Source organism: Streptomyces sp. NBC_01198, from assembly GCF_036010485.1.
Classification (GTDB): Bacteria; Actinomycetota; Actinomycetes; order Streptomycetales; family Streptomycetaceae; genus Actinacidiphila.
Genome location: NZ_CP108568.1, coordinates 7,109,706 through 7,165,732, shown reverse-complemented (window position 1 = coordinate 7,165,732; position 56,027 = coordinate 7,109,706). Strand labels below are relative to the sequence as shown.

Annotated in this window: 52 protein-coding genes, 1 tRNA gene and 1 pseudogene (2 of these 54 cut by a window edge); 28 read left to right on the top strand and 26 right to left on the bottom strand. The window is 72.6% G+C overall.

The genetic code is table 11. The features are described from left to right. Positions 1-669, top strand: the 3' portion of a protein-coding gene (locus OG702_RS31815) for a pentapeptide repeat-containing protein (protein ID WP_327292409.1). The gene continues 15 nt to the left of window position 1, outside the view; the window shows 669 of its 684 coding nt (coding positions 16-684); its start codon lies off the left edge, out of view; it ends in the stop codon at positions 667-669. A 12-nt stretch (positions 670-681) separates the two neighbouring features. Here OG702_RS31815 and OG702_RS31810 read toward each other — a convergent pair whose 3' ends face one another. The 5 genes from OG702_RS31810 to OG702_RS31790 form a co-directional block, all read right to left on the bottom strand. Continuing rightward, the gene (locus OG702_RS31810; protein ID WP_327292408.1) at positions 682-1,494 is read right to left on the bottom strand and encodes an aKG-HExxH-type peptide beta-hydroxylase; all 813 of its coding nucleotides are present in this window, start codon (positions 1,492-1,494) and stop codon (positions 682-684) included. 146 nt (positions 1,495-1,640) lie between these two features. Next, entirely contained in the window at positions 1,641-1,817 is a 177-nt protein-coding gene (locus OG702_RS31805; protein WP_327292407.1) for a hypothetical protein, read from the bottom strand. Between the two features lie 396 nt (positions 1,818-2,213). Beyond that, positions 2,214-2,308, bottom strand: a tRNA-OTHER gene (locus OG702_RS31800). A 22-nt stretch (positions 2,309-2,330) separates the two neighbouring features. Further along, positions 2,331-2,849 (bottom strand): NUDIX hydrolase, encoded by a 519-nt coding sequence (locus OG702_RS31795; RefSeq protein WP_327292406.1) that lies wholly within the window; start codon positions 2,847-2,849, stop codon positions 2,331-2,333. A 530-nt stretch (positions 2,850-3,379) separates the two neighbouring features. Continuing rightward, the gene (locus OG702_RS31790; RefSeq protein WP_327292404.1) at positions 3,380-3,865 is read right to left on the bottom strand and encodes an ATP-binding protein; all 486 of its coding nucleotides are present in this window, start codon (positions 3,863-3,865) and stop codon (positions 3,380-3,382) included. 147 nt (positions 3,866-4,012) lie between these two features. Between OG702_RS31790 and OG702_RS31785 the strand changes: the two genes are divergently transcribed. After that, complete coding sequence (locus tag OG702_RS31785) at positions 4,013-5,251, top strand: helix-turn-helix domain-containing protein (protein ID WP_327292403.1); 1,239 nt, start codon at positions 4,013-4,015, stop codon at positions 5,249-5,251. Positions 5,252-5,358: 107 nt separating this feature from the next. Here OG702_RS31785 and OG702_RS31780 read toward each other — a convergent pair whose 3' ends face one another. Beyond that, positions 5,359-6,777: a DUF6421 family protein gene (locus OG702_RS31780; protein WP_327292402.1), complete on the bottom strand. Its 1,419-nt coding sequence runs from the start codon at positions 6,775-6,777 to the stop codon at positions 5,359-5,361. A 224-nt stretch (positions 6,778-7,001) separates the two neighbouring features. Here OG702_RS31780 and OG702_RS31775 point away from each other — a divergent pair, with 224 nt between their 5' ends. Next, positions 7,002-7,670 carry a glycerophosphodiester phosphodiesterase gene (locus OG702_RS31775; protein ID WP_327292401.1) on the top strand — a complete coding sequence of 223 codons (669 nt, stop codon included), beginning with the start codon at positions 7,002-7,004 and terminating at the stop codon, positions 7,668-7,670. Positions 7,671-7,752: 82 nt separating this feature from the next. Here the strand turns inward: OG702_RS31775 and OG702_RS31770 are convergent, their stop codons facing one another. Continuing rightward, complete coding sequence (locus OG702_RS31770) at positions 7,753-8,289, bottom strand: GNAT family N-acetyltransferase (RefSeq protein WP_327292400.1); 537 nt, start codon at positions 8,287-8,289, stop codon at positions 7,753-7,755. A 163-nt stretch (positions 8,290-8,452) separates the two neighbouring features. Between OG702_RS31770 and OG702_RS31765 the strand changes: the two genes are divergently transcribed. The 4 genes from OG702_RS31765 to OG702_RS31750 all read left to right on the top strand — a co-directional run bounded on the left by OG702_RS31765 (position 8,453) and on the right by OG702_RS31750 (position 11,890). Continuing rightward, a complete protein-coding gene (locus OG702_RS31765) occupies positions 8,453-9,010 on the top strand; it encodes a DUF5134 domain-containing protein (RefSeq protein ID WP_327292399.1) in 558 nt (185 codons plus the stop codon). A gap of 181 nt (positions 9,011-9,191) precedes the next feature. Then, positions 9,192-10,133: a M56 family metallopeptidase gene (locus OG702_RS31760; protein ID WP_327292398.1), complete on the top strand. Its 942-nt coding sequence runs from the start codon at positions 9,192-9,194 to the stop codon at positions 10,131-10,133. A gap of 94 nt (positions 10,134-10,227) precedes the next feature. Next, positions 10,228-10,923 (top strand): HAD family hydrolase, encoded by a 696-nt coding sequence (locus OG702_RS31755; RefSeq protein ID WP_327292397.1) that lies wholly within the window; start codon positions 10,228-10,230, stop codon positions 10,921-10,923. A 169-nt stretch (positions 10,924-11,092) separates the two neighbouring features. Continuing rightward, positions 11,093-11,890, top strand: coding sequence for a TetR/AcrR family transcriptional regulator (locus tag OG702_RS31750; RefSeq protein WP_327292396.1), 798 nt, complete (start codon positions 11,093-11,095; stop codon positions 11,888-11,890). Positions 11,891-11,938: 48 nt separating this feature from the next. On the opposite strand, the pseudogene OG702_RS31745 reads toward OG702_RS31750, so the two are convergent. Beyond that, positions 11,939-12,280: pseudogene (locus OG702_RS31745) on the bottom strand (MauE/DoxX family redox-associated membrane protein); the annotation flags it as partial. 186 nt (positions 12,281-12,466) lie between these two features. Here OG702_RS31745 and OG702_RS31740 point away from each other — a divergent pair. From OG702_RS31740 to OG702_RS31720, 5 genes are all read left to right on the top strand, one after another. Next, complete coding sequence (locus OG702_RS31740) at positions 12,467-15,190, top strand: AfsR/SARP family transcriptional regulator (protein WP_327292395.1); 2,724 nt, start codon at positions 12,467-12,469, stop codon at positions 15,188-15,190. 161 nt (positions 15,191-15,351) lie between these two features. Beyond that, on the top strand, positions 15,352-15,552 hold the full coding sequence (locus OG702_RS31735; protein ID WP_327292394.1) for a hypothetical protein: 201 nt from the start codon (positions 15,352-15,354) through the stop codon (positions 15,550-15,552). Positions 15,553-15,671: 119 nt separating this feature from the next. Next, positions 15,672-16,229: a TlpA disulfide reductase family protein gene (locus OG702_RS31730; protein ID WP_327292393.1), complete on the top strand. Its 558-nt coding sequence runs from the start codon at positions 15,672-15,674 to the stop codon at positions 16,227-16,229. Next, entirely contained in the window at positions 16,226-18,106 is a 1,881-nt protein-coding gene (locus OG702_RS31725) for an ABC transporter ATP-binding protein (protein WP_327292392.1), read from the top strand. The genes OG702_RS31730 and OG702_RS31725 overlap by 4 nt, the downstream gene beginning before the upstream one ends. Further along, positions 18,103-18,588, top strand: a complete 486-nt coding sequence (locus OG702_RS31720; protein WP_327292391.1) for a S26 family signal peptidase — start codon at positions 18,103-18,105, stop codon at positions 18,586-18,588. Before OG702_RS31725 ends, OG702_RS31720 begins: the two co-directional genes overlap by 4 nt. Positions 18,589-18,624: 36 nt before the next feature. Here the strand turns inward: OG702_RS31720 and OG702_RS31715 are convergent, their stop codons facing one another. Further along, positions 18,625-19,302, bottom strand: a complete 678-nt coding sequence (locus OG702_RS31715; RefSeq protein WP_327292390.1) for a uracil-DNA glycosylase — start codon at positions 19,300-19,302, stop codon at positions 18,625-18,627. A gap of 123 nt (positions 19,303-19,425) precedes the next feature. Here OG702_RS31715 and OG702_RS31710 point away from each other — a divergent pair, with 123 nt between their 5' ends. The 3 genes from OG702_RS31710 to OG702_RS31700 all read left to right on the top strand — a co-directional run bounded on the left by OG702_RS31710 (position 19,426) and on the right by OG702_RS31700 (position 22,270). Further along, positions 19,426-20,265, top strand: coding sequence for a phospholipid scramblase-related protein (locus OG702_RS31710; protein ID WP_327292389.1), 840 nt, complete (start codon positions 19,426-19,428; stop codon positions 20,263-20,265). 3 nt (positions 20,266-20,268) lie between these two features. After that, a complete protein-coding gene (locus OG702_RS31705; RefSeq protein WP_327292388.1) occupies positions 20,269-21,246 on the top strand; it encodes an N-acetylglucosamine kinase in 978 nt (325 codons plus the stop codon). 133 nt (positions 21,247-21,379) lie between these two features. Then, positions 21,380-22,270: a sirohydrochlorin chelatase gene (locus OG702_RS31700; protein WP_327292387.1), complete on the top strand. Its 891-nt coding sequence runs from the start codon at positions 21,380-21,382 to the stop codon at positions 22,268-22,270. Positions 22,271-22,392: 122 nt separating this feature from the next. On the opposite strand, the gene OG702_RS31695 is transcribed toward OG702_RS31700, so the two are convergent. Beyond that, entirely contained in the window at positions 22,393-23,433 is a 1,041-nt protein-coding gene (locus OG702_RS31695; protein ID WP_327292386.1) for a lactonase family protein, read from the bottom strand. 228 nt (positions 23,434-23,661) lie between these two features. Between OG702_RS31695 and OG702_RS31690 the strand changes: the two genes are divergently transcribed. Then, positions 23,662-24,234 (top strand): Lrp/AsnC family transcriptional regulator, encoded by a 573-nt coding sequence (locus OG702_RS31690; protein ID WP_327292385.1) that lies wholly within the window; start codon positions 23,662-23,664, stop codon positions 24,232-24,234. On the opposite strand, the gene OG702_RS31685 is transcribed toward OG702_RS31690, so the two are convergent. From OG702_RS31685 to ligD, 3 genes are all read right to left on the bottom strand, one after another. Continuing rightward, positions 24,216-24,833, bottom strand: a complete 618-nt coding sequence (locus OG702_RS31685; protein ID WP_327292384.1) for a DJ-1/PfpI family protein — start codon at positions 24,831-24,833, stop codon at positions 24,216-24,218. The genes OG702_RS31690 and OG702_RS31685 overlap by 19 nt on opposite strands. A 90-nt stretch (positions 24,834-24,923) precedes the next feature. Further along, entirely contained in the window at positions 24,924-25,913 is a 990-nt protein-coding gene (locus tag OG702_RS31680) for a GlxA family transcriptional regulator (RefSeq protein ID WP_327292383.1), read from the bottom strand. A 115-nt stretch (positions 25,914-26,028) separates the two neighbouring features. Beyond that, positions 26,029-27,045 carry a non-homologous end-joining DNA ligase gene (gene ligD, locus OG702_RS31675; RefSeq protein ID WP_327292382.1) on the bottom strand — a complete coding sequence of 339 codons (1,017 nt, stop codon included), beginning with the start codon at positions 27,043-27,045 and terminating at the stop codon, positions 26,029-26,031. Positions 27,046-27,111: 66 nt separating this feature from the next. Here ligD and OG702_RS31670 point away from each other — a divergent pair, with 66 nt between their 5' ends. Further along, positions 27,112-28,182 (top strand): ATP-dependent DNA ligase, encoded by a 1,071-nt coding sequence (locus tag OG702_RS31670; protein WP_327292381.1) that lies wholly within the window; start codon positions 27,112-27,114, stop codon positions 28,180-28,182. A 64-nt stretch (positions 28,183-28,246) separates the two neighbouring features. Here OG702_RS31670 and OG702_RS31665 read toward each other — a convergent pair whose 3' ends face one another. Further along, entirely contained in the window at positions 28,247-28,669 is a 423-nt protein-coding gene (locus OG702_RS31665; protein WP_327292380.1) for a YjbQ family protein, read from the bottom strand. A 307-nt stretch (positions 28,670-28,976) separates the two neighbouring features. Here OG702_RS31665 and OG702_RS31660 point away from each other — a divergent pair, with 307 nt between their 5' ends. From OG702_RS31660 to OG702_RS31640, 5 genes are all read left to right on the top strand, one after another. Next, positions 28,977-29,750, top strand: a complete 774-nt coding sequence (locus tag OG702_RS31660; RefSeq protein WP_327292379.1) for a glycoside hydrolase family 3 N-terminal domain-containing protein — start codon at positions 28,977-28,979, stop codon at positions 29,748-29,750. Between the two features lie 58 nt (positions 29,751-29,808). Then, complete coding sequence (locus tag OG702_RS31655) at positions 29,809-30,933, top strand: NAD(P)-binding domain-containing protein (protein WP_327292378.1); 1,125 nt, start codon at positions 29,809-29,811, stop codon at positions 30,931-30,933. A 121-nt stretch (positions 30,934-31,054) separates the two neighbouring features. Next, positions 31,055-31,843 carry a (Fe-S)-binding protein gene (locus OG702_RS31650; protein ID WP_327292377.1) on the top strand — a complete coding sequence of 263 codons (789 nt, stop codon included), beginning with the start codon at positions 31,055-31,057 and terminating at the stop codon, positions 31,841-31,843. Next, entirely contained in the window at positions 31,840-33,321 is a 1,482-nt protein-coding gene (locus OG702_RS31645) for a lactate utilization protein B (RefSeq protein ID WP_327292376.1), read from the top strand. Before OG702_RS31650 ends, OG702_RS31645 begins: the two co-directional genes overlap by 4 nt. Further along, positions 33,318-34,025, top strand: a complete 708-nt coding sequence (locus OG702_RS31640) for a LutC/YkgG family protein (protein WP_327292375.1) — start codon at positions 33,318-33,320, stop codon at positions 34,023-34,025. Before OG702_RS31645 ends, OG702_RS31640 begins: the two co-directional genes overlap by 4 nt. Here the strand turns inward: OG702_RS31640 and OG702_RS31635 are convergent. Beyond that, complete coding sequence (locus OG702_RS31635) at positions 33,991-34,371, bottom strand: DoxX family protein (protein WP_327292374.1); 381 nt, start codon at positions 34,369-34,371, stop codon at positions 33,991-33,993. The two genes, OG702_RS31640 and OG702_RS31635, sit on opposite strands and share 35 nt — an antisense overlap. A gap of 92 nt (positions 34,372-34,463) precedes the next feature. After that, positions 34,464-36,344: an ABC transporter ATP-binding protein gene (locus OG702_RS31630; RefSeq protein ID WP_442814631.1), complete on the bottom strand. Its 1,881-nt coding sequence runs from the start codon at positions 36,342-36,344 to the stop codon at positions 34,464-34,466. A 46-nt stretch (positions 36,345-36,390) separates the two neighbouring features. Between OG702_RS31630 and OG702_RS31625 the strand changes: the two genes are divergently transcribed. Continuing rightward, positions 36,391-36,888 carry a MarR family transcriptional regulator gene (locus OG702_RS31625; protein WP_327292372.1) on the top strand — a complete coding sequence of 166 codons (498 nt, stop codon included), beginning with the start codon at positions 36,391-36,393 and terminating at the stop codon, positions 36,886-36,888. 88 nt (positions 36,889-36,976) lie between these two features. Here OG702_RS31625 and mscL read toward each other — a convergent pair whose 3' ends face one another. Together mscL and OG702_RS31615 are read right to left on the bottom strand one after the other, a co-directional pair. Continuing rightward, positions 36,977-37,417: a large conductance mechanosensitive channel protein MscL gene (mscL, locus tag OG702_RS31620; protein WP_327292371.1), complete on the bottom strand. Its 441-nt coding sequence runs from the start codon at positions 37,415-37,417 to the stop codon at positions 36,977-36,979. 99 nt (positions 37,418-37,516) lie between these two features. Next, positions 37,517-39,253 carry a carbohydrate-binding module family 20 domain-containing protein gene (locus OG702_RS31615; RefSeq protein WP_327292370.1) on the bottom strand — a complete coding sequence of 579 codons (1,737 nt, stop codon included), beginning with the start codon at positions 39,251-39,253 and terminating at the stop codon, positions 37,517-37,519. Positions 39,254-39,610: 357 nt separating this feature from the next. Between OG702_RS31615 and OG702_RS31610 the strand changes: the two genes are divergently transcribed. Then, positions 39,611-41,458 (top strand): ABC transporter ATP-binding protein, encoded by a 1,848-nt coding sequence (locus OG702_RS31610; RefSeq protein ID WP_327292369.1) that lies wholly within the window; start codon positions 39,611-39,613, stop codon positions 41,456-41,458. Next, positions 41,455-43,236 (top strand): ABC transporter ATP-binding protein, encoded by a 1,782-nt coding sequence (locus OG702_RS31605; protein ID WP_327292368.1) that lies wholly within the window; start codon positions 41,455-41,457, stop codon positions 43,234-43,236. Before OG702_RS31610 ends, OG702_RS31605 begins: the two co-directional genes overlap by 4 nt. A gap of 59 nt (positions 43,237-43,295) precedes the next feature. On the opposite strand, the gene OG702_RS31600 is transcribed toward OG702_RS31605, so the two are convergent. Beyond that, positions 43,296-44,090: a metal-dependent hydrolase gene (locus OG702_RS31600; RefSeq protein ID WP_327292367.1), complete on the bottom strand. Its 795-nt coding sequence runs from the start codon at positions 44,088-44,090 to the stop codon at positions 43,296-43,298. A gap of 134 nt (positions 44,091-44,224) precedes the next feature. Between OG702_RS31600 and OG702_RS31595 the strand changes: the two genes are divergently transcribed. Next, positions 44,225-46,738 (top strand): DEAD/DEAH box helicase, encoded by a 2,514-nt coding sequence (locus tag OG702_RS31595; protein WP_327292366.1) that lies wholly within the window; start codon positions 44,225-44,227, stop codon positions 46,736-46,738. A gap of 54 nt (positions 46,739-46,792) precedes the next feature. Here OG702_RS31595 and OG702_RS31590 read toward each other — a convergent pair whose 3' ends face one another. Together OG702_RS31590 and OG702_RS31585 are read right to left on the bottom strand one after the other, a co-directional pair. Next, positions 46,793-47,836, bottom strand: a complete 1,044-nt coding sequence (locus tag OG702_RS31590; protein WP_327292365.1) for a DUF6397 family protein — start codon at positions 47,834-47,836, stop codon at positions 46,793-46,795. 438 nt (positions 47,837-48,274) lie between these two features. Then, complete coding sequence (locus tag OG702_RS31585; protein WP_327292364.1) at positions 48,275-48,676, bottom strand: roadblock/LC7 domain-containing protein; 402 nt, start codon at positions 48,674-48,676, stop codon at positions 48,275-48,277. 465 nt (positions 48,677-49,141) lie between these two features. On the opposite strand from OG702_RS31585, the gene OG702_RS31580 reads away from it, so the two are divergent. After that, entirely contained in the window at positions 49,142-49,753 is a 612-nt protein-coding gene (locus tag OG702_RS31580) for a class I SAM-dependent methyltransferase (RefSeq protein ID WP_327292363.1), read from the top strand. 272 nt (positions 49,754-50,025) lie between these two features. Next, a complete protein-coding gene (locus OG702_RS31575) occupies positions 50,026-50,922 on the top strand; it encodes a hypothetical protein (protein ID WP_327292362.1) in 897 nt (298 codons plus the stop codon). A 24-nt stretch (positions 50,923-50,946) separates the two neighbouring features. Here the strand turns inward: OG702_RS31575 and OG702_RS31570 are convergent, their stop codons facing one another. The 5 genes from OG702_RS31570 to OG702_RS31550 all read right to left on the bottom strand — a co-directional run. Further along, positions 50,947-52,326 (bottom strand): FAD-dependent oxidoreductase, encoded by a 1,380-nt coding sequence (locus tag OG702_RS31570; RefSeq protein WP_327292360.1) that lies wholly within the window; start codon positions 52,324-52,326, stop codon positions 50,947-50,949. A 354-nt stretch (positions 52,327-52,680) separates the two neighbouring features. Further along, positions 52,681-53,253, bottom strand: a complete 573-nt coding sequence (locus OG702_RS31565; RefSeq protein WP_327292359.1) for an NADAR family protein — start codon at positions 53,251-53,253, stop codon at positions 52,681-52,683. 3 nt (positions 53,254-53,256) lie between these two features. Continuing rightward, positions 53,257-53,802, bottom strand: a complete 546-nt coding sequence (locus OG702_RS31560; protein WP_327292358.1) for an MOSC domain-containing protein — start codon at positions 53,800-53,802, stop codon at positions 53,257-53,259. 66 nt (positions 53,803-53,868) lie between these two features. Further along, a complete protein-coding gene (locus OG702_RS31555) occupies positions 53,869-54,051 on the bottom strand; it encodes a hypothetical protein (RefSeq protein WP_327292357.1) in 183 nt (60 codons plus the stop codon). Between the two features lie 102 nt (positions 54,052-54,153). Continuing rightward, on the bottom strand, positions 54,154-56,027 hold the 3' portion of the coding sequence (locus OG702_RS31550) for a Tex family protein (RefSeq protein WP_327293444.1). It continues 499 nt past the right edge of the window; only the last 1,874 of its 2,373 coding nucleotides appear in the window; the start codon falls outside the window, past its right edge; it ends in the stop codon at positions 54,154-54,156.

Below are 56,027 nucleotides of genomic sequence, written 5' to 3'. Positions count from 1 at the left end.
CGGCAGGGTGGCAGGATTGCCCGAGTCAAGAACCCCGAGGCCCCGCGCCTTCCCTCGGCTCTACGAGATGCGGAGATGCCGCGGGACGACTTCGAAGACGACGCGATTCTCCGTCACGTTCGTTACGACGGTGAACACTTGATCGCGAGGAACGTAGAGGCGCTGGAGGCCGAAGGCTGCTTCTTCGGCAATCTGCGGTTCACCGGGAGCCGGTTGCGCCAGAGCCAGATCAGCGACTCGAACTTCGAGACCTGCGACTTCGCCGAGGTCAGCGCACAGGACGTGTCGCTTCTGCGCTGCCGCGTGACCGGCAGCCGCATGACCGGTTCGTCCTGGAAGGCCGGCACCTTCCGCGACGTGACGTTCGAGAACTGCGTCAGCGCACCCGCGATGTTCCGGAACGCGAAAATCTTCGCCACCGCATTCGCCGATTGTCGCATGATCGGAGCCGACTTTCAGTTCACAGAGATGCACAATGTGCGCTTCGTAAACTGCGACCTCACGGGCGCACAGTTCGGCAACGTGAAAATGGGAACGGTGAGATTCGAAAACTGCACCCTGCTCGACGTGGGCGGGGTCGCGTTTTTCAAAGGCGCAACAGTGCAAGGCCCAGGGTCGATGGAACTGGCCCTGAGCCTGGCACGTGAGACGGGAATCAACTTCGAGTAGCGGGAGGCCCGCTCAGGCGGCCACCGCCGGACGGTACCCCGCATACGCGGGGTCCGTGATCGTCTCTGCGACGTGCGCGAAGTCGATGCTGCCGGCAAACTCGCACAGGGCGTCCAGGAGCATCGCGCCGTAGTCGGTGAACGTGTGCCGATGCGTTGCCAGATCCAGGCAGGCGTCCCGCAGGGAGTCCGCGTACAGGTCGATCAGCGTTGTCGTGCCACGCTGGTGTTGCAGGTACATCAGCGGGACCGTGACCACGGCCGCGTGGAACGCCTTGTCGAGCGGGCGACGCTGGCCGATCTTCACTGCCGACAGTGCGCGGTGCTCGTCCGCCTCCAGGTCGGACGACGGCAGGATGAAGGTCCCGTATACCGCGTCGGCGATGAACAGGTTGAGGTGCATGGCCTCGTGCACGATGCACTCGGCGTACTGCGGCACCTCCCACTCGGGACCGGGGCTCATGACGACGACCCCGGGCATCTGAGAAGCGGAGCCGCCGCCGTCCGCGCCGGAGTTGAGAACCACGATGTCGGTGACGAGGAGCCTGACCATGCGGTACAGGCCGGGGCTGACCCCTTGGAGATGGTCCAGGGCCGCCCCGATGTTCGCGTCCCAGCGCTCCCGGGCCGCTTGGTCGCTCGGCGTTGCGCCGTCGAAGATGTGGGCGAAGATGCCGTGACTCAGGCAGTAGTCAGCCCAGTCGCCATCCTCGTACGTGACGTTGATCTGGTCACCGATGTCGGCAGGGAGGGGGCGGAGAGTGTTGATCGCCCTTCGGTAGGCCGCGGGGAGTTTCGCGGCGTCGGGCGTCTCGTCGGTCAGCACGGTCACCAGTCGAGCGGTGTTCTCGTACGTGTGGCCAAGGTTCATGAAATGCACGGGAAGAGTCCTCCTTCGATGTGACGGACGCGTGCCCGGGGCGGCGAACCGTCCCCGGGCACGCCTACGGCCTCAGGGGTTCAGAGGACGGGTCAGGCGGTCCAGCCGCCCATCATGCAGTTGTTGTCGGCGATCCGGGACGCGGCGACCCGCGCCTTCACGCCGGTCACGACGGCGATCGAGTCCTTCCTGACGGCGGCCACGAGGTCGCCGAGGGTGTCGTCGGAGATGGCCGGCTCGGTTGCCGGCACCACGGTCTTCACGGGCATGTGCTTACCTCTTCCTTCATCGGATGGTCGTACGCTGACCTTGCTCACCCACTCCGACCCGCAGAGCTCTTGGGCCGGGACGGGAGTTCAGTCCAGCCCTGGCCGGGCTGGCGTGCGAGGAATCGGCTCGGGCGCAGGTAACCCCGGGGGCTTGTCGCCGCTCACGCGCCCTCGTCCTGTACGGGCGGGTACACGTGTGGCTCGTTCCTTACCATCCGGCGAGTGGTGCGGTCGGCCTGCGTGTCCTGCTTCCGCCGGGCGGTCTGCTTTGCTCCGCCCTTCGCGTCGCGATTGTTCTCGGCCTTGGCCGCTCCTACGGTGTCCCTGCCTTTGCCGCGCAATGCGTCTCCTTGGTCTCCGGTTGCTTTCCATCCGGCCGCCTGACGACGGTCGTAGTACCCCCGTCCGGACTCGAACCGGAGTCGCGCCAGATCGCGGCATTACAAGGCACGATCTTTGTGGCGTGCTCTTCCTGACTGAGCTACAGGGGCACGGGCTCCGTAGAGGAGTCCTTCACGAGCCGACAGGGACCCCGCGACGGTGCAGATGCATCCGCAACCCTGATCGGCTGTTCTCCAGAGCCGCCCGAATACGCCTGGCCTGATAGGGGTGGGTATATGAGTCCAACTCGCCCAACGGCACCCAGCGAAGGTCTGCCAGCTCTTCCGCCGCAGCCTCCGGAATTGCCGTCGTGGCTACCTCCTCGGCCGTGGCGGCTCCGCCGTCGAATACGTAGTTCACGCCCTCGGTCGTCTCCCGCTCGGGTTTCGGCAGCATCTGATCGACAAGAAGGAGGTGCGTCAGATGGAGCAGGAGGCCGGTCTCCTCGGCCAACTCCCGCATGGCGGCGTCCTCGATCGGCTCATTGGTGTGTGCGTGCCCACCAGGAAGCTGCCAGTCAGCGTTGTCCTCCGGACTGCCGTACCGCGGCTTGACGAGGAGAACACGCTCTTCATCCGGGTCCAGGATCACGACAACGCAGCCGGCTCGCCGAGGAGGAGGACTCTTCGGATCAGTGTCAGCGTGGGCCATGAGTCTCCTCGTCGGTTCTCTCGTAATTGGGAAATGAGCTGGAATGGTGCCGCTCCGGCCACGCGGGGGAACCGTGGAGCCCATCCCTGCCAAGCCCGGCAGGGACTTCCTCGTGGACTCTCGTGGCCGGAGCGGGTCTTAGGGGCCGCCGGCCCGTACGCATCGCTCCACCACGTCTTGAACGACTAGCGCCAGGCGGCGAAGGTGCGAGAGGGCCGCCGAATTCTCCAGGGGAGGCGGCTCCGCGAGGACACGGAATGCTCGGTCAGCGGTCTCTGCGTCGAGAGGAACGGAGATGATTCGGGACATCGTCAGCCATCGCCGATAGGTCACTCGGAGGCGCGGCTCCAGCTCCCTGACATCGGCCTCAGAGAGAGCCGCATGTTCCCCGAGGACCATTTCCAGGTCATCGAGAGCGGCCTCTAGTGCCGGAATCTCATCTTCTTGACGGCGAGGTCCGCTTGCCCGAAGGCGAATCACAACGCGTCCCAATGTGGTGATGTCTTGGGCGGCGGCGCCGGTCTCAAATGTCATGCGCTCACCCCTAATGACCTGAGCTTCTCCGCGCGTTGGGGGTCAGAGAGGACGAAATTCAGTTGCGCCCACACGAACTTCCCGGGCTTGCCGCTGGAGGGCTGCCAACCCCATGCGCCGCCCGTCAAGCCATCAACAAGGGCGACCCCGCGGCCGGACTCCGCGTCGTCAGGGGCTCGCCTGAGAACTGGCGGCCTGTTGCACGCCTCGTCGTAGAAGGAGATGTAGAGGTGGTCGGCGACGAGCAGGAGCGTCAGGCAGCAGAGAGGCACCCTCAGAGGACCGTGCAGCGGGCTGTCGGGCACGGCCGGCGCTCCGGCGTGCCTCACTGCGTTGGTGGCCAACTCGGAGACGATCAACAGGGCGTCGTCTACGAGGCCCTGAGGCAGGCCCCACCCCGGAAGTACGTCCTTGGCGTGTGCTCGGGCGCGCCGAGGGGCAGACGGCTCACAGGCCAGTTCCAATCGGCTCTGAGCGGCCACGGCTGTACCTCCAGACGCGTCTTAGAAGTTGAAGTGGTGATGTTCAGTCAACGAGCCACGCGGGGAGATAGGTAGATGCCAGGGTGTATGCCATACATAGGCCCGTTTATAGGCCCGCTATAGGCCAGCGCTACCGAAGGGACGCCGATGACCATCGGAGAACGCATCCGGGAGCGGCGGAAGCAGTTACGCCTAAGTCAGGGTGGCCTGGGGAAAGAACTGAGCAAGGCCCGTTGGGGCGTGACCGACGGCTGTAGCGCGCACACGGTCTACCGGTGGGAGACGGGCCAGCGGACCCCTCAGGACTGGCGCCCGTACCTGGAGCAGGTGCTTGGCATTGATCTCTCCGGTTACGGTGAGACCACCGCATCCGATGCGGGGACTACGGACGTTGAAGGGCTGGTGCCGCCTGTGGACCGTCGCATGTTTGTAGGAGCTAGCGCCGTCGCGGGCATCGCGATGACAACACCGAAGGCCACGGCGCAGGGGCGCCGAGTCGGCCAAGCTGATGTGGCTCGTGCGGGCGAGCGCCTGGTAGCGCTGCGACGGCTGGACGACTTCAGCGGTGGGGTATCCGTGTACCCCAAGGTGGTGGAGGAGATCCAGGACCTGACAGCCCTGGCTGGGGGCACCTACGGAGAATCAGTGGCTCGCGGCCTTCTGAGCGCCCTTGCCGAGTTGTACCAGTTCGCCAGTTGGACGGCATTCGACGCGGGAAGGCTGCCGCAGGCCAGCAAGCTCGCTCAGGCCGCAGCGAGTACCGCGAACCAGGCAGGCAATCAGACTCTCGCCGCAACGGCGATGTCGGAGTGGTCCTACATCACGGCTTCCTCGGGCAGCCCCCGGGAGGGCATCGCTATGGCGCAAGCCTCCATGGCCAACGCCCCACGGAACGTGTTGCCGGCCGCTTGCGTCGTGCTTGCGGACCGTCTCGCCTGGGCGAGTGCTCGCGCCGGGGACGCGGCCGGCGTCGACCGCGCGCTGGGCCTTTCGGCTGACGCGCATGACCGGCGCGACCGGAGTCGGGAAGCGGAGCCAGACACGGTCTATTGGGTCAACCGCGACGAATCAGGGATCATGGCTGGCCGATGCTGGGCGGAGCTGCGGCACCCCAAGAAGGCCGTACCGATCCTGGAGGGCCTCACAGCGCCGTACGACGACACACACGCCCGAGAGGTCGCCCTGTACGCCTGCTGGCTGGCAGGCAGCTACCTGGACGCTGGAGCGGTCGACGAGGCGGCCAGCACGGCTACCCGAGCGGTGAACCTGAGCTTCCACACAGCTTCGCCTCGGCTCAATCAGATCGTCACGGCGACCATCGCGCGATTCGAGCCCCACAGGGGGTCCGAGTCCGTGCGGGACCTCCTCGCCACCTACGCGGCTTAGGTCGCCAGCGCCCTCAGGGGCGGCTAGAACGGCCGAATGCCCCCCGCCCACACGGGGCGGGGGGCATCCCAGGAGGCTGCGGGCTCCGAGGGGCACCCAGGGCCAGGTCAGGTCTGCGGTTTGTCGGCGATCTCGAACCGGAAACCTGGGGCGTTTCCGACGATCCCCTTGGTGGAGGCGATCACCTCACGGAGCTTCTTGGCAAGGGCTTCGTAGAACATGCTGAGCGGGAACTCGTCCGCCATCACGTCGTCCACGAGCTTGCGCGGGGGCAGCGTCAGGTCCAGGGCGTCCGGCCCCTTGGCCCAGACCGAGCCGGGATGCGGCGACAGGTAGCTTGCGACCAGGTCGTAGGCGGCGAACCAGTGCACAAGCTTGGGGCGGTCGATACCGTCCCGGTACAGCGTCTCGATCTCGGCGCAGAGCTGGTTGGTGACCTGCGGTGCGCGCTCCCAGTCGATGTGCAGGGTGTTGTCCGTCCAGCGTACGGCGTCGTGCTTGTGCAGGTAGGCGAAAAGCAGCTGCCCGCCGAGTCCGTCGTAGTTGCGCACCCGCTCGCCGGTGACCGGGAAGCGGAAGAGCCGGTCGAAGAGGATGGCGTACTGCACGCCGAGACCCATCGGGTGCCCCTCGGCCTGGAGCTTGACGGCCTCGCGGAAGGTGGTGAGGTCGCAGCGCAGCTCTTCGAGGCCGTACATCCAGAACGGCGCCCGCTGCTTGATCATGAACGGGTCGAACGGCAGGTCGCCGTGGCTGTGGGTGCGGTCGTGGATCATGTCCCAGAGCACGTAGGTCTGCTGCGCCAGCTCCTGGTCGTCCACCAGTCGGGCGGCCTCCGGCGGCAGCTCCAGGCCGAGGGTGTCCACGGCGGCGGCGGTCACCGCGCGGAAGCGGGCGGCCTCACGGTCGCAGAAGATCGCACCCCAGCTCCAGCGCTCCGGCGGTTTGCGCACGGCGACGGTCTCCGGGAAGAGCACCGCGGAGTTGGTGTCGTAACCGGGGGTGAAGTCCTCGAAGGTGATCGGTACGAACTGCGCGTTGTCGTACCTGGTGCGCTCCAGCTCGGCGAGCCACTGCGGCCACGTCACCTGGAGAGCGACCGCTTCCAGATTCCGGTCCGGGTTGCCGTTCTGGGTGTACATCGGGAAGACGACCACATGGCGGCGGCCGTCGCGGCGGTCGGCGGAGGGCTGGAAGGCCAGCAGCGAGTCCAGGAAGTCGGGCACGCCGAAGCCGTCGTCGGCCCAGCGGCGCAGGTCGGCTGCCAGGGCGCGGTGGTAGTCGGCGTCGTGCGGGAGCAGGTCGGTCAGCTGCCCGACCGCGTCCACGACGCGCCCCAGGGCGCGCTCGGCGTCCTCCCGGGAGGGGGCGTCCTCGGCGTCGAAGTCGATCGACCCGTCCTTGAGCTGCCAGGGCCTGATGGCCTCGACCGCATGCTTGAGCGCCGCCCACGCGGGGTGACCGATCACGTCATCACCGGATATCACGTCGGTTCGAGCCGCCGCTGACGAAAGAACTTCACCCATGACCGCGCCTCCACAGAAAAATTTGCCGTGGCTCCACCGTATCCATGAGGTTGTTCCCGCTTCAAGGGCAGCCGAAGCGGATCATCCCGTTGAATCGCTCTTCTGCGGCTGTTCTTACGGCCGTTGTCCTGAAATGGGACGGGGGAATCCGTTCGCTCGCCCGCAGCACCGACTCGTCACGGAAGGTTCGACGCCTCGTCGCCCGGCCCGCCTAGGCTGCCGCCATGAGCTTCCTCACCGTCGGTCACCGTGGCGTCATGGGCGTCGAGCCGGAGAACACCCTGCGCTCCTTCCGCCGCGCCGAGCAGGCCGGACTCGACCAGGTGGAACTGGACCTGCATCTGAGCAAGGACGGCGCGCTGGTGGTGATGCACGACGCCGCGGTGGACCGCACCACGGACGGCAGCGGGCTGATCCGCGACCTCACGCTGGCCGAGATCCGCGCCCTGGACGCCGGCCTGGGCGAGCGGGTGCCGGTCTTCGACGAGGTCCTGGACGCGGTGGGCCGCCCGATCCAGGCCGAGATCAAGGACGCCGCGGCGGCCCGCGCACTGGCCGACACGCTGCGCGAACGCGGCGAGACCGAGCGGGTCAGCGTGCTGTCCTTCCACGACGAGGCGCTCGCCGAGATCCACGCACTGCTGCCGGACGTCCGTACGGTGCTGGTGGCGAGCGCCCTCGGCCCGGAGATCGTGCCCCGCGCCCAGGCGGTCGGCGCGCGGCTGGTCAGCCTGGACCTGACCCGGCTCAGTCTGGACGTCGTCCGCCGCTGCCAGGCCGCCGGGATCGCGGTGATGGCCTGGACGGTGAACACGGCGCAGGACTGGGCGCTGGCCCGGGCACTGCGGCTGGACGGCGCCGCGACCGACCTGCCGGCCGAGCCCGCGGTGTGACGGGACAGCTGGGGCTGCTGGGGCTGCTGATCGGCCGGGACTGCTGGGCTGCTGTGAGGCTGTGAGGCTTTACTGCTGAGCGTCAGCCGAGCTTCTTGGTCAGCAGCTCGAACTCCAGGTCGTCACGGGTCGGCTGCCCGAAGCGCTCGTTGCCGTAGGGAAAGGCGCTGGTCTGCCCGGTCCGGGTGTAGCCGCGCCGCTCGTACCAGGCGATCAGGTCCTCCCGGACCGAGATCACCGTCATGTGCATCTCGCGGACACCCCACTCGTCGCGGGCGAAGCGCTCCGCCTCCGCGATGATGGTCTTGCCCAGCCCGGCGCCCTGCAGCGTGGGGCGCACCGCGAACATCCCGAAGTACGCGTGGTCGCCGCGGTGCTCCAGCTGGCAGCAGGCCACCAGTTCGCCGTCGCTCTCCACCGCGACCAGCCGGCTGTCGGCCTTCTCTATCACCGCGAGCACGCCCTCGGGGTCGGTGCGCCGCCCCTCCAGGATGTCCGCCTCCGTCGTCCACCCCGCGCGGCTGGCGTCGCCGCGGTAGGCGGACTCGATCAGCGCGACGAGCGCGGGGACGTCTTCTGCGGTGGCGGGGCGGAAGCCGGGGCCGGTGGCGGTGTCCATGGCCGACAGGCTAACCGAGCCGGCTCCGCCGCCCGGCGCGCGGCAGGCGGACGCGCTCCCCCCTCCACACCAGTGCGCTCGGGTGTGCGCCGCCGCGACCGGGCAGGTTGTCCTCGGGCCGCCGTCGCACCGGGCGGCCCGCCAGCCCGAGGGGGGAGGGGCGATGCACGGACCGCCGCTGGTGGCCTGGCTGCTCGTGGCGCTCAGCGCCACCGCGGCGGTCTCGTGCGTGCTGCGCCGGGAGGCGCGCAGCGAGGCACTGCTCGGGGTGGGCATGGCGCTGATGGCCGTGCCGCTGTCGGTCTTCGATCCGCCGCGCTGGGGTACCGCGACGCTCGCGGTCGTCTTCGCCGCTGTCGCCGTCCACGCCCTGCGCCCGTCGCCGCGCCAGGCGTTGCACCGGATGCATCACTCGGTGTGCGCCGGGGCGATGGTCTACATGTCGGCGGCGATGGCGGGCGCCGGTTCCGCGCACGCCGGCCACGCCGGGCACACGAGCGCGGGCGCCCCGTTGCTGACCGGACTGCTGCTGCTGTACTTCGCCGGCTACGTGCTGGGGGCGGGCACCCGGCTGGCGACGCCGGGAGCCGCGCACGCGCCCCATCCGGCCGTCCCCATGGCGCCCGGCGGTGCGATACGGCTGCGGCACGCCCCCGAGGTGGCGGCGGCGTGCCGGGTGGCGATGGCGCTGGCGATGTTCGCGATGCTGCTGACACTGTGACCGCGGTGCCCGCACGGCACCCGCCGCATGCACCGCGGCGGTGGCCACCCCCGCGACGACCGTGGCGGCCGCGCCCCCGCAGCCGGTGGGAAGCCCCGTACGCGGGGTGCTCGGTGAGTGATGCGTCACATCGGATGGCGGCCGCCCCCGCCGTTCCTCACGCGCTCCTAGGGTGATCGTCATGACGGTCCCGTTCGTGCTGCTGATCCTGGGCGCACTGACGGCGGCGATGGCGCCGCGCATGCTGTCCCGTGCGAGCTGGCCGGACCGCGAACCGGTGCTGGCCCTGTGGGTGTGGCAATGCGTGGTCGCCGCCGTGCTGCTGTGCTGCCTGTCGGCGATGGCCCTCACCGCCTCGGCCGCCTGGGCCGCCGTGCGCGGCCATGTGTTCGCCTTCGCGCCGCACGGCGTCGTGGACGCCTACGGCCTGCCCGGATACGGCCGGGGCGCGGGCGCGCTGGCGGTGATGCTCGCGCTGGGCGGGCTGTGGACGGCGGCGATGCTCACCCGCGAGGTGCGCGCCGCACGCGGCAGGCGCCGGCGGCGCCGCGCCGAACTGCGGCTGCGCGCGCCGCGGCTGCCCGGCGAGGAACTGCCCGCGGGCGAGCGCCTGGTCGTACTGGAGGACCCGAGGTCCGACGCGTGGTGGCTGTCGGGGGCGGAGCCCCAGTTGGTGATCACCACCGCGGCGCTCGACCGCCTCAAGGGCCGCCAGCTCGACGCGGTGCTCGCGCACGAGCAGGGGCACATGCGGGCCAGGCACGACGTGCTGCTGCACTGCTCCGGGGCCCTCGCGGGCGGCTTCCCGCAGGTGCCGGTCTTCGCCGCCTTCCGCGACCAGGTGCACCACCTGGTCGAACTGGCCGCCGACGACACCGCCTCGCGCCGCTTCGGCCGGCTCACGACGGCGCTGGCACTGGTGGAACTGAACGAGGAACGCGGCGTCTTCGGCCCGGCGCCCGCGCCGCTGGCCGCGCTCCCCGGCCGGGTGCACCGGTTGCTCGACCCGGCTCCGCGGCTGCCGCTCGGCCGCCGGGTACGGGTGAGCGCGTGCGCGCTGCTGGTGCCCGCGGTGCCGTTGCTGATCGCCTTCGGCCCGGGCCTGGGCGCTCTGAGCTGGTGAGCCGGCCGGCCGGTGCCGGTCAGGTGCAGGACGCCCCACCCGGCCCGCACGCCGTCACCGGCGGGCCGGATCCCCGACGCGAGCAGGCGAGGCGATGAGGACCACAGGCTGCATGTTCGACTTCTCCGGCACCGTCTTCCGCATCGGGCCCTGCGCGGACTGGTTGCGCGGCGCGCTGGACGAGGCGGGCATCGAGGCGACCGACGACGAGGTCGCGCACTGGGCGGCGCGTCTTGAGGAGTCGGGCGCCCAGCCCGGCGGCACGCCGCCCACGGGTGGGCGGCCGGAGCCCGCGGCGCCGGACTGGGCGCGGCGCGACCTCAGCGCGGAGCTGCACCGGCGGGCGTACACGGCGCAGTCCCGGGCCACCGGGCTGCCGTGGGACGTCCATGACCTGCTCTACGAGCGGCACATGGCCCCGGCGGCCTGGCGGCCGTACCCGGACACCGCCGAGGTGCTCGGCGCGCTGCGGGCGCGGGGTGTGCGGGTGGCGGTGGTCAGCAACATCGGCTGGGATCTGCGGCCGGTCTTCGCCGCGCACGGGCTTGAGGACCTGGTCGACGCCTTCGTGCTGAGCTTCGAGCACGGGCGGCAGAAACCCGATCCGGCGATCTTCCTGGCGGCCTGCGAGGAGTTGGGGGTGCTGCCGCAGGAGACCGTGATGGTGGGTGACGACCGGAGGGCCGACGGGGGCGCCGCGGCGCTGGGCTGCCGGGTGCACTTCGTGGACCACCTGCCGGCCGACCGCCGTCCGGACGGGCTGCGCGGGGTGCTCGGCCTGCTGGGCTGACCGGTGCCGCAGGAATGCGAGCCGCCACCGCAGGAAACGGTGGGCGCCGGTCCCGGCGATCCCCCGCGTCGCCGGGACCGGCGCCCGCCCCCGTAGTCCCTACGGGCAGCTGGCCCGGCGGGATGCGCTGAGTATATTGGCCCGGAGCCAGTCAACGCAGGAGTAAAGCATGTCCCCTCGGAGCGCTTCGGTCAATGAAGCGATGCGCAGGCGTTCCCGGGAACGGCTGCTGCAAGCCACCGTCGAACTGATCGAGGAGCGCGGTTACGAGGCCACCACGCTGGCCGACATCACCCGGCGCGCCGGGTCGGCCAGGGGCCTGGTGTCGTACTACTTCTCCGGCAAGCGGGCGCTGCTGCAGTCCGCCGTGCACCGGCTGATGGCCGGTGAGCTGGCCGCCGGGCTGGAGCGCGAACCGCGTACCGACGACGGTCAGGAGCTGCTGGCCAGGGCCATCGACGCGATGCTCGGCGTCAGTACCGGGCACACCACGCTGATGCGTACGCACATGGCCTCGATTCTGCAGGAGGAGGGTTTCCTCCAGTGCCCCGAGCAGCAGCGGCTCGCCTGCCTGCTGCGCGAGACGATGGTCCGCTGGGGCGCGGCCGACCCCGAGGAGGAGTACCGGCTGCTGCGGGCGCTGCTGATGGGCGCGTCGGTGGCCATGCTGCTGCCGGGGGCGTCGATGCCGGTGCACCGGTTGCGTGCCGAGCTCTTCCAGCGCTACGGCCTGGCCTGGGAGTCGGGCACTCCGCCGCCGGGAGCCGCGGAGTACGACCCGACGGCCGGTCACCATCGCGGCCCGGTGGCCCGTATGCCGACGGCGAGGACGGCGTCAGACCCGCAGCAGGAAGACGAGGTCGTCCCAACGGGCCATCACCAGCCCGAGGCCGGCGCCGAAGACGGCGACCACAGCGCAGAAGGCCAGGTCGAAGTGCCCGTTCACCAGGGATCCGGCAAGCCCTAGCAGGGCGGTGGCCACCAGGATGAGGTTGCGGACCACATGCGGGAGGCCCAGCGGGGTCTGCGAGGCGCCGAAGCAGCGGCACGGGACGGCGGCGCCCCTGCGGACGACCTTGGCGACGGCCACGGTGAGGCAGCCGAGCAGCCCGGCCGCGAGGACGAAGGCCGCCGACCCGGCGCGGCGGACGGGGATCACGGCGAGCACGACGACACCGGCCTCAGCGGCCACGGTCGCCACCGCGGCCATCGGCGCCCTGGCGCGGTCGATCACCGCCATCGCCCTGATCGACTCGACGAACTCGTTCCACCCGCTGCGGCTTGAGATCTTCCCGGCCAGAGCGAGGCCGAAGACCGTGAGCAGCAGCAGCCTGCCGGCAATCTCGACGTACTGCACGGATCGAACTTAGCCAGCGCCGCGGCGGTCTGACAAGGGTTCACCGGAAGGCGAACCGCACAGGTCACAGGCCCGAAACCGGTATGCGGCCCCCACTTCGGTTCAAAACCCAATATTATGGCTGCCGTATCACTTGGGCCGCGCTCTCGCTAGTCTCGATGATCCAGTCAAGGGGGGTGGACCATCGTGCTGATCCGGTTGCTCGGGCCCGTGGAGGTGGACCGTTCCGGCCAGTCCCGGCCCGTCCGGCCTCCGCAGGTCGCGCTCGTGCTCGCCGCGCTGGCGTGGGAGGCGGGCAGAGTCGTGCCGGTCGAGTCGCTGCTCGCCCGCGTCTGGGGCGAGCTCGCCCCAGCCGGTGCCCGGCGGACTCTGCATACCGTCCTCACCCGTGTCCGGCACGAGGTGCTGGCCGGTGACGGCGACGTCGTCCTCCGGGTCGGGGGTTATCTGCTCGACGTCGACGAGTCCGCGGTGGACGTGCTGCGTTTCCGCTGCCTGGTCAAGCAGGCGGCGGAGGCGGATCCGGCGCCGCAACTGGGCGAGGCCCTCGCCCTGTGGCGCGGCGATCCGCTGACAGGGCTGCCGGGTGAATGGGCGGAGCGGGCGCGCCAGCGTATGCGCGACGAGCGCAAGGAGACCCAGCTGCGCTGGGCGCGGACGGTGACCGGCAGCGACCCTGCGGCCGCGGCCGCGGCGCTGGCGCCGCTGGCCGAGGAGTACCCGCTCGACGAGCCGCTGGCGGTCGCCCTGATCGAGGCGTTGCACGCCGGCGGACGGACAGCCGAGGCGCTGTCCCACTTCGCCCGGGTGCGGCGGACGCTGGCCGGCGAGCTGGGTGTCGAGCCGGGAACGTCGCTGCGGCAGGTCCACCGGATGCTGCTGCGGTCGGACAGCACCACCGAGACTGCGCATCTGGTGCCCCTGCAACTCCCCGTAGGCCTGCGGCATTTCGTCGGGCGGACGGTGGAGCTGGCACAACTGGCGGCGATCGGGGCCGAGGATCATCCGACGACGGCCGCGGTCTGCGCGATCTCCGGGCCGCCGGGGGTCGGCAAGTCCTCGGTCGCGCTGCGCTGGGCGCACCTGCAGCGCGACCGCTTCCCCGGGGGACAGCTGTACGCCGACCTCAGCACGGTGGACCCGGACGACCCGGCCGTGGTGCTGCCCCGCTTCCTCGGCGCGCTCGGGGTCCCCGAGGCCCAGGTGCCGTCCGGCTTCGAGGCGCAGATCGGGCTCTACCGCAGCATGCTGGCAGAACGCCGGGTCCTGGTCGTCCTGGACAACGCCCATGGCGCCACCCAGGTCCGTCCGCTGGTGGCCGCCGGAGCCGGCTGCCTGACGCTGGTCACCAGCCGTTGCGAGCTGACCGGCCTGGCGGTCACCGAGGGGGCGCATCTGCTGCGGCTGGACATCATGCCCAGTCAGGACGCCCACCACCTGCTGGCGGCGTGGCTCGGCGAGCAGCGGCTGGCGGCGGAGCCGGAGGCGGCCGAGCGGATCATCGGGCGGTGCGGCCGGCTCCCGCTGGCACTGGCGATCGTCGCGGCGCAGCTGTCACAGCGCCCGGAACTGCCGCTGGCCGAGGTAGCGGCGGACCTGGAGCAGACCGACTCCGACCTGGAGCCGTTCGCCCACAGCGACCCCGCCATCGACCTGCGCCGGGTGTTCTGGCGCTCCTACCGGGAGCTCTCGTCCCCCGCTGCCCGGCTGTTCCGCCGGCTCGGGCAGCACCCAGGACCGCATCTGTCGCTGCCGGCCGCGGCGAGCCTGGCCGGGCATCCGGTGGAGCACACCCGGGAGCTCACCTCGAACCTCCGCGGCGCCAACCTGGTCGAGATCCGCCCGCCGGGCAGGCTGTACCTGCACGCGCTGCTGCGGGTCTACGCGCTGGAGAAGGGCCAGAGCGCCGACAGCCTGGCGATACGGCACGCCGCGAACCGCCGGCTGCTCGACCACTACCTGCACTCGGCGTGGGCAGCGCACGCCGTGTGCTACCCGCACCGCGACAGGCCGGCGCTGGAACAGCCGGAACCGGGCGCCGTGGTGGAGCGGTTCGCCGATCAGGCGACGGCCCTGCGGTGGTACGCCGACGAGTCGGTGGCGCTGCCCGCGCTGCTGGGGGCGGCGACCGTGGAAGGGCTGGACCGGCACGCGTGGATGCTGGCGTGGTCCTTCGCGGAGTTCATGCAGCGGCGCGGGCTGTGGGAGGAGACCCTGCGGGTGCACGCGGTGGCACTGCAGGCCGCGGAGCGGCTCGACGACCACCTGGGCGCGGCCCACTGCCACAACGGCATCGCCCGCGCCCAGGCCAAACTCGGCCGCGACCTGGAGGCGGTCGACCACTTCGAGCAGGCGATCGCGCTCTACAAGGACCTCGACGAACCGGTCCTGCAGGCGTACGTCCTGCTGGGCCTCGCCACTCCGCTGAGCCGGCAGGGGCCCGAGAGGGCGCTGGACCCGACACTGCGCGCGCGGGAGCTGTTCGAGCAGGCGGGCGACAGCGTCGCGGCGGCGCGGGCCCTGAACAACGCGGGGTGGCTGCGGGCCCAGGGCGGCGAGCACGACGCGGCCCTGGCGGACTGCCGCCGGGCACAGCAGGTCCTGGCCGACCTGAAGTGCCCCGAGGGCGAGGGCCACGCGTGGGACAGCATCGCCTACATCCTGGACGTCAAGGGCGACGTCCCGGGGGCGGTGGCGGGCTTCGAGCGGGCCGCGGAACTCTTCCGCGGCTGCGACGACCCGCACCCGGCCGCGGAGACGCTGGTCCGCCTGGGCCAGACGCACCTGCGGGCCGGCGACACCACTGCCGCGCTGGAGGCGTGGACGCGGGCCGCGACGTTCTACGAGGCCGTCGGCGATGCCAAGGCCGACAGGCTCCGCGACCGTATCGCCGCACTTCGGGCGTCCTGAGCACTGGGACCGCCATGAACGCCGGGCCGTTGAGAAGTCGTTGAGAAACCGATCACAGCCCTGGCTCAGGCTGCCCCGAACGGTGGGGCGACCGCGTGAGCGACGCACCAGCGCCGAACGGGGCGGGAACCCGCCTGGCCCCGCGACCGAAGGGAAATTTCATGCGCCTCATGAACAGGATGGCCGACCGGCTGCTCGAGATGGTCGCGCCGCACACCGTGGCGCGGGCCGCCGACTGCGACTACCAGTGCGGAGCCAGTGCCGGCTGTGGCCCGAAGCCCGCCGGTGCCTACTGCTGCTACTACCCGAACGGCACGACCCACTGCGGTGCTTGCCAAAGGCTGTCGCTCTGCACCGCCTGACCCCGCTCGCCGGCGAGGGCCCGTACGGCGGCCACGCCCGGTCCTCGCGGTGACAGGTACCCGGCGGCCCACCCGACCGCCGGGTACCGCCGATCCTTCCCCTTCACACGGAGTACGCCATGCCTCTGTTGATTGCCGTCGTGTCCCTCCTCGGTGTCCTCTGCCTGCTGACCTTGGTGCTGACCCTCGGAGTGATCCGCCGACTCCGGGAACACACAAAACTGATGGACGCGCTGTACGAGGCCATCGACCTGATGGGCGGGCCTCCCACCGGACTTGCAACGTTGGGCAAGGGTGAGCTGGTCGGTGACTTCGCGGCCACGACCCTGGACGGCGACCAGGTGACCCGCGAGCTGCTCCCCGAGGGAGCGGTGGTGGCGTTCCTGTCCGCTGACTGCGGAGGGTGTCGCGACCAGCTCCCGGAGATCGCCTCCTGGGCCGCGGGCCAGGACCGGCGTCAGATCGTGGCGGTGCTCGACGCCACTTCCGGCGACCCCGAGGAGCTGGTCACGGCGCTGTCGCCGGTCGCACAGGTGATCGTGGAGGATGAGCTCACCACGGTGGGCAGGGCCTTCGGCCTCAAGGTGTTCCCGACCTTCTACCAGGTCTCCGGGGAGGGCCGGCTGCTCGCGGTGGAGGGCAGGATCTCCCGGCTGCCAGTGGGGTCGCCGGCGTGACCGACGACGGGCCGCGGATCACGCCGACGCGGCGGGAACTGCTGCGCGGCGCGGGACGCACCACGTCGCGGGTATGGCGGTCGGCGCCGGCGCACCTGCTGGGGTATCTGGCCGTCTCGTTGGTGGGTTCCGCGGCGCCGATCACGGTGGCGTGGCTGACCAAGGCGGTGCTCGACCAGCTCGCCGGGCACAGGACGGGCTCTCTGCTCGGCCTGGCACTGGCGATCACCGCGGTCACCACGGGCGTCGCGGCGACCTCGCACGCGGCACAGTACCTGCGGGCCGAGGTGGACCGACGTACGGCGACGTCCGCGAAGGACGAGCTGTTCGCGGCGGTTTCCCGCTCCACCGGGCTCGCCGCCTTCGAGAGCCCGCCCTTCCTGGACCGGCTGCGCCTGGCCCAGCAGAGCGCGAGCCACCCGGGCCGGCTGGTGGACACCACGGTGTCGGCGGCCGGCGGCGTGGTGACCGTCGTCGGCTTCGTCGGCTCGCTCGCGTTGATCAGTCCCGCCTTCACGGTCCTGGTCCTGCTGGCGGCGCTGCCGGCCCTGCTCATCGAGCTGCGGCTGTCGCGGCGGCGCACCGCGATGCTCTGGCGGATCGGTCCGGCCGAGCGCCGCGAGGCCTTCTACGCGCAGTTGATGTCCACCGCGAGTGCCGCGAAGGAGATCCGGCTGTTCGCGCTCGGCGACTTCCTGCGCCTTCGGATGCTCGCCGAGCTGCGCACCGCCAACGCCGCCCGTCGCCGGGTGGACCGGCAGGAACTGCTCATCCAGTCGGGCCTGGCGGCCGCCTCCGCCGGTGTCGCCGGAGCCGGACTCGTCTGGGCGATCCTCGCGGCGGGCGACGGACGGCTCGGCATCGGCGACGTGTCGATGTTCGTGGCGGCGATCGCCGGGGTGCAGGGGGCGCTGAACGTCGTGGTGGCGGCCGGTGTGATGGCCTATGAGCACCTGCTGAACTTCCAGCACGAGGTCTCGATCGTGACCGCCGGCCCCGACCTTCCGCTGCCCGACGTCGACCGGGACCTGCCGCCGCTGCGCCGGGGCATCGAGCTGCGCGACGTCTGGTTCCGCTACAGCGACGACCACCCGTGGATCCTGCGCGGCGTCGACCTGTTCGTCCCGCACGGTCAGACGGTCGCCCTGGTCGGGCGCAACGGGGCCGGCAAGAGCACCCTCGCGAAGCTGCTGTGCAGGTTCTACGACCCGACCCGCGGAGCGATCCTGTGGGACGGCGTGGACATCCGCGACATCCCTCCTGAGGCGCTGCGCGCGCGGATCAGCGCGGTCTTCCAGGACTTCGTGGCGTACGAGCTGACGGCGGCGGAGAACGTCTCGGTGGGCGACCTCGCGCTCGCCGAGGACGAGGAACGCATCGCGCGGGCGGCGCGGGAGGCCGACATCCACGACACCGTCACGGCCCTGCCGCACGGCTACCGGACCCTGCTGAGCCGCGGATTCGCGTCCGAGCTGGACGAGGAGGCAGACGGTGTGCTGCTGTCCGGCGGGCAGTGGCAGCGGCTGGCGCTCGCCCGCGGCTTCCTGCGCCGCGACCGTGACCTGATGATCCTCGACGAGCCCAGCTCCGGCCTGGATCCCGAGGCCGAGTACGAGGTGCACCGCCAGTTGAGGAAGCTGCGGTCCGGGCGTACAAGCGTGATGATCTCCCACCGGCTCGGCGCGATCCGCGACGTCGACCGGATCGTGGTGCTGGCCGACGGTGTCGTCGCGGAGGAGGGCGGGCACACCGCCCTGCTGGCCGACGGTGGTGTCTACGCCCGGCTCTTCGCCCGCCAGGCGGCCGGTTACCGCGACGACGACATCGACGACGACATCGTGGCGGTCGCGGCGCGCCCGGCGGGAGCACCGCGGTGACCGGCGTTGCGACCATGGTCACCGGCGTCGCGGTCGTCGCCGCCGCCGTCGTGGCCGTCGTGGTGATACGCCGGCGGTATCTGGTGGTGACCGTGCACGGCGAGAGCATGCTGCCGGCGTACCGGCCGGGCGAGCGGGTGCTGGTCCGGCGGACGCCGGCCGGCGCGCTGCGCGCGGGACAGGTCGTCGTGCTCAGGGGGAACAGCCCGCCGCCACAGCGGGAGGCGCTGCCGCCCGGAATGGCGGACCTGGACAGGACGGCGCACGCCCGCTGGATCATCAAGCGCGTCACGGCCGTTCCGGGTGACCCGATTCCGCGCGACACGGTCCCCGCGCTGCGGTCGGCACCCGGCACCCGGGTACCGGCCGGACGCCTGGTGGTGCTGGGCGACAACCCGCTGCGCTCGTACGACTCCCGGCGGTCCGGCTACCTGGCCGCGGAGCGGTTGTACGGAGTGGTGCTGCGCAAGCTCGGCTCCTGACCCCCCCGTGACGGCGGCCCGACGACAGGCCTCGGGCTACGGCAGGCGCCAGTCCACCGGCTGGGCGCCCTGCCGGATCAGCAGGTCGTTGGCACGGCTGAACGGGCGGGAGCCGAAGAAGCCGCGGTCGGCCGACATCGGCGAGGGGTGGGCCGACTCGATCGCCGGGAAGGGGTCGAGGAACGGCCGCAGGTTGCGGGCGTCGCGCCCCCAGAGCACCGACACCAGCGGCTTGCCCCGGGCGGCCAGCGCGCGGATCGCCTGCTCGGTGACCTCTTCCCAGCCCTTGCCCCGGTGCGCGGCGGGCTTGCGAGGCGCGGTGGTCAGCGCCCGGTTCAGCAGCAGCACCCCCTGCCGGGTCCACGGGGTCAGGTCGCCGTTGGAGGGCCGCGGCAGGTCCAGGTCGGTGCCCAGCTCGCGGAAGATGTTCTCCAGGCTGCCGGGCAACTGGCGCACCTCGGGCGCCACCGAGAAGCTGAGCCCGACGGCCATGCCCGGCGTCGGATACGGGTCCTGGCCGACGATCAGCACCCGTACCTCGTCGAAGGGCTGCTGGAACGCGCGCAGCACGTTCGCCCCCGACGGGAGATAGGTACGGCCGGCGGCGATCTCCCCGCGCAGGAAGTCGCCCATCGCCGCGATCCGCCCGGCCACCGGGCCCAGTGCCGCCGCCCACCCGGGCTCGACAAGTTCGCTCAACTCTCGTGCTGCCACGGCCGACCACTCTACTGGCCCACCGCCCAGGCCCAACGACCGCGCGCGGACGTCCGCACTGCCCGCGTACAGGCGGCGGTAAGGAGACCTTCCGCGACCGGCGCTTGCCGGTACCCTGCCCGGGTGACAACGCATTCGAATACCCCGGCGGGCTGGTACGCGGACCCGCAAGGCACCCCGAACCTGCTCCGCTACTGGGACGGCACCCAGTGGACCGAGCACACCAACCCCGGTCAGGTGCCCCAGCAGCAGCAGGGCGGGGGCAGCGCCTGGGAGCTGAACGTCAGCCGCACCCCGGACCCGGCCAAGGTGCAGCAGCAGGTGCAGCGCGTCGAGGGCGGGGCGCCCACCGGCTTCGGCGGCGGCACGCTGTTCACCGAGCCGGTCCTGGTGGTGAACCAGAAGGCCAAGCTGATCGAGCTGGTCAACGAGTACACCGTCTTCGACCAGCAGGGCCGCACGCTGGGCTCGGTCGTCGAGGTCGGGCAGAGCACCGCGAAGAAGGTGCTGCGGTTCGTCTCCAGCGTCGACCAGTTCCTGACCCACAAGCTGGAGGTCAGGGACGCCCAGGGGCAGCCGCACCTGGTGCTGACCCGGCCGGCGAAGTTCATCAAGTCCAAGGTGCTCGTGCACCGGGCCAACGGTGAGCCGCTGGGCGAGATCGTGCAGCAGAACGCCTTCGGCAAGATCAAGTTCGGCCTGATGTACAACGGCCAGCAGATCGGTGCCATCAAGGCGGAGAACTGGCGCGCCTGGAACTTCGCCATCGTCGACCACACCGACACCGAGATCGCCCGGATCACCAAGACCTGGGAGGGCCTGGCCAAGACGATGTTCACCACCGCGGACAACTACGTGCTGCAGATCCACCGGCAGCTCACCGATCCGCTGCTGAGCATGGTCGTCGCCTCCGCCCTGACCGTGGACACCGCCCTCAAGCAGGACTCCCGCGGGCTCGGCTGAGCCGTGCCGGGCAGAACGCACTGGGTGCTCGGCGTCGACTCCGGCGGCTCGGGGGTGCGGGTGGCGATCACCCGCGCCGACGGGTCGGGGGGTCCCGGCGCGGTCGCCGACGACCGCCCGGTGCCGACCGGCGAGCACGGCATCGACGCGGCCGGCCTGCTCGACCGGGTGCTGCCGCGCGCGGCGGGGCTGCTGAGCGAGGTGTCGGCCGGCTCGCTGGCGACGGCCTGCGTCGGCGCGGCCGGCATGGCCACCCTCGGCGACGACCTGCGCGCGGCGCTGCCCGCCGCGCTGGAGGACGCCTTCGGCGTACGGGCGCTGGCGCTGGCCGGTGACGCGGTCACCGCCTACGCGGGCGCGCTCGGGCTGCGCCCCGGTGTGGTGGTCGCCGCGGGCACCGGCCTGATCGCGCTGGGCACCACAGGGGACAGCTGGCACCGCGCCGACGGCTGGGGCCATCTGCTGGGCGACGCGGGCGGCGGTGCCTGGATCGGCCGGGCCGGGCTGGACGCGGCGATGCGCGCCCACGACGGCCGGGCGGGCGGCTCCGCCGCCCTGCTGGCCTGCGTGCAGGACCGGTTCGGGCCTGCGGGTTCGCTGCCCGGTCTGCTCTACCCGCGCACCGACCGGCCCGCCGTCCTGGCGTCCTTCGCCCCCGACGTCGCGCGCTGCGCCGCGCAGGACCCGGTGGCCTCACGGATCCTGCGGCAGGCGGCCCAGCACATCCTGGAGTCGGCCGCCGCCGTCCGGCCGCAGCAGCCGGGCGAGATCGATGTGGGCCTGACCGGGGGCCTGTTCAAGATGGGCGAGCCGCTGCTCGGCCCGCTGCGCGACCAGGCGGAGTGGCTGCTGCCCGACGCGACGCTGGTGCCCGCGGCCGGCGACCCGCTGGACGGTGCCCTGCTCATCGCGAGGGCCGTGCACCGCGACGCCCTGACGCTGCCCTGCGACGGTGCGATGCTGCAGGTCGTCAGGCGATAGTCGCTGCTCAGACGCGTACGATGACGGTGGAGTGACCGAACGTCACCGGGGAAACGGACAGTTCTGGACAGGACTGGCCTGTCTCGCACCCGGCTGAGCACGAGAGCGCCGCAAGGCGTTAGCATGCGTCGCCATGAGCACTACCACAGGCGGCCCCGCCTCCGGCCTTCCCGTTCGCATGCCGCGCCCGCGCCAGACCGGACGCCATCGCCGACCGGAGGCGCTGGCCGCGCCCGAGGGCGCGCCGGTGCTGGTCCTCGCCGTGCCCGGTACTCCCTCCACCGCGGTGCTGAGCCTGGCGGAGGAGGTCGTCAGCATCGCGCGCTCCGAGCTGTCGGGCCTGGACCCGCGGATCGGTTTCGTGGACGCCGAGGGCGACCAGGACAGCGAATTCCCGTCGCTGCGCAGCGTGCTCGACCAGGTCGCGGGCGAGCGGGCCGGCGAGGACACCGCGGCGGTCGTGGTACCGCTGCTCGCGGGCCCCGAGGCGTCGGTGCTGCGCCGGATCCGGCAGGCCGTCGCCGACAGCAAGGCGCAGGTCGAGCTGACCGAGGTGCTCGGCCCGCACCCGCTGCTCGCGGAGGCGCTGCACGTCCGCCTGTCCGAGGCGGGCCTGGCCCGCGCGGACCGGGCGAGGCTGTTCACGGTCGCGACCGCGGCGGACGGCATCATCCTGGCCACCGTCGGCGGCGAGGAGGCCGCGCAGGCCGCCGGGGTGACCGGGCTGCTGCTGGCGGCAAGGCTCGCGGTGCCGGTGCTGGCGGCGGCGCTGGATGAGGACGGCGCCATCGGCCGGGCGGCGGAGCAGCTGCGCTCCTCCGGCTCCGGCACCCTGGCGCTCGCGCCCTGCCTGATCGGCCCGGAGATCGCCCCCCAACTGCTGCACACCGCCGCGGCCGAGGCGGGCTGCTCGGGCGCCGACGCGCTGGGCCCCTACCCGGCGGTCGGCAAGCTGGTGGTCACGCAGTACGCGGCGGCGCTCGGACTTTCGATGCAGCAGCCGCAGGGCGCGCCGATCCACTGAAGCGCGGCCCGCGGGCGCGGGACAGCAACACGGCGGCGGCCGGCCCCCCAGGGGGGCCGGCCGCCGCCGTCGGGTCAAGGGGCCGGGGTCTCCCCGGCTGTCAGACGACGGTCAGACGGCCGTCAGACGAAGAGGACGCAGGACGCGGCCGGCACGTCGAGCGAGCCGGCCTGCTTGGGGATGCCGGTGGCCGGGTCGACGTCGAACCAGGTGACGTCGCCGGAGCGCTCGTTGGCCGCGTAGAGCCGGGTGCCGGAGGGGTCGAGGGTCAGGTGCCGCGGCCAGTCGCCGCCGCAGCCGACGGTGTCAAGCAGTTCCAGTCGCTCGCCGGTCTCGTCCAGGCCGAGCACCGCGATGCTGTTGTGGCCCCGGTTGGCCGCCCACGCGAACCGGCCGGCGTGCGAGATCACCAGCTCGGAGGGGTAGTTCTCGCCGTCCACGCTGTCAGGCAGCACCCGCGTCTCGGCCAGCGGGCGCAGGCTGCCGCGCTCCGGGTCCCAACTGCAGACCGTGACCACGGAGTCCAGCTCGTTCATCACGTAGGCGTGGCTGCCCGCCGGGTGGAAGGTCAGGTGGCGCGGACCGATGCCGGAGCGCAGGCCCAGTTCCCGTTCGATCTCCAGCTCGCCTGTCGCCGGGTCGAGTTCGCAGACCCGGACCGAGTCGGTGCCCAGGTCCACGCTCACCGCCCAGCGGCCGGTCGGGTCGGTCAGCACCGCGTGCGCGTGCGGGCCCCGCTGGCGCTCCTGGTTCGGGCCGTCGCCCTCGTGCTCCAGCAGCGAGCGGATGCCGCCGAGGCTGCCGTCCGCCTCGATGGCCAGCACGGTGACGCTGCCGGGCTCCGCGTAGTTGGCGGTCAGCAGGTGGCCCTGGTGGACGGTGAGGTGGGTGGGCGACCCGCCGTGCACGGGCACCGGGGGCCCGAGTAGCTTGGGGGCCGCCGGGTCGGCGAGCGAGAAGGCGGCCGCGGCGCCCTCGGGCTCCGTCTCGCTGACCGTGTAGAGCGTCCTGCCGTCGGCGGACACGGTCAGGAAGGACGGGTTGGGCACGTCGGCGGTGTCCCCGAGCGCGCTCAGCGCCCCTGTGTCCGGGTCGACGGCGGCCGCGGTGAGCCCGCGCCCACCCGCCGAAGTGAACGACCCGATGTAAACGTGCCCGGCCACTGCCGTACCTCTTCCGCCTGATGTCTGTACGGCGGCCGAGAGTAGTACCTGGCGTCCGGCGCGTCGCCTCCGGGGCCGCCAGTGGCCCGCCGATGCGGCCGTCCTCCGGGGCCGTTGGGTGCCGCGTACGGGTCCTTGCTGCGGTGATGGCTCAAAGTAGCCGCTCCCGCCCCGGCCATCAGTACGGTGATCATGAGATCCCGACGACGGTGAGGAGACCGCGGGCCCATGCCCTTCGACGCCCTGGACGCCCGCATACTGCGGCTGCTGCTGGACCGGCCGCGTACCAGCGTCCGCGAGTACGCCCGCATCCTGGGCGTGGCCCGTGGCACGTTGCAGGCCCGGCTCGAACGGCTCGAACGCGACGGGGTGATCGTGATGGCCGGCCCCCGGGTGTCGCCCGCGGCTCTCGGCCACCCGGTGCTGGCCTTCGTACGGATCGAGGTCGCCCGCGGCCACCTGGACGACGTGGCCGACGCGCTCGCCGCGGTGCCCGAGATCGTCGAGGCGTTCTCCATCACCGGCAGTGGCGGCGACCTGCTGACCCGGGTCGTCGCCCGGGACAACGCGCATCTGGAGGGCGTCATCCAGCGGCTCGGCCGGCTGCCGGGCGTGGTCCGCATCCGCACCGAGATAGCGCTGAGCGAGCGCGTGCCGCACCGGGTGCTGCCGCTGGTCGAGTCACTGGATCCGGGTGCGGACCCGGAGCCTGAGCCGGATTCCGGTGCCGGGCAGGGGCCAGGTGCCGAGCAGGATTCCCACCCCGATCCGGCGGACGGTGCTCAGCGCGACGTCAGGTAGTCCTTCGCTGCCTGCGGCGCCTTGGCGTACGACCCGGCGTCGAAGGGCGGCTGCGGGTCGTACTCGATGGCGAGCTGGAGGGCCTGGGCGACGATCGGGCCGGCGATCAGTTCGGCCAGCCGCAGCGCCATGTCGATCCCGGAGGACACCCCGGCGGCAGTGACGATCCTGCCCTGCTCCACCACGCGCTGCTCGGTGTACGTGGCGCCGTAGTCCTCCAGGAGGCCGGTGGCGCTCCAGTGGGTGGTCGCTCTCAGCCCCGAGAGCAGCCCTGCCGCGCCCAGCAGCAGCGAGCCCGTGCACACCGAGGTGGTCCAGGTGGCGGTGGCGTCGATGCGCCTGATCCAGTCGAGCAGCGCCTCGTCGCCGACGCCCGCGCGGGCCCCGGGGCCGCCCGGGACGACCAGGACGTCGGCCGCGGTGACGTCGGCGAAGGCCGCGGTGGCGGTCAGAGTGAGCAGCCCGGGCCCGTCGGTGACCGGTCCCGGCGCCGCGGCGGCGAAGACGACGTCGGCGTCCGGCAGCATCCGCAGGACCTCGTAGGGGCCGACGGCGTCGAGGGCGGTCAGCCCGTCGAAGATCGGGAAGACGATGCGCATGGCGGTGGCCTTTCTGGCCTGCCGGCCGGGAGGCTCCCGGCCGGGGGAAGGGGTGGACGGGCCCGGGCGGGCCGACGGTTCGGCTCGGGTTCAGCGCGCGGCGGCGGAGTGCGGGGCGAAACGCCTGCGGTACTCCCCCGGGGTGATCTGCACGGAGCGCTTGAAGCTGCGGTGCAGGGTCTCGGCGGTGCGGTAGCCGCAGGCCCGGGCCACCGCGTCCACCGTGGTGCCGGTGGACTCCAGCAGCCGGCGGGCCGCCTCCACCCGGGCGCTCTCGACGTAGGAGGCCGGAGTGCGGCCGGTCTCGGCACGGAAGACCCGGGTGAAGTGCCGCTCGCTCATGCCGGCTCTGGTCGCGAGCGCAGGCACCCCGAGGTCGTCGGCCAGATGGTCGGCGACCCAGTCGAGCACGTCGCGCAGCGCCTGCCGCTCGGGGCGCTGGGCGGCCAACTGGGCGCTGAACTGCGCCTGGCCGCCTGGGCGCTGGACGAACATCACCAGCTGCCTGGCGATCGCCCTCGACACCTCGGGGCCGTCGTCCGCCTCGACCATGGCGAGGGCCAGGTCGATCCCCGCGGTGACGCCCGCCGACGTCCACAGGTCACCGTCGCGGACGAAGATCGGGTCGGGGTCGACGGTGACCCCGGGATGGCGGGCGGCCAGCAGCTCGCACGACGACCAGTGGGTGACCACCCGCCGCCCGTCGAGCAACCCGGCCGCCCCGAGCAGGAAGGCGCCGCTGCACACCGAGGCGGTGCGGCGTGCCCTGCGGGAGGTGCGGGCGAACCACTCCACGAACGCGGCGTCCTGGCACGCGCGGTGGACGCCACCGCCGCCGACGGCGACCAGGGTGTCCACCGGGCCGGTGACCTCCTCGGCCGTCAGGGTCGGGGAGACCGCGAGGCCGCCGCTGCTCAGCACGGGACCGGGCGCCGCGGCCACCGTGTCCACGACGACCGCCGGCCCCTCCGCCGCCCGTGCCGTCAGCCGGCCGGCCTGCACGAAGACCTCGTTCGGGCCGGCCAGGTCGAGCAGCTGGAAGCCGGGGAAGACGGCGAAGACGATGCGTCGGCGGGTCACGGCTTCATCGTCGGGGCCGGAGCGCGATGGCGGCAAGGACACCCTTGTGACGATTCCCGCCATGGCGGCGCGCCCCGGCGAGTCGCCTGCGGCGGGCGTACGGCCCCCGCGGCGCTCAGTCCTCCTCGGCCTTTCTGGCCCGGCTGGGCTGGACCCGCTTCGGCTCGCCCTCCATCTTCGGGTGCTCCGGTGGATAGGGCAGGTCGCCGAGTCCGTGCTCGCGCTCGTCGCGCGCGGCGAGGTCCAGCGCCGCGTCGAGCCGGAAGGCCTGGTCGTCCATGCCGGCGTGCAGGTCGCCCACTTCCGCGTATCTGCCGGGCATCGTGACCAGGTCGAAGTCGGCGGGTGCCACCTCGGTCAGCTCCTCCCAGCGCAACGGGGCGGACACCGGCGCGTGCGGGAAGGGGCGTACGGAGTAGGCGCTGGCGATCGTCCGGTCCCGAGCTGTCTGATTGTAGTCGACAAAGATCTTTCTGCCCCTTTCCTCCTTCCACCAGGCCGTGGTGATCCGCTCAGGCGCCCGCCGCTCCAGCTCGCGCGCCACCGCGATGGCCGAGCGCCGCACCTGGGTGAAGGTCCACTCGGGCGCGATCGGCACGAACACGTGCAGACCCCGGCCGCCGGAGGTCTTCGGCCAGCCGGTCAGGCCCAGGCCGTCGAGGACCTCCCGCAACTCCTGCGCGGCGCCGACCGCGTCGGCGAAGTCCGTCCCGGGCTGCGGGTCGAGGTCGATCCGCAGCTCGTCCGGGTGCTCGGTGTCGCCGCGGCGGACCGGCCAGGGGTGAAAGGTGAAGGTGCCGAGGTTGGCCGCCCACAGCACGGCGGCGACCTCGGTCGGGCAGATCTCGTCGGCATAGCGGCCGCTGGGGAAGGAGATGCGGCCGGTCGGGATCCAGCCGGGCAGATTCTTCGGCGCGCGTTTCTGGAAGAACGACTCGCCTTCCACGCCGCTGATGTAGCGCTCCAGCGTCGTGGGGCGGTCCCGCAGCGCCCGCAGGACGCCGTCGCCGACGCTGAGGTAGTAGCGCACCAGGTCGGCCTTGGTCAGACCGCGCTGCGGGAAGTAGACCTTGTCCGGATGCGACACCCGGACGGTCCTGTCGCCGACGGTCAGCTCCAGCGTCTCTGCCATGCCCCCACGCTAGGCCGCGCCGTCCGCCGGCGCGCCCTGTGCGGCGCAGGCGGGCACAATCGGAGCATGGACCTGCCGGTGATGCCCCCTGTGCAGCCGATGCTGGCCAAGGCCGCGAAGGCCATTCCGGCCGGTATGCAGTACGAGGCCAAGTGGGACGGCTTCCGTGCGATCGTCTTCCGCGACGGCGACGAGATCGAGCTGGGCAGCCGCTCCACCAAGCCGCTCACCCGCTACTTCCCCGAGGTGGTGGAGGCGCTGCGGAGCCGGATCCCGCGGCGGTGCGTGCTCGACGGCGAGATCGTCATCGCGCGCGACGGGCGGCTGGACTTCGACGCGCTGCTCGAGCGGATCCACCCCGCCGACTCGCGGGTACGCCATCTGGCGGAGGTGACACCCGCGAGCTTCGTCGCCTTCGACCTGCTCGCCCTCGGAGACAGGTCGCTGATGGCGGACCCGCAGCGGGACCGCAGGACGGCGCTGACAGCGGCGCTGCGGGACGCGGCGGCGCCGGTCTTCACCGCGCCCGCCACCGACGACATCGCGCTCGCTGAGGACTGGTTCGACCGCTTCGAGGGCGCAGGCCTGGACGGGGTCGTCGCCAAGCCCCCGCAACTGGAGTACCGGCCCGGTGAACGCGTCCTGGTGAAGGTCAAGCACGAGCGCACCGCCGACTGCGTCGTCGCCGGCCTGCGCCCGCACAAGAGCGGTCCGGTCGTCGGCTCGCTGCTGCTCGGCCTCTACGACGGCGGCGGCCGCCTCCAGCACGTCGGCGTCTGCGCGTCCTTCCCGATGCGGCGCCGGGCCGAGCTCATGGAGGAACTGGCCCCGCTGCGGATGGACTCGGTGGCCGGCCACCCGTGGCAGGACTGGGCGAGCGAGGAGGCGCAGGCGTCCGGCCGGCTGCCGGGTGGCCCCAGCCGGTGGACCGGCAAGAAGGATCTGTCCTGGGTGCCGCTGCGCCCCGAGCGGGTCGTCGAGGTCGCCTACGACCACATGCAGGGCGACCGCTTCCGCCACACCGCGCAGTTCCGGCGCTGGCGCCCGGACCGCGAACCCGAGCAATGCACGTACGCGCAACTGCAGGAGCCGGTCGGATACGACCTGGCGGACTTCCTGTCCGGGGGGCTGCGGTAGGCCCTGCCGGGCAGGCGGGGTGCGTCGGACGGGCCCTGGAGCAGGGCCGCTGCAGAGGCGGACCTCAGGCCAGGAAGCTCAGCCGCACCTGTCGGCGCGGGTTGTCCCGGTTGGTGTCCACCAGCACCACGGACTGCCAGGTGCCCAGCTCCAGCCGGCCGCCGACCACCGGCAGCGTGGCGTGCGGCGGCACCAGCGCAGGGAGCACGTGGTCGCGGCCGTGCCCCGGGCTGCCGTGCCGGTGCCGCCACCGGTCGTCGGCGGGCAGCAGGTCACGCAGGGCGGCGAGCAGGTCGTCGTCGCTGCCCGCGCCCATCTCGATGACGGCGACGCCTGCGGTGGCGTGCGGCACGAAGACGTTGAGCAGGCCGTCGCTGCCGCCGGCCTCCTCCCGGAGGAAGTCCGCGCAGTCGGCGGTGAGGTCGTACACGGACTCCACCGAGCCGGTGGAGACGTCGATGACGCGCGAGCGGTAGTGGTCGGCCATGCGGTCATTCTCCTCCCGGGCGCGCGAGGAAGTGCCACTTGCTGTGGCGTGGCGTCCTCACCGGCGCGGTGGCTTGTCGCGCAGTTCCCCGCGCCCCTGCGGGGCTGCCAGTGGCGGTGGGCTTTCCCTCCAGGCCGGTGGGGGTGGGGTTGTTCGTGGCTTCCTGGGGGGTCATTGCCGTGGGGTGCAATTGGTCTGTACCATTCAGCGGGCCTGGACGCCGTCCCGTGCATGCCCGCTTGCCCGGAGGGGAGTGAACGTGTTGCGCCGGCTCACCGCATTGGTCGACTCCTGTTTGCTGCCCACCGTGCGCGGGCGGCATGGGCGGCTGCCCGAGTGGATACTGCGCGGCCTGGAGAACGGCACCCCGGGCGCGGCCGTGGACGCACAGGGTCCGGCCGCGCGGGTGACGGCGGAGGCGCTGCGCGCGGCACTGCCCGACGCGCTCGCCGGGCATCCGGGCGGGGACGCACACGGCAGCGGTGACGGCAACGCGGCCGCGGCCGACCTCGTCGCAGCGGGCGCGAACCTCCATCTGGCCGTCCGCCCAGAACTGCGCGCCGACCAGACCCGCGTCTTCGTCACCGACCTGCAGACGCACGGCGTGGCCGCGGCCCTCGGCCCCTTCACCGCCGGAGGCAGTCTGCGGCCGTTCGCCGAGGGCGCGGCCGCCGGCGTGCGGGCGATCACCGCCGGGCACGCCCCGGTGCCCGGCGACGAGCAGCTGCCCGCGATGCTCAGCATCCGGGCGGTGACCGGCGTGCTGCGCGGCGAGTTGGGTTACGGCGGCGTCGTCCTGAGCGACACGCTCGACGCGCCCTCGATCGTCGACGGCTGGGGCGTGCCCGGCGCCGCGGTGCTGGCCTGGATCGCCGGTGTCGATCTCGTACGGCTCGGCCCGTCGAGCGGGGCGGGCGTGCGCGACGCCATCCACGCCGCGGCGGCCCGGGCGGTGGCCGACGGCGACCTGCCCCAGTGGCGGCTGGAGGAGGCCGCGGAGCGGGTCGCGCGGCTGCGCCGCTGGGCGTCCGAGCCGCGGATGCCGGCCGCGGAGCCGGCACCCGCGGCAGGCTGCGGCTGACGGCCGGGCGGGCGGCCGGGCGGGGAAGGATTCCGCCGGTCACACCGTTGGCACAGCCATGAACGATGCGGTGCGTGAGGTCGAGGTGGCCGTCGTCGGCGCGGGCCAGGCGGGCCTGTCCGCGGGGTATTTCCTGCGCCGCGCGGGCCTCGCCCCGGACACCGGCTTCGTGATGCTCGACCACTCCCCCGGCGCGGGCGGCGCCTGGCAGTTCCGCTGGCCGTCGCTGACCTACGGCAAGGCGCACAGGGTGCACGACCTTCCCGGGATGCCGCTGGGCGACGGCGACCCGGAGCGGCCCTCGGCCGAGGTGGTGGGCGACTACTTCGCGCGCTACGAGCAGCGGTTCGACCTGCGGGTGCACCGCCCGGTGGACGTGGCCGCGGTACGCGAAGGGGACGGCGGGCGGCTGCGGATCGAGACCGGCGCGGGGACCTGGTCGGCGCGGGCGCTGATCAACGCCACCGGGACATGGGACCGCCCCTTCCTGCCGTACTACCCGGGCCAGGAGACCTTCCTCGGCCGCCAGTTGCACACGGCGGGCTACCGGGGCGCGGCGGACTTCGCCGGCTCGCACGTGGTCGTGGTCGGCGGCGGCACCTCGGCGGTGCAGCTGCTGATGGAGCTGGCCGAGGTGGCGCGGACCACCTGGGTGACCCGGCGGCCGCCGGTCTTCCACAGCGGGCCCTTCACCGAGGAATGGGGGCGCGGGGCGGTCGCCCTGGTCGAGCAGCGGGTTCGTGAGGGGCTGCCGCCGCAGAGCGTGGTGAGCGTGACCGGGCTGGCGGCCACCGACGCCGTCCAGCAGGCGATGGAGCGCGGCATTCTGCGGCGGCAGGAGATGTTCGACCGGATCACACCGCACGGCGTCGCCTGGGACGACGGCCGCACCCTGGACGCCGACGCGATCTTGTGGGCGACCGGATTCCGTGCCGCCCTCGACCACCTCGCCCCGCTGCGGCTGCGCGAGCCCGGCGGCGGCATCGCGGTGGAGGGCACCCGGGTGGTCAAGGACCCGCGGATCCATCTGGTCGGCTACGGACCCTCCGCGAGCACCATCGGCGCCAACCGCGCCGGCCGCAGCGCCGTGCGCGAGATCCGCGCGCTGCTGGCCGAGGCCCCCGCGGATCCGGCCCGCCCTGCCGGACCCGGGCGCGACCGGTCGCTCGAAAGCGCGCGCTGAACGGGCCCACCCGAGGAACAGACATCGGATGTCTCCTTCCCTGGGGAAGGGGATTGCGGCAGTATGAGCGCATGCATGATCGAGATCAGCCCGGCCCGCGCCGGGGCGCCACGGAGGACCCATGCGTGTAGCACTCTTCGTGACCTGTGTGAATGACCTGCTCTACCCGGAGACGGGGCGGGCGGTGGTGCGGTTGCTGGAGCGGCTGGGCGTGGAGGTGGACTTCCCGCCGGGGCAGACCTGTTGCGGGCAGCCGCAGTACAACACCGGTTACCGGCATCTGAGCGAGCCGCTGGTGCGGCACCACGCGTCGGTGTTCGAGGGGTACGACTACGTGGTGACGCCGTCGGGGTCCTGCGCGGCGATGGTGCGGGAGAGCTACCCGCGGATCGCGCAGCGCGCCGCCGAGGAGGGCCGGGAGTCGGCGGCCGGGCTGGCGCGCGCGGCGGCGCTGGCGGTGCCGCGGACCTACGAGCTCACCGAGTTCCTGGTCGACGTGCTGGGGGTCACCGACGTCGGCGCGTACTTCCCGCACACGGTGACCTACCACCCCTCCTGCCACGGGCTGCGGGTGCTGGGCCTGGGCGGGCGCCCCCGGCAGCTGCTGGAGGCCGTACGCGGCCTGGAACTGCGGGAGTTGCCCAGGGCGGAGGAGTGCTGCGGCTTCGGCGGGACCTTCGCGGTGAAGAACCCCCATGTCTCCGCCGCGATGGGCCAGGACAAGATCGACAACGCGGCCGGCACCGGCGCGGAGGTCCTCTGCGGCGCCGACAACTCCTGCCTGATGCACCTCGGCGGCATGATCTCCCGCCAGGGCACCGCGCTGCGGGCCGTGCACATCGCCGAGATCCTCGCCTCCACCGAGGACCAGCCCTACACCGCCCCCGAGCTGACGGGAAAGATCCGATGAGCGGTACGTTCGTGGGTTTGCCCTCGTTTCCGCAGGCCGCCGCGGTCTCCACCCAGGACACCCAGCTGCGCGCGAACCTGCGCCACGCCACCCGCACGATCCGCGACAAACGCGCCACCGCGATCGGCGAGCTCAGCGACTGGCCGCAACTCCGGGCGGCGGGCGCCGCGATCAAGGACCACACGCTGGCCCATCTCGACCACTACCTCCGGCAACTCGAAGCCGCGGTGACGGCGGCCGGCGGAACCGTCCACTGGGCCGCCGACGCCGACCAGGCCAACCGCATCATCGCCGACCTGATCCACGCCACCGGCGAGACCCAGGTCGTCAAGGTCAAATCCATGGCCACCCAGGAAACCGGCCTCAACGAGGCCCTCCAGGCCGAGGGCATCACCGCCTACGAGACCGACCTGGCCGAACTCATCGTCCAACTCGGCGACGACCGGCCCTCCCACATCCTGGTCCCCGCCATCCACAGGAACCGCCACCAGATCCGCGACATCTTCACCGACCAGATGGCGGCCTGGGGCCGCCCCGCCCCCGAGGACCTCACCGACGACCCCGCGGCCCTCGCCGAGGCCGCCCGGCTGCACCTCCGGGAGAAATTCCTCACCACCAAAGTCGCCATCTCCGGGGCCAACTTCATGGTGGCCGAGACCGGCACCCTCGTCGTGCTGGAATCCGAGGGCAACGGCCGGATGTGCCTGACCCTGCCCGACACGCTCATCTCCCTGGTCGGGATCGAGAAGACCATCCCCACCTGGCAGGACCTGGAAGTCTTCCTGCAGACCCTCCCGCGCTCCTCCACCGCGGAACGCATGAACCCCTACACCACCATGTGGACCGGCACCACCAGCCACGACGGGCCGCAGAACTTCCACCTGGTCCTGCTGGACAACGGGCGCACCGACACCCTCGCCGACACCACCGGACGCGAGGCCCTCCGCTGCATCCGCTGCTCGGCCTGCCTGAACGTCTGCCCCGTCTACGAACGCGCCGGGGGCCACGCCTACGGCACCCCCTACCCCGGCCCCATCGGCGCCATCCTCACGCCCCAACTCCAGGGCACCAGCACGCCCCTGACCGCTTCGCTCCCCTACGCCTCCACCCTGTGCGGCGCCTGCTACGACGTCTGCCCGGTCGCCATCAACATCCCCCAGATCCTGGTCCACCTGCGCGAACAGACCGCCCAGGGCGGAACCACCACCAGCCGCGGAACCCCCGCCACGGCCACGCCGGCATCGGGCCACGCCGCGATGCGCGCCGCCATGCGCGCGGCGACCTGGACGCTCACCCACCCGCGGACCCTCCATCAGGCCCAGAGCCTCGCCACCAAGACCCGGCGCCTGCACCCCAAGAACCCGCCAGGTCCCGCCGCCGCCTGGACCAACACCCGCGATCTCCCGCCGCTCCCCGCGCACACCTTCAACCACTGGTGGAAACACCACCACTCCACCGAAGGCACTCCCCAGCCATGACCATCCACCAGGCTCCCGACGGCTCCCCCGGCCCGGCTGACGGCGCGCGCGAGGAGATCCTCCGCCGCATCCGGCAGGCGCTCGGCAACCCCGCATCCACCACCCCCGATCCCACCGCCGTCCCCCGCACGTACCTCACCACCCATGTCCACCACACCCCCGAGCAACGCACCGCCCTGCTCGCCGACAACCTCACCGACTACCGCGCCCACGTCCACCACACCGACCAGGCCGGGCTGCCCGCCACCGTCGCCCGGCTCCTCAGCGAGCACGGGACGCGCACCGCCGTCGTGCCACCGGGGGTCCCCGCAGCCTGGCTCAGCGCCGCGACCGGCGTCGACGTCCATCACGACACCGACGCGGACCCGCTCACCCCGCGCCAACTCGACGCCGTCGACACGGTGGTCACCGGCTGCGCCCTGGCCATCGCCGAGACCGGCACCATCGTCCTGGACGCGGCACCCGACCAGGGACGACGGGTCCTCACCCTCGTCCCCGACCACCACGTCTGCGTCATCGACGCGTCCGGCCAGGTCGTCGACTCGCTCCCCCAGGCGCTCCCCCGGCTGGACCCCGCCCGCCCGCAGACCTGGATCTCCGGACCCTCCGCCACCAGCGACATCGAGCTCGAACGCGTCGAAGGCGTCCACGGCCCGCGCACCCTCGACGTCATCCTGGTGACGTCACCCCCGCCGAGCGGCTGACCTTCAGCGCCCAGAGCACCAGCGGCACCTGGACCGGCAGCCGGGCGTAGGCGGCGGCCCGGTAGGGGGTGCGCCGGTGGCGCCAGTCGTAGGCCATCTTGACGTTGGCCGGGAAGACGGCGACGAAGAAGCCCGCGGTGAGCAGGGCGCCCGTGCGGCGGGTCGCGGGCAGGGCGACGGCCGCGGCGAGCACGGCCTCCACCGCTCCGCTGGCCTGCGTCCAGGTGCGGGCGCTGCCGGGCAGCGCGGACGGCACCAGGGCGTCGTAGGGCTCGGGCCGGGCGAAGTGGGTGACGGCCGCGCCGGCGAGCAGGCCGGCGAGCAGCTGGGCGGAACGTGCGGGCACCGGGGCGTACCTCCTGACCGGCGGGTACGTCCCGCCGGAGCCACACCCTACTCTCCGGTAATGTCGGGCCCGCAAGGGTGCGGACGCCCGGCTCAGGGCGCGCTGGTGGCCAGTTGCGTGTCGCGTCGCACCAGAGCGGCGTAGCGGCCGCCCGCCGCGAGGAGTTCGTCGTGCGTGCCGCGTTCGACGATCCGCCCGGCGTCCAGCACCACGATCTGGTCGGCGTCGCGGACGGTGGACAGCCGGTGGGCGATGGTGAGGGTGGTGCGCCCGGCCGACAGGGTGTCGATGGCGTCCTGGACGGCCTGCTCGGTCCTGGTGTCCAGGGCGCTGGTGGCCTCGTCGAGGATGAGCACCGGCGGGTTCCGCAGGATCGTGCGGGCGATGGCCAGCCGCTGCTTCTCGCCGCCGGAGAAGCGGTAGCCGCGCTCGCCGACCAGCGTGTCGTAGCCGTCGGGCAGGCCGGTGATGTGGTCGTGGATCTGCGCGGCCCTGGCGGCGGCGTGGATCTCCTCGTCGGTCGCGTCCGGCTTGGCGAAGCGCAGGTTCTCCGCGACCGAGGCGTGGAAGAGGTAGGTCTCCTGGGAGACCACGCCCACCGCGGCGGCCAGCGTGTCGAAGGTCAGATCGCGGACGTCGATGCCGTCGATGGTGACCCGGCCGGCCGTCACGTCGTAGAGCCGCGGCACCAGATAGCTCAGGGTGCTCTTGCCGGAACCCGTCGCGCCGACGACGGCCAGGCTGCCGCCGGCGGGCACGGTCACGTCGATGCCGCGCAGGGTCGGGGCGCCGGACTCGGGGTCGTAGGCGAAGTCCACGCCATCGAAGGCGACGTCGCCGCGTACCGTCCCCAGGCTCCGCGCGCCGGGGCGCTCGGTGATGTCGAGCGGGAGGTCGAGGTATTCGAAGATGCGCTGGAAGAGCGCCAGCGACGTCTGCATCTGCACGCCGGTGGCCAGCAGCGAGACGGTGGGCCGGAAGAGGCCCTGCTGGAGCGAGACGAAGGCGACCAGGGTGCCGATGGAGATGGCGGGACCGCCGTGGCCGGTGGTCAGTCCGGCCGCCCAGTACAGCAGGGCGGGCATCGCCGACATGACGATGCCGATGACGGCCATCCGCCAGCGGCCCTGCATGTTGGAGCGCACTTCGAGGTCGACCAGGCGCTCGGACTCGGTGGAGAAGTCACGGGTGAGCGAGTCGGCCCGGCCCATGGTGCGGCCGAGCAGGATGCCGCTGACCGACAGCGACTCGGTGACGATGGCGGACATCGAGGCCATCTGCTTCTGCCGCTCGGTGGCGATCTTCTTGCGCTCGCGGCCGACCCGGCGGGCGATCCAGACGAAGAGCGGGAGCAGCAGCAGGGAGACGATGGTCAGCCGCCAGTCCAGGGCCGCCATCGCCACGACAGAGGCGATCACGGCAGTGGCGTTGGAGACCAGCGACGTCGCGGTGGAGGTAACGGTGGCCTGCATGCCGCCGATGTCGTTGGCGATCCTGGACTGCACCTCGCCGGTGCGGGTGCGGGTGAAGAAGGCCAGCGACATGCGCTGCAGCCGCTCGTAGACGGCGGTCCGCAGATCGTGCATGACGCGCTGGCCGACGGTGGTGGAGATCAGGGTCTGCAGGACGCCGAAGACCCCGGTGGCGACGGCGGTGGCGATCATGCCGAGCGCCAGCAGGCTCAGCAGGCCGGTGCGGCCCTGCGGGATCGCGGTGTCCAGGATCGCCCGCAGCAGGAACGGCGAGGCGACGGAGACCAGCGAGGACAGGGCGACCAGGACGCCGACGACGGCCAGCCGGCCGCGGTAGGGCCGGAACAGCCGCACGATGCGGCGGACGTCGGTGGGCGCGGCGGGTTTCTTCTGCGGTGGGGTCCACCGGGACGCGAGATCGTTTTCGGGGCGCAAAGGACTCCTCGGGATGTGACGGCGTGGTCGGGGGTACGCGAGTCCCCGACGAAGAGTGTAGGTCATTGTTACCTACGCTCACAATGAACTACGTCCTGCTAGGCTGTATTCCATGGACACCCGCACCACCGAGACCGCGCAGGCGGCAGGCCCGGCGCCCGCGACAGCGGACGAGGTCACCGGGCGGCTCGCCGACCAGCTGCTGCGGCTGAGCAGGCGGCTGCACCGCGCCCAGCGCCGGCTGCTCGAACCGCTGGGCATCACGCCCGCGCAGGCCAGGCTGCTGCGGACGCTCGCGCACTGCGACGAGCCGCCGCGGATGGCGGATCTCGCCCAGCGTCTGGACGTGGTGCCGCGGGCGGTGACCACGCTGGTGGACGCGCTGGAGGAGCAGGAACTGCTGCGCCGGGTGCCCGATCCGCACAGCCGCCGGGTGATCAGGATCGAGCTGTGCGACGGCGGCCGCCGGGCACTGGACGACCTGCGGAGCGCCAGGCGCACGGCGGCCGCCGAGATCCTGGCGCCGCTGGACGACGGCAGCCGGGCCGCGCTGACCGAACTGCTGGCCGCGCTCGACCCGGACGAGGGGGCCGAGCGGCGCCGCTGCTGAGGCGGCGCCGGACGCTCGCCGCAGGAGGAAAGGACGGGGCCCGGGGCGTCGCGCCCCGGGCCCTGTCCTGCCGCTGATCGGCCGGCTGCTACCGCGCGACGTCCGCGGGGCCGCCCTGGGGGGCCACCGTCGGCGGCACCGGTGCGGTGCAGGCGCTGCATCGCTTGGCCGCCGCCGGTATCGCCGTCAGGCACTCCGGGCACTCGCGCATCGGCGCGCCCGTGGCCTTCGGGAAGAACCTCTCCTGCATCCGGTTCATCGGCAGCATGACCAGGAAGTAGATCACCGCCGCGACGATCACGAAGCTGATCGTCGCGTCGATGAAGATGCCGTAGGGGAAGGTGACTCCCGAGGCGTGGAAGGTCCTGGCACTGAAGTTGCCGGTGGCGCCGCTGATGATGCCGACGATCGGGGTCAGGAACGCCTTGACGAAGCCGTTCACCAGGGCGGTGAAGGCGGCGCCGATGACGATGCCGACCGCGAGATCGACGACGTTGCCGCGGAGCAGGAAGGTGCGGAAGCCCTTCATGGGTGGGGGTCCCCTCTGTGGTCAAGATCGGTGGAAGACCACAGTGTGCCGGGTCCTGCCGCAGAGGGGTGAATCGGCGGTACGGGGCTGCGCCGGCGGTCAGTTGCGCCAGGTGTCGTTCAGTACGGCCCTGCCGCCGGCCGGGACGGTGGCGGTCCGGTTGGCGCCGGTCTCCCAGGTCACGTTCCCGCTGCCGTCCTTCCTGATGTACTTGTACTGGAAGGACGTGCCCGCGGGCATCCGGACGTCCAGCTTCCACACCGGGTAGCTCGCCGAGGACAGCAGCAGGGCGCTGCCGGTGTTCCAGTTGCCGAGGGTGGAGTTGTCGCCGACCACGTAGATGTTCTGGCCGAAGACGGTGGTGGCGTTCACCGCGAAGGACGCTCCTGCCGCGGGGTCCGTGGTGCCGCCGCCCGTCGTCGCCCCGGTGGTGCCGCCGGCGGTGCCGCACGGTCCTCCGGCGTAGAGGGCGACCGCGTCGTTGGCGCCGACGGTGGCGGTGAACCTGCCGTCGGAGCCGACAGTGTAGGTGGCGCCGCCGTGCTGGACGTCGCAGTAGGTCCCGGCGGGCAGCGAGGTGCTGAAGGTCCGGGCAAGGGCGCCGCCCTCGTGGTTGATCGCGACGAAGCCCTTGCTGCCGCGGCCGAAGGCGATGGCGTTGCTGCCGTCGTCCCACCAGTTGGTCACCGCGGTGCCGGCGACGGCGTTGCGGAAGCCGACCATGCCGGAGACCTGCGGCCACGCGTGCTGGCACTTCCAGCCGTCGCTGTAGCAGGCGTTGACCGTGCCGCCGTTCGGCGGGCCCGCGTCGTTGTTGGAGAACTCGTAGCCGGAGAACACGTTCGGCGAGCCGTAGGGCCAGGCCAGCAGGTACACGTTGGCCAGGGTGTAGGTGGCGTTGTCCTTGTAGCTGAGGGTCGAGCCGTTGCGCTCGGTGTCCCAGTTGTCGACGAAGGTGCGGGCCTTGTCGGAGGCGACGTAGCCCGCGCCCCAGGACGCGCCCCAGGTCTTCAGTGACGCCAGCTGCTGCCCGTTGAAGATCCGCTTGAGGTCGAAGGCGCCCTGGAAGGCGTCCACGTCACCGGTGTTGACGTACTCGCTCGGCTGCACGGCCTCCCCCGCGCCGTAGATCGCCTCCTGCGCCCAGTAGACGGCGGGGTTGCTGAGCTTGGACTTGATCGCGGCGAGATCGGTCTCCGCCATGTGCTTGGCGGCGTCGACCCGGAAGCCGTCGACGCCGAGCGAGATCAGGTGGTTCAGATACCCGGCGATGGTGCTGCGGACGTAGTCGCTGCCGGTGTCGAGGTCGGCCAGGCCGACCAGTTCGCAGTTCTGGACGTTGGCACGGTCCTGGTAGTTGGAGATGTTCGTCCGGCAGGTGTGGAAGTCCTGGTCCTGGTAGTAGCCGGGGTAGTTGTACTTGCTGTAGTTCGTCCCGCCGGTGCCGGTGCCGGAGCCCGCCGACATGTGGTTGATCACCGCGTCGGCGACGACCTTCACGCCGGCGGCATGGCAGGTGCTCACCATGCTCGCGAACGACGACTCGCTGCCGAGCCGGTTCTGCAGCTTGTAGCTCACCGGCTGGTAGGAGGTCCACCACTGGTCGCCCTGGATGTTCTCGGTCGCGGGCGAGACCTCGACGTAGCCGTAGCCGGCCGGGCCGAGCTGGTCGGTGCAGGCCTTGGCGACCGAGTCGTAGCGCCATTGGAAGAGCGTCGCGGTGACGTCCTTGCTGCCGGGCGGGGTGGCCTGCGCCTGCTGGACGGTGACGGCGAAAAGGCCTGCCGCCGCGACGACGGCCACGGCGAGCGAACCGTTGAGTACGCGGGATCTCATGGGCGGCTCCTTCGGTGGGCGGGCACACCGGTGCCCTGCGAAGGCAGCCACGCGCCTGGCCGCCGGGTGGGGGGAGTTACCGGAACACCGGTCCCTCGGGTTCCGCCCAGGAGCTTCCCGCCGCCGGTGCGTACACGTCAAGACGCTGGCGGAAGAACTTTCGTCGGCTTACTGCAAGGTGTTGCCGCCGCGCCGGGCGACAGGGAGAGGACAGCGCAACGACAGCGAAAACCGGTTGACCGGGCGCGGGGAATTTCGCGAAGGTTGCACGGTTCAGGACGGCACTTCGCGCGGTTTCTCCCCATCCGCCCGGCAGGCCGCCCGCTCCCGCAAGCCCCGCTCCGAGCCCAGGACACCATGACGTCCCTCCGCGATCTCCCGCTGTCCGACCCCGGTGTCCCCGACGCCCGGTCGGGCTTCCGCCTGCTGCTCTGGCTGGAGGTACGGCAGTGGCGCGGCCAGGTGCTCGCCGCGGCCTGGGGCACCCTGCACATGGCCGCGGTCGCGTCCTTCCCCGCCGCCGTGGGCATCGCCGTCCAGGCGGTGGTCGACCGCTCGGGCGCACGGCTGGGCCTGGCCGGCGCTCTGATGCTGCTGCTGGGGCTGCTCACCGCGCTCGGCGACACGATGCTGCACCGCACGGCCGTGACCAACTGGATCAGCGCCGCCGCCCGCGTCCAGCAGCTGCTGGCCGGCAAGACCGTCGAGCTGGGGGCGGTGCTCACCCGGCGGGTGGCGGCGGGCGAGGTGGTGGCCGTCAGCACCGGCGACGTGGAGAAGATCGGCTGGTTCGTCGAGGCACTGGCCCGCTTCACCTCGGCCCTGCTCGCCACCGTCGGGGTAGCCGTCGCCCTGGTGTTCTACCAGCCCGCGCTCGGTGTCATCGTGGCCGCGTCCGTGCCGGTGCTCGCCCTGGCGGTGCTGCCGCTGCTGCCCGCCGCGACCCGGCGCGCCGACCTCCAGCGGGAGAAGGCGGGCAAGGCCACGGAGTTGGCCTCCGACACGGTCGCGGGGCTGCGGGTGCTGCGCGGCATCGGCGGCGAGGACCTCTTCCTCGACCGGTACCGCCGCGCCTCGCAGCAGGTACGCGCCGCCGCGGTGCACAGCGCCCGCATGTGGGCGCTGATCAGCGCGGTGCAGGTGCTCCTGCCGGGGCTGCTGCTGGTGGCCGTCGCCTGGTACGGCGCCGGGCTCGCGCTGGACGGGCGGATCTCGGTGGGCGAACTGATCACCGTCTACGGCTCCGTGGCCTTCCTGATGATGCCGCTGCGGAACTTCGAGGAGATCGCCATGGCGTGGTCCTTCTCGCGGCCCTCGGCCAACCGTGCGGCCCGGGTGCTGTCGCTGCGGCGGGGACACGAGGGCGCGGTGCCGTCCGCGGCGGAGCACGGCGGCGTCCTGCGCGAGCCGGCCGGGGAGTTGCACGATCCGCTGACCGGCCTGCGCGCCGCGCCCGGGCTGCTGACCGCGGTCGTCTGCGGCGACCCGGACGCCGCCGGGCGGCTGGCGGACCGGCTGGGCGGCCACAGCCCTTCAGGCGCCGGCACCGAGCCGTCGGCGACCCTCGGCGGTCAGCCGCTTGACGCGATGCCGCTGCCCGCGGCCAGGAAGGCCGTGCTGGTCCAGGACAAGGACCCGGTGCTGCTCTCCGGCACGCTCGCCGAGCTGCTCGCGGTGCCGTCCTCCGGTCGCGTGGAGCCCGGCGCCGCGCTCGCCGCCGCCCAGTGCGGCGACGTGCTGGACGCGCTGGTCCAGTCGATGGTCGACCCGGGCGACGGCGCCGGCCCGGCGGATCCGATGGGCGCGCGGATCACCGAGCGCGGCCGGTCGCTGTCCGGCGGTCAGCGGCAGCGCCTGGCGCTGGCCCGCTCGCTGGTCGCCGACCCGGAGGTGCTGGTGCTCGACGAGCCGACGTCGGCGGTCGACGCCCACACCGAGGCCCGGATCGCCCGCGCCCTCGGCGCGGTCAGGACCGGTCGGACCACCGTCGTGCTCACCTCGAGCCCGCTGGTGCTCGACTGTGCCGACCGGGTGGTCTTCGTCGACGACGGCGCCGTGGCCGCCGCGGGCGACCACCACGAACTGCTGCGCACCTACCCGCGCTACCGCGCCGTCGTCACCCGGGAGACCGATCCGCAGCCGGGGCTGGTCCCGGCGCCCGCCGGCGCCGCGCGCCCCACCGCCACGATGGAGGAGACCGCATGATCGGCGTGTCACCGCCCGACCACGACCCGGACGCGCCGCAGCGGAGCACCACCCTGCCGGTGGGCTCGCCGGCGACGGTGCGCGCCTACGTCCGTGAGCTGGCCAGGCGGCACCGCGGCTCCTTCGCCCTGCTGGTGGGGGTGAACACGGTGGCCGTGCTGGCCTCGATGGTCGGTCCCTACCTGCTCGGCGGGCTGGTGCAGGACCTCTCCGAGGGCCGGCGGGACGTGCATCTGGGCCGGGCGGTGGCCTTCTTCCTGGCCGCGCTGGCGGTGCAGGCGTATTTCGTCCGGCTGGTCCGGTTGCGCGGGGCGGTGCTCGGTGAGCTGATGCTGGCGGACCTGCGGGAGGACTTCCTGGTCAGATCGGTGTCGCTGCCGCCCGGCGTGCTGGAGCGCGCGGGCACCGGCGACCTGCTCTCCCGGATCACCACCGACATCGACCGGCTGGCCAACGCGATGCGCGAGGCCGTCCCCGAACTGGCCATCGCCGTGGTCTGGGCGGGGCTGCTGATCGGCGCGCTCGCCGTCACCTCGCCGCCGCTGGCGCTGGCGGTGCTGGTCGCCCTGCCGCTGCTGCTGGTCGGTGTCCGCTGGTACTTCCGCCGCGCCCCGCAGGCCTACCGCTCGGAGGCGGCCGGCTACGCGGCCGTCGCCGCGGTGCTCGCCGAGTCCGTCGACGCCGGCCGCACCATCGAGGCGCACGGGCTGGGCGACCGCAGGCAGGAGCTGTCGCGGCGGCGGATCGGCCAGTGGGTGGCCTGGGAGCGCTACACGATGTGGCTGCGCACCGTCCTCTTCCCGGTGATCAACGCGACCCACACGCTGATCCTGACCTCGGTGCTGATGATCGGTGGCGTCTTCGCCCTGCACGGCTGGGTGACGGCCGGCGAGCTGACCACCGGCGCGCTCTACGCCCAGATGCTGGTCGACCCGGTCAACCTCATCCTGCGCTGGTACGACGAGCTGCAGGTCGCCCAGGTCTCGCTGGCCCGGCTGGTCGGGGTGCGCGAGGTGGCGGAGTCGGCGGGGGACGAGCGGATCTCGCCGCAGGGCCGGGAGGTCGCCGCCGACGAGGTGCGTTTCGGCTACCACCAGGGCGGCGACGTGCTGCACGGCATCACCCTGAACGTGCCGCCCGGCACCCGGCTGGCGCTGGTCGGCCCGTCGGGCGCGGGCAAGTCGACGCTCGGCAGGCTGCTGGCCGGGATCTACGCACCCCGGACCGGCGAGGTCACCCTCGGCGGCGCGGAGCTGTCAAAGCTGCCCGCCGAACGGGTCCGCGAGCATGTGGCCCTGGTCAACCAGGAGCACCACGTCTTCGTCGGCACGCTCCGCGACAACCTCCAGCTCGCCAGGGCGGCCGCGGTGGACGACGAGCTGTGGGAGGCGCTGGCCGCGGTGGACGCCGACGACTGGGCGCGGGCCCTTTCCGACGGCCTGGACACCGAGGTCGGCTCCGGCGGCGCCGTGCTCACCCCCGCGCAGGCCCAGCAGCTCGCGCTGGCCCGGCTTGTGCTCGCCGACCCGCACACCCTGGTGCTGGACGAGGCCACCTCGCTGCTCGACCCGCGGGCGGCCCGGCATCTGGAGCGCTCGCTGTCCCGGGTCCTCGACGGGCGTACGGTCGTCGCCATCGCGCACCGGCTGCACACCGCACACGACGCCGATGTGATCGCCGTGGTCGAGGAGGGCCGGATCAGCGAACTGGGCAGCCACCACCAGCTGGTCGCCGCCGACGGCGCCTACGCGGCCCTGTGGCGGTCCTGGCACGGCTGACCGGCCCGGCGCCCGCCGTCCACCGTGCCCGGCCGCCGCGGGGCACGACGGGCGGGAGGTCAGCCGATGAGGCCCAGGGCGCCCAGGGCGCAGCCGCCGCCGACGATGAAGAAGACCGGGGTGAGAACCTTGATCTCCACCCAGCTGCCGGCCCGGAAGCGCATGAACCTCGGCGGGCCGACCGGATACCAGCGGCGGCGGCCGATCGGGATCGGCCACAGGACCGGGCAGCCGGAGACGGTCAGCGCGTCGCCGACGCAGTGCACCAGCGAGCCCAGCACGATGGGCAGCCCGATCCACAGGTAGTGCTGGCCCGGCTGGGTGAACAGCCAGTCCTTGCCGTTGCCGGGGTCGTCCAGCACGTCGGCGAGCATCCACGCGCTGGTCGCCCCGAGCAGCCACACCAGCACGTCGCTTGACATCCTGGCCTGCCGCCAGAGCAGGCCCTCCACCGCGAGCACCATGTGGATGAAGAGGATGACCAGCACCGCCCAGCGGCCGCCGAGGACCGCGGCGGCCGAGAAGCCGCCGCCGACCAGCACCGCCCACAGCCAGGTATGGGTGAGGGTCCGGTGGCCGCCGGCCCGCCGCGGGTCGCCCTTCTTGCGGGTCGCCTTGTAGGCGGCGTGCGCCAGCCGGTCCACGATCCTGCACAGCCCACGGGACAGCGGGCCGAAGGCCCGGGAGATCGTCGCCGCCTGGTGGTCCAGGTCGGGGGCGAGCGCCGCGCCCGCGCAGATGAGGGCACCCACCAGCACCGTCGGCCAGGGCATCGGGTGGTCGAGGGCCGCCGCGATCGCTCCGACCCCCAACCAGGCGGCCGCTCCGGACAGTGAGTGCGCAGGTCCCATCATGGTGCTGCTCCATCCCCCTGAAGTGCCGCCCGCAGGCGGAGTTGACGCTCGATCGAGGGCACACACTATCGCCGATGATCACGGCCGCCTCCTCCGGTTCCGCCTGTGACGGCTGGGACAGGCAAGATGGTGGGGTGACCCTTATCGATCAGCTGCCGTCCGATGCCGACCCCGATGCCCTCTTCGAAGCGTTCTCGACGTGGGCACAGGGGGAGGGCATCTCGCTCTACCCCGCCCAGGAGGAGGCGCTGATCGAGGTGGTCTCGGGTGCGAACGTGATCCTGTCCACCCCGACCGGATCCGGAAAGAGCCTGGTCGCGGCGGGTGCGCACTTCGCGGCGCTGGCCCGCGACGAGGTCACCTTCTACACCGCGCCGATCAAGGCACTGGTCTCGGAGAAGTTCTTCGACCTGTGCAAGCTCTTCGGCACCGAGAACGTCGGGATGCTGACCGGCGACGCCTCGGTCAATCCCGACGCACCGGTGATCTGCTGCACGGCGGAGGTTCTGGCCTCGATCGCACTGCGGGACGGCAGGACGGCCGACGTCGGCCAGGTGGTCATGGACGAATTCCACTTCTACGCCGAGCCGGACCGCGGCTGGGCGTGGCAGATCCCGCTGCTGGAGCTGCCGCAGGCGCAGTTCCTGCTGATGTCGGCGACGCTCGGTGACGTCTCCCGCTTCGAGGAGGACCTCACCCGCCGCACCGGGCGGCCCACCACGGTGGTGCGCTCGGCGACCCGTCCGGTGCCGCTGAGCTACGAGTACCGCAGCACCCCGCTGACCGAGACGCTGACCGAACTGCTGGAGACCCGTCAGTCGCCGGTCTACATCGTGCACTTCACCCAGGCCGCGGCCGTCGAGCGGGCGCAGGCGCTGATGAGCATCAACATGTGCACCCGGGCCGAGAAGGACGCGATCGCCGATCTGATCGGCAACTTCCGCTTCACCACCACCTTCGGCCGCAACCTGTCGCGGTACGTCCGGCACGGCATCGGGGTGCACCACGCGGGAATGCTGCCGAAGTACCGCCGGCTGGTGGAGAAGCTGGCGCAGGCCGGACTGCTCAAGGTGATCTGCGGTACGGACACGCTCGGCGTCGGTGTCAACGTGCCGATCCGCACGGTGCTCTTCACCGCGCTCACCAAATACGACGGCCAGCGGGTCCGGGTGCTGCGCGCCCGTGAGTTCCACCAGATCGCCGGCCGCGCGGGCCGGGCCGGTTTCGACACCGCGGGCTTCGTCGAGGCGCAGGCGCCCGAGTACGTCATCGAGAACGAGAAGGCCCTGGCGAAGGCCGGCGACGACCCGAAGAAGCGCCGCAAGGTGGTGCGCAAGAAGGCGCCCGAGGGCTTCGTCGGCTGGTCGCAGGCCACCTTCGAGAAGCTGATCGGCTCCGACCCGGAACCGCTGACCTCGCGCTTCCGGGTCACCCACGCGATGCTGCTGTCGGTGATCGCCCGCCCGGGCAACGCCTTCGACGCGATGCGCAGCCTGCTTGAAGACAACCACGAGGACCGCCGCGCGCAGCTGCGGCACATCCGCCGGGCCATCGCCATCTACCGCTCGCTGCTGGCCGGCGGAGTGGTGGAGCGGCTGGCCGAGCCCGACGCGGAGGGCAGGATCGTCCGGCTGACCGTGGACCTGCAGCAGGACTTCGCGCTGAACCAGCCGCTGTCGACCTTCGCGCTGGCCTCCTTCGAGCTGCTCGACCCCGACTCCCCCTCCTATGCGCTGGACATGGTCTCGGTGGTCGAGTCGACGCTGGACGACCCGCGGCAGATCCTGGCCGCCCAGCAGAACAAGGCCAGGGGCGAGGCGGTGGCCGAGATGAAGGCCGACGGCGTCGAGTACGAGGAGCGCATGGAGCGCCTGCAGGACGTGACGTACCCCAAGCCGATGGAAGAGATCCTGCTGCATGCCTACGGCGTGTACCGCAAGAGCCACCCGTGGGTCGGTGACCATCCGCTGTCCCCCAAATCCGTGGTGCGCGACATGTACGAGCGCGCGATGACCTTCTCCGAATTCACCTCGTACTACGAGCTGGCCAGGACCGAGGGCATCGTGCTGCGGTATCTGGCCGGCGCCTACAAGGCGCTGGAGCACACCGTGCCCGACGACCTCAAGTCCGAGGACTTCCAGGATCTGACCGCCTGGCTCGGCGAGCTGGTCAGGCAGGTCGACTCCAGCCTGCTGGACGAGTGGGAGCAGTTGGCGAACCCCGAGGTAGAGACCGCGGAGGAGGCCGCCGAGCGCGCCGACCAGGTCAAGCCGGTCACCGCGAACGCCCGCGCCTTCCGGGTCCTGGTCCGCAACGCGCTCTTCCGCAGGGTGGAGCTGGCGGCGCTGGAGAAGTACCACCAGCTCGGCGAGCTGGACGCGGAGTCCGGCTGGGACGCGGACACCTGGGCCGACGCGATGGACGCCTACTGGGACGAATACGACGACCTGGGCACCGGCCCCGACGCCCGGGGCCCGAAGCTGCTGCAGATCGAGGAGCAGTCGGCACACGGCCTGTGGCGGGTACGCCAGACCTTCGCCGATCCCAACGGCGACCACGGGTGGGGCATTTCGGCCGAGGTGGACCTGGCGGCCTCCGACGAGGAGGGCCGGGCGGTGATCAGGCTCACCGACGTCGGCGAGCTGTGAGGGCGCCGGCCCGGCGCCCGCACGGCACACCGGCCGCCCGGCGGCCTGCGGCGCTCACCCGCCGCTGAGCTGCCTGCGGCCCCGCAGCAGCCTGCGCAGGCTCCGCCGCGGCCGGTCCTCGACCAGCCACGGCCCGGGCGAGGCGGCCGGCAGCGGGTCCCGCACCGGCGGCGACGCGGCGGCCACCGGGCCGGACGGCGGATAAGGCCGAGTGGGCTGCTCGCCGCGGACCGCGCCGGGCGGCGTATCCGGCAGGGTGGGCTGTTCGCCGCGGACCGCGCCGGGCGGCTGCCGCAGGTGCTGAGGTCGAGGGGCCGGTTCCCGGTCGCGCGCCCGGCCCAGGACGGCGGCGAGAGCGACCAGGCCGAGCGCGATCTCGTCCGGATGGTCCGCTGTGGTGAGCCGTCCGATCAGTGCGGCGTCCGCCATCGGCCCGGGGCGGCCGGGCGGCAGGCCCGGATGGATTCCGCGCAGCACGGCGCGTTCGTACGGATCGGGCACCGCCGAGGCGGTCATCTGGTCCCCGAGCAGCGCTGCCCACACCGCGGCCTCCTCCCAGGGGCCCGGTGCGTCCCGCACCAGCTGGGCCACCCGGCGGGAGCGCCAGCCGCGCGGCCGCTGGTCCTCCTCGTCGGCCGCCTCGCGCAGCGCCGCGGGCAGCCGGCCTGCCAGCAGCGCGGGACTGCCGAGCGCGAAGTCCCGCAGCTCGCTGGCGAGATAGAGCCAGACCAGGGCGCGGTAGCGGTTGACGTACCAGCGCACCGGGCGGAGGCAACCGGCTCTGGTCAGCCGGACCAGCCGCTCGCGGCTGATCCCCAGCAACTCCGCACCTTCCGTGGTGTTGACCAGCTCGATCCTCGCCAGCAGGGCCCGCGTCCCGCCCACCGCCTCCCTTACTCTGGCGATCTCCTGCTCGGGCACCCGCGTCCGATCCGTGCCGCCGCCGACCGTGGCGATCTCGCCGAGCAGCAGGGCCAGCTCGAAGGCCGGTGCGTCCAGGCCCAGTTCCTCCCGTGCCCGGTTCAGGGCCAGGGTCCGTGGTGCACCCGGATCCGCGCCGCGCGCTGCCGGCGAACCCGCCCCGCGCGCGCGGGCCACGCCAGTCGCCCTCCCCGCCCTGCCAGCCGCGCCCGCCTTCCCGGTCACGCGTGCGCTGCCGGTCGCGCCCGGCCGGACCGCCGCCCCGGCCTTGCCGCCCACGGCCGCCGGGCCCCTCGCGCCGACCGCCCCCGCAGGACCCCTCGTGCCCGCGCCGCCGACCGCGCCGCCGCCCACGCCAGTTGTCGTCGTCATCACTGTCGTCACTCCCCCCGCCTCGTTCAACTACCGACAGTGACGACTCTAGCGCGCAGGACGAACACCCGTTCCCAGCCCTGTGGATAACTCCCGTTTCCGCAGCTCAGCGCCTACGGCAGCCCCCGGCCTCGACGGCTCAGCCGCCCGACCCGGCTCAACGCCGTAGCCCGCCGCCGCCCCGAAGAGGCCCGGCTCGCAGCTAGCGGTGATCCCCTGGGGCACAGCGCCCCGGCCTCGGGGTCAGTAAGGAGAGCCCGGCCCGCGCGCGGCGACGCCCAGATGCTCGCCGACGCGGTGCACCAGCAGCGTCATCTCGTAGGCCACCCGGCCGACATCGGCCTCCATGCCGCTGAGCACGGACAGGCAACTGCCGTCGCCCGCCGCGGTCACGAACAGGTAGCCCTCGTCGAACTCGACCATGGTCTGCCGGACTCCGCCGGTGCCGAACTGCCGTCCCGCGCCCTTGGCGAGGCTGTGGAAGCCGGACGAGACCGCGGCCAGATGCTCGGCGGCCGGCCGGTCGAGGTCGCCGCTGGCGCCCGTGACCAGACCGTCGTTGGACAGGACGAGCGCGTGCTTCACATGCGGCACTCGCTGTGTCAGATCGTCGAGCAGCCATGCGAGCCTGTTGCTCACCGTCATCGCCCCTGCCTCCCGTCTCCCCTGCCCTAGAGCCTGTCGCGCCGGGCGCGCTTCGGCAACCCCGCCTCGGCGCGCCGCGTCCACAGAACTGCCGGGCGGCGGCCGGCAAGGGCGGGATTCAGCCGCGCCACGACGCATACCCGGCGATCCCCGCCCCGACCAGGCAGATCGCCGCCGCCACGGTGCCGCGGCGTTCCTGACGGTGACCGTCGGCGACCACGCCCCGGAGGAAGGGGCCGCCACCGAGGCGGCGCCGCGCGGCGCCGGAGCGCCGCACCGGCCGGCGCCGGGCTGGCGGGGCGCGGCGAATCCGTGGAGGCCCGGGGCATGCGGCCCGTCCCGGCCCTCCCGATATCGCGGTGCTCGCCCGCCCGTTGGACGGTCCATCGGGCCCTGCCGAGCTCCGGGACGGCGGGGCGATTGACGAGGGCGCCGGAACGCAGGGTGATCATGCCACCATGAGGCATGGCCAGTATCGGAAGCGAACGGCAGCACGTGCGGCTCTTCTTCGCCGAGCGCGCCACGGGCTGGGAGACCCGGTATCCCGACGACACGCCCGCCTACGCGGCCGCGGTCGAGGCCCTGGAGGTGCCGCCCGGCGGCCGGGCGCTGGACGCGGGCTGCGGCAGCGCGCGGGCGCTGCCGCTGCTGCGGGCGGCGGTCGGCCCGGCCGGCACGGTGGTCGGCGTGGACCTGACGCCGGAGATGCTGGGTGAGGCCGTGGCCCTGGGGCGGCGCGCGGACGGCGCCTTGATCGAGGCGGACAGCGCGCAACTGCCGCTGCGCGACGGGACCTTCGACGCCGTCCTCGCGGCCGGCCTGGTCCACCACCTGCCCGATCCGGCGGCGGGGCTGCGGGAGCTTGCCCGGGTGACGAGGCCGGGCGGCCGGCTGGCGCTTTTCCACCCGCTGGGGCGGGCCGCGCTCGCCGCCCGCCGCGGCCACGACCTGCGTGCCGACGACATCCGGGCCGAAGCCCGACTCGGCCCGGCGCTGTCCGCGACGGGTTGGCGGCTGGCACTGCTCGACGACTCCGCGGAGCGCTATCTGGCGGTCGCGGTCAGGCGCCCGCACTGATCGCCGCCGCGTAGGCCCGCGGATTGCCGAACATGACGCAGTGCCCGGCGTCCGTGACCACCTGGAGTCCCGACCCGGCCGGACCCGCGGAACTCGCCGCGGCCGCAAGCCGCGTTGGCCACGCACGACGGCCCCGGCCGCGCCGGAGGGCTGTGTGCGCTCCCGCGCCCGGGGCGTGCGCCTCCTCGCCCCGCGCGGGCCGCGCGACCCCTCGACGCGGACGTTACCGGCTGGTTAGGGTGCGCGGACCGGAACGAGAGGGAGGGCGTCACATGGCCGCGGCGGAGAGCACGGGGGACGACGAGCTGTTCGTGCTGACGGCCGCGATGCTGACGCCGGAGCGCTTTCCCGGCGTCCTCGGCGACGACTATCCCGCCGCCTGCGCGTATCTGGGCCTCGACCCGCTGCCGTACGGCTACGGCCTGATGTTCGGTCAGGACGGCGGTGGCGCCCGCTGGACGGTCGCGACCACGGACGCCGCCATGGTCGCGTGCGCGCTCGCCGCGTGGGACTGCGGTCTTGAGTACGAGCTCTCCCCCGAGGACGACACGCTGGCCGCGTCGCTGCCCGGCTGGCCGTTGCCGGTCGCCGTGTCGGTGCCGGGCATCCCGGGGCCGCACGATCCGGCGGACGAGGAGGCGGGGCCCGCCCTCGCGCCGCCGGACGTCTCGGTATGGGGCCCGCCGCAGCGGCGGATGGGCGCGGACGAGATCGCGATCCGGTGGTTCGAGTGGCGCGACCAGTTGCTGCCGGCGGACGCCCCGGAGGCGGACTCCCCGGACTCCGCGGCGAAAGCACGCACCGGGGCGGCCGGCGCACACGACCGGACGACACGGGGCGCCGCGAAGGAGGGGCGAGAAGCGCGGGCCGGCACCGCGGACACCGACGCGGCGGCAGCGCCTGCGCCCCCGGTCGCCCACGCCGGTCTGCGCCGCGCCCTGCAGGGCGCCGAGGAATACCTCCGCACCCCTCCGCCGCCCGGCCGGGTACGCACCACGGCGGGCTCGCTGCGGGCCGACGGGCCCGGGTGGAGCCTGGTCGCCAGGACCGACGACGTCGCGTTCGTCCTGCTCGACGAGGCGCCCGGCGAGGTGCTGCCCGTCGGCCGCGGCCCCGCGCTGCCGCCGCTGCTCGAAGCCCTGGACAAGCTGGCGTCCGCGGCGTCCTGACCCGGAACCCGGGCGGCGGACCGGTCAGTCCGCGGCGATGTCCGCGGCGACCGCGACGGCGGCCTTGCGGGCGGCCACGAGCACCGGGTCCCAGACCGGGGAGAAGGGCGGGGCGTAGCCGAGGTCCAGGCCGAGCATCTGCTCCACCGTCATGCCCGCGGTCAGCGCCACAGCCCCCACGTCGACCCGCTTTCCCGCGCCCTCGCCGCCGACGATCTGCACGCCGAGCAGCCGCCCCGTCCGGCGTTCCGCGAGCATCTTGACGGTCATCGGGTCCGCGTCCGGGTAGTAGCCCGCGCGGCTGGTGGACTCGATGACCGCGGTCACGAAGCGCAGTCCGGCGGCGCGTGCCTGGGACTCCTTCAGCCCGGTGCGTGCGATCTCGATGTCGCACACCTTGCTGACGGCGGTGCCGACCACGCCGGGGAAGGTGGCGTAGCCGCCGCCGATGTTGGTGCCGATGATCCTGCCGTGCTTGTTGGCATGGGTGCCAAGCGCGATGTGCTGGAGGGCGCCCGAGACCAGGTTGAGCACTTCGACGCAGTCGCCGCCTGCCCAGATGCGCTCGGTGTCGCGCACCCGCATGGCGCGGTCGGTGAGCAGGCCGCCGTGCGCGCCCAGCGGCAGCCCCGCCGCGGCGGCAAGGCCGGTCTCCGGGCGTACGCCGAGGCCGAGCACCACCAGGTCCGCGGGGTGCTCCGCGTCGTCGGTGGCGACCGCCCTGACCCGGCCGTCGTCGCCGGTGAGCACCGCGCGGACCGGGGTGCCGGAGACCACGAGCACGCCGAGGCCTTCGAGCGCGCCGCGCACCAGCCGCCCCATGTCGGGGTCCAGGGTGGTCATGGGCTGCTCGTTCCGGTCGATCAGTGTCACGGCCAGACCCCGCTGGAGCATCGCCTCGGCCATCTCCACGCCGATGTAGCCGCCGCCGATCACCACGGCGTGGCGCACTCCCCCGCGGTCCAGGCCGCCCAGCAGCGCCTCGCCGTCGTCCAGGGTCTGCACGCCGTAGACGCCGGGCGCGTCGATGCCGGGCAGCGGCGGGCGCACCGGCACCGCGCCGGTGGCGATGACCAGGTGGTCGTAGCCGGTCCACTGCTCGGCGCCGTCGGCGTCCCGGCTGCGGATCCGGCCGCGTTCCTGATCGATCTCGGTGACCTCGGTACCCAGCCGCAGGTCGATGGCCCGTGCCCGGTGTTCCGCCGCGGTCCTGGCGATCAGGGTGTCGCGGACCGGCACGGTACCGCCGATCCAGTACGGGATGCCGCAGGCGGAGTACGAGGTGTGGTGCCCGCGTTCGAAGGCGACGATCTCCAGGTCGTCGTCCGCCCGGCGGCGCCGCGCCTGGGAGGCGGCCGTCATGCCCGCCGCGTCACCGCCGATGACCACCAGACGCTCCGTCATGTCCCGTGCCACTCCTCTACGACCGGTGCCGATCGGATGCAGCCGGCGCACCCGCACAGCACCTTACGTGCGGCTGAGCGGCAGGCCCGTACGCACCTCTTTACGTCACTCACATGTCCCAGTAACCTCACGAAGGTTCTTGCAGCAAATTGCGCAAGAAATCCGGCCGTTCGTTCCGTGGCGCGCGGAGAGGCGGCGTCCCCCGACATCGGCCGCCTGCGCGGCCCCGGTCGGAACGCGGCCCCGGGCAAGATCGGCACGGACGGCCCCCACCTGAAGTAGCCCGACCCCGCCCGACCGGTCCACCGCCACGCGGGGACCGGGCGGGCACGCCTGTTCCGGCCTCCGACCGCGTCACGCCTCGGCTGCCAGCCGGTCCCTGGCGTCCATCAGTGCGAATCCGAGCAGGTTCAGGCCCCGCCAGCGCGCCGGGGCATCGGCCCGCTCGTCGTCCGCCGCCAGCCCGATGCCCCATACACGGTCCCGCGGGCTGGCCTCGACCAGCACCCGGCCGGCGGTCGCCAGCAGGAACGCCCGCAGGTCGGGATGCTGCCCGAACTTGTGCCTGCTGCCCGCGGCGACCAGGGCGAAACGCTCCTGCTGCCACCGGGCCTCATCGAAGCCGCGCACCGAGCGGCCGACAGCCTTGGCGGCCTTGGGGTGGTTGGCGGCGACGGCACGGTGCTCGGCGTCGGCGTCACCGAACAGCCGCGCCTTGCCCGCCATCATCCAGTGCTCGGCCGTGGCATAGGTGACCCCGTCGACCGCGAAGGGAGCGGGCCACCACTGGCTGAGGCAGCCGGCGCCGATGCTGCCGTCGCGCTGCGGGCGGTGGCCCCAGAAGTGCAGGTATTTCACGCGGCGGCCGCCGGCCGCGTAGGCGATCAGTGCGTCGACCGACCGGACGGTGGAGGGTGGGCCTGGCATGGGTCAGACCCTTTCCAGCGGGCGGTGCGGGAGGGAGGGGAGTTCGGCGGTGATCGGGTCGCCCGGGTGGAGGGTGCCGGGAGTCAGCACGATGCCCATCACGCCCGCCTTGCGGGTGATGTGGCCGGCCGCGTCACGGCCGACGACCTGCTTGAGCAGGCCGGTGCGGAAACGGTCGATCTGGCGGCAGGGGTTGCGCAGGCCGGTGATCTCCACGACTGCCTCCGGGCCGAGGTGCAGGCGGGTGCCGACCGGCAGGCCGAGCAGGTCGATGCCGCGGGTGGTGACGTTCTCACCGAGGTCCCCGGGCGCCACCGCGTACCCGGCGTCGTGCAGCTCGTCGAAGAGCTCGGCGTGTATCAGGTGGACCTGACGGAGGTTGGGCTGCGTCGGGTCCTGGGCGACACGGGAGCGGTGCTGGACGGTGACGCCGAGATGGGCGTCACCCTCCACTCCGAGGCCCGCGAGCAGCCGGATGCTGGACCGGTTGGGCTTGCTGAACCGGTGGTCCTGGTCGCTGCTGACCGCGGTGACGGTGGCATGACTCATCGGATGGTCTTCCCCTCGATCGGATGCCCTGACCCGATGACTCACCCTACTGGGGGAACGACCAGGTCAGCGACCGATTTGTCGCCGGCTCACCCGGCGCAGCCTGCGCCGCTGCGAGGAGTCGAGGGTCAGATAGCCGGCGACCGGGATACCGATGATGATCAGGAAGAACAGCCACAGCGGGATCCAGTACAGCAGGATCAGCCCGAGCAGCACGCCGCCGATGGCGACCTTCGTACGATTCGACATTGTCCCCGCCTCCGTCCGCGGCGTCCGGCGGCCCGACGCCGCGCCCTCTTTCCCTACCGCTTACCCAGCAGAACGCCTCGCGGACCGTCCTGGTTCCCCTTTTCACCTGCCGCCGGTCAGGCCCGCCCGGCGCAGGGCGTCGGCCATCGCGCCGCCCGCGGGCTGCGCCGCGGAGCCGCCGCCGCGGCGGTCGCCCTGGCCGGGCCGGCCGCCCTGCCGCGGCGCCTTCCCGCGCCGCTCGCCACCACCGTCACCGCCACCGGCGGAGCCGGCCGCGCCACCGCCCGCACCGGCCGCCTTGGGCTCGTCGTCCAGCCGCAGGGTCAGCGAGATCCGCTTGCGCGGCAGGTCCACGTCGAGCACCTTGACCCGCACGATGTCGCCGGACTTCACCACGTCCCGAGGGTCCGAGACGTAGCTGCGGGAGAGCGCCGAGACGTGCACCAGGCCGTCCTGGTGGACGCCGACGTCTACGAACGCGCCGAAGGCCGCCACGTTGGTGACCACGCCCTCCAGCAGCATCCCCGGCCGCAGGTCCTTCATCTCCTCCACGCCCTCCTTGAAGGCGGCGGTCTTGAAGGCCGGGCGCGGGTCGCGGCCCGGCTTCTCCAGCTCGGCGAGGATGTCGGTGACGGTCGGCAGGCCGAAGGAGTCGTCGACGAAGTCCTGCGGGCGCAGGGCACGCAGCACCGAGCCGTTGCCGATCAGCTCGGCGATCCCGGTGCCCGCGGTCGTCCCGATCCTGCGGACCACCGGATACGCCTCGGGGTGCACCGCGGAGGCGTCCAGCGGGTCGTCGCCGCCGAGGATGCGCAGGAAGCCCGCGCACTGCTCGTACGCCTTCGGGCCGAGCCTGGCGACGCCCTTGAGGTCCTTGCGGGTGCGGAAGGGGCCGTTGGCGTCGCGGTGGGTGACGATGTTGGCCGCGAGGCCCTCGGTGATGCCGGAGACCCGGCGCAGCAGCGGCACCGACGCGGTGTTGACGTCCACCCCGACGCCGTTGACGCAGTCCTCGACGACCGCGTCGAGCGACCGGGACAGCTTCACCTCGGACAGGTCGTGCTGGTACTGCCCGACGCCGATGGACCTCGGGTCGATCTTGACCAGTTCGGCCAGCGGGTCCTGGAGCCGGCGCGCGATCGAGACCGCACCGCGCAGCGACACGTCGAGTTCGGGCAGTTCCGCCGAGGCGTAGGCGGAGGCGGAGTAGACCGAGGCACCCGCCTCTGAGACCACGGCCTTGGTCAGGTCCAGCTCGGGGTGCGCCTTGATCAGCTCGGCGGCGAGCTTGTCGGTCTCGCGGGACGCGGTGCCGTTGCCGATGGCGATCAGGTCCACCCGGTGGGCCGCGGCGAGGCGGGCCAGGGTCGCCAGCGACTCGTCCCAGCGGTTGCGCGGCACGTGCGGGTAGATCGTGTCGGTGGCCACCACCTTGCCAGTGGCGTCGACCACGGCGACCTTGACCCCGGTGCGCAGGCCCGGGTCGAGGCCCATGGTGGCCCGGGTGCCCGCGGGCGCGGCCAGCAGCAGGTCGCGCAGGTTCGTGGCGAAGACCCGTACGGCCTCGTCCTCGGCCTCCTGGCGCAGCCGGACCCGCAGGTCGATGCCGAGCCTGACCAGGAAGCGGGTCCGCCAGGCCCAGCGGACGGTGTCGGCGAGCCACTTGTCGGCCGGGCGGCCGCGGTCGGTGACGCCGAACTGCTGGGCGATCCGCCGCTCGAAGCTCGTCGGGCCCTCGGCGGGCTCCTCGGGCTCCAGCGTCAGGTCGAGGATCTCCTCCTTCTCGCCGCGCAGCATCGCCAGCACCCGGTGCGAGGGCAGCTTGGTGAAGGGCTCGGCGAAGTCGAAGTAGTCGGCGAACTTCGCGCCGGCCTCCTCCTTGCCGTCGCGCACCTTCGCCATCAGCCGGCCGCGGCTCCACATCCGGGTGCGCAGCTCGCCGACCAGGTCGGCGTCCTCGGAGAAGCGCTCGGTGA

Coding starts and splice junctions, on each gene's coding strand:
- OG702_RS31765 (WP_327292399.1), top strand. CDS start 8,453: ATGCACGGACCGCCGCTGGTGGCCTGGCTGCTCGTGGCGCTCAGCGCC.
- OG702_RS31585 (WP_327292364.1), bottom strand. CDS start 48,676: ATGACGGTGAGCAACAGGCTCGCATGGCTGCTCGACGATCTGACACAG.
- OG702_RS31645 (WP_327292376.1), top strand. CDS start 31,840: ATGAGCGGTACGTTCGTGGGTTTGCCCTCGTTTCCGCAGGCCGCCGCG.
- OG702_RS31735 (WP_327292394.1), top strand. CDS start 15,352: ATGCGCCTCATGAACAGGATGGCCGACCGGCTGCTCGAGATGGTCGCG.
- OG702_RS31795 (WP_327292406.1), bottom strand. CDS start 2,849: ATGGCCCACGCTGACACTGATCCGAAGAGTCCTCCTCCTCGGCGAGCC.
- OG702_RS31775 (WP_327292401.1), top strand. CDS start 7,002: ATGAGCTTCCTCACCGTCGGTCACCGTGGCGTCATGGGCGTCGAGCCG.
- ligD (WP_327292382.1), bottom strand. CDS start 27,045: ATGGCAGAGACGCTGGAGCTGACCGTCGGCGACAGGACCGTCCGGGTG.
- mscL (WP_327292371.1), bottom strand. CDS start 37,417: ATGAAGGGCTTCCGCACCTTCCTGCTCCGCGGCAACGTCGTCGATCTC.
- OG702_RS31785 (WP_327292403.1), top strand. CDS start 4,013: ATGACCATCGGAGAACGCATCCGGGAGCGGCGGAAGCAGTTACGCCTA.
- OG702_RS31555 (WP_327292357.1), bottom strand. CDS start 54,051: ATGTCGAATCGTACGAAGGTCGCCATCGGCGGCGTGCTGCTCGGGCTG.
- OG702_RS31570 (WP_327292360.1), bottom strand. CDS start 52,326: ATGACGGAGCGTCTGGTGGTCATCGGCGGTGACGCGGCGGGCATGACG.
- OG702_RS31700 (WP_327292387.1), top strand. CDS start 21,380: ATGAGCACTACCACAGGCGGCCCCGCCTCCGGCCTTCCCGTTCGCATG.
- OG702_RS31580 (WP_327292363.1), top strand. CDS start 49,142: ATGGCCAGTATCGGAAGCGAACGGCAGCACGTGCGGCTCTTCTTCGCC.
- OG702_RS31610 (WP_327292369.1), top strand. CDS start 39,611: ATGACGTCCCTCCGCGATCTCCCGCTGTCCGACCCCGGTGTCCCCGAC.
- OG702_RS31805 (WP_327292407.1), bottom strand. CDS start 1,817: ATGCCCGTGAAGACCGTGGTGCCGGCAACCGAGCCGGCCATCTCCGAC.
- OG702_RS31575 (WP_327292362.1), top strand. CDS start 50,026: ATGGCCGCGGCGGAGAGCACGGGGGACGACGAGCTGTTCGTGCTGACG.
- OG702_RS31640 (WP_327292375.1), top strand. CDS start 33,318: ATGACCATCCACCAGGCTCCCGACGGCTCCCCCGGCCCGGCTGACGGC.
- OG702_RS31730 (WP_327292393.1), top strand. CDS start 15,672: ATGCCTCTGTTGATTGCCGTCGTGTCCCTCCTCGGTGTCCTCTGCCTG.
- OG702_RS31670 (WP_327292381.1), top strand. CDS start 27,112: ATGGACCTGCCGGTGATGCCCCCTGTGCAGCCGATGCTGGCCAAGGCC.
- OG702_RS31655 (WP_327292378.1), top strand. CDS start 29,809: ATGAACGATGCGGTGCGTGAGGTCGAGGTGGCCGTCGTCGGCGCGGGC.
- OG702_RS31665 (WP_327292380.1), bottom strand. CDS start 28,669: ATGGCCGACCACTACCGCTCGCGCGTCATCGACGTCTCCACCGGCTCG.
- OG702_RS31560 (WP_327292358.1), bottom strand. CDS start 53,802: ATGAGTCATGCCACCGTCACCGCGGTCAGCAGCGACCAGGACCACCGG.
- OG702_RS31780 (WP_327292402.1), bottom strand. CDS start 6,777: ATGGGTGAAGTTCTTTCGTCAGCGGCGGCTCGAACCGACGTGATATCC.
- OG702_RS31565 (WP_327292359.1), bottom strand. CDS start 53,253: ATGCCAGGCCCACCCTCCACCGTCCGGTCGGTCGACGCACTGATCGCC.
- OG702_RS31600 (WP_327292367.1), bottom strand. CDS start 44,090: ATGATGGGACCTGCGCACTCACTGTCCGGAGCGGCCGCCTGGTTGGGG.
- OG702_RS31650 (WP_327292377.1), top strand. CDS start 31,055: ATGCGTGTAGCACTCTTCGTGACCTGTGTGAATGACCTGCTCTACCCG.
- OG702_RS31605 (WP_327292368.1), top strand. CDS start 41,455: ATGATCGGCGTGTCACCGCCCGACCACGACCCGGACGCGCCGCAGCGG.
- OG702_RS31615 (WP_327292370.1), bottom strand. CDS start 39,253: ATGAGATCCCGCGTACTCAACGGTTCGCTCGCCGTGGCCGTCGTCGCG.
- OG702_RS31685 (WP_327292384.1), bottom strand. CDS start 24,833: ATGCGCATCGTCTTCCCGATCTTCGACGGGCTGACCGCCCTCGACGCC.
- OG702_RS31625 (WP_327292372.1), top strand. CDS start 36,391: ATGGACACCCGCACCACCGAGACCGCGCAGGCGGCAGGCCCGGCGCCC.
- OG702_RS31630 (WP_442814631.1), bottom strand. CDS start 36,344: ATGACCTACACTCTTCGTCGGGGACTCGCGTACCCCCGACCACGCCGT.
- OG702_RS31760 (WP_327292398.1), top strand. CDS start 9,192: ATGACGGTCCCGTTCGTGCTGCTGATCCTGGGCGCACTGACGGCGGCG.
- OG702_RS31750 (WP_327292396.1), top strand. CDS start 11,093: ATGTCCCCTCGGAGCGCTTCGGTCAATGAAGCGATGCGCAGGCGTTCC.
- OG702_RS31770 (WP_327292400.1), bottom strand. CDS start 8,289: ATGGACACCGCCACCGGCCCCGGCTTCCGCCCCGCCACCGCAGAAGAC.
- OG702_RS31690 (WP_327292385.1), top strand. CDS start 23,662: ATGCCCTTCGACGCCCTGGACGCCCGCATACTGCGGCTGCTGCTGGAC.
- OG702_RS31755 (WP_327292397.1), top strand. CDS start 10,228: ATGAGGACCACAGGCTGCATGTTCGACTTCTCCGGCACCGTCTTCCGC.